General features: G+C 68.5%; 34 protein-coding genes and 1 pseudogene. 17 read left to right on the forward strand and 18 right to left on the reverse strand.

The features are described 5' to 3' along the window. The 6 genes from AB0M62_RS29875 to ctaD form a co-directional block, all read right to left on the reverse strand. Nucleotides 1–1,080, reverse strand: a 1,080-nt coding sequence (locus AB0M62_RS29875) for an IS4 family transposase (protein WP_366077442.1), incomplete at its 3' end; no start/stop codon positions are given. 642 nt (nucleotides 1,081–1,722) lie between these two features. Next, nucleotides 1,723–2,091 carry a hypothetical protein gene (locus AB0M62_RS29880; RefSeq protein ID WP_366077443.1) on the reverse strand — a complete coding sequence of 123 codons (369 nt, stop codon included), beginning with the start codon at nucleotides 2,089–2,091 and terminating at the stop codon, nucleotides 1,723–1,725. An 84-nt stretch (nucleotides 2,092–2,175) separates the two neighbouring features. Beyond that, a complete protein-coding gene (locus tag AB0M62_RS29885; RefSeq protein ID WP_366077444.1) occupies nucleotides 2,176–2,958 on the reverse strand; it encodes a methyltransferase in 783 nt (260 codons plus the stop codon). An 854-nt stretch (nucleotides 2,959–3,812) separates the two neighbouring features. Next, nucleotides 3,813–4,187 carry a DUF6479 family protein gene (locus AB0M62_RS29890; RefSeq protein ID WP_366077445.1) on the reverse strand — a complete coding sequence of 125 codons (375 nt, stop codon included), beginning with the start codon at nucleotides 4,185–4,187 and terminating at the stop codon, nucleotides 3,813–3,815. 293 nt (nucleotides 4,188–4,480) lie between these two features. Further along, nucleotides 4,481–4,864, reverse strand: coding sequence for a hypothetical protein (locus AB0M62_RS29895; protein WP_366077446.1), 384 nt, complete (start codon nucleotides 4,862–4,864; stop codon nucleotides 4,481–4,483). Next, nucleotides 4,861–6,591 (reverse strand): cytochrome c oxidase subunit I, encoded by a 1,731-nt coding sequence (ctaD, locus tag AB0M62_RS29900; protein ID WP_366077474.1) that lies wholly within the window; start codon nucleotides 6,589–6,591, stop codon nucleotides 4,861–4,863. Before ctaD ends, AB0M62_RS29895 begins: the two co-directional genes overlap by 4 nt. Before the next feature lie 1,087 nt (nucleotides 6,592–7,678). On the opposite strand from ctaD, the gene AB0M62_RS29905 reads away from it, so the two are divergent. The 5 genes from AB0M62_RS29905 to AB0M62_RS29925 all read left to right on the forward strand — a co-directional run bounded on the left by AB0M62_RS29905 (nucleotide 7,679) and on the right by AB0M62_RS29925 (nucleotide 11,905). Then, nucleotides 7,679–8,158 (forward strand): GntR family transcriptional regulator, encoded by a 480-nt coding sequence (locus tag AB0M62_RS29905; RefSeq protein WP_366077447.1) that lies wholly within the window; start codon nucleotides 7,679–7,681, stop codon nucleotides 8,156–8,158. 92 nt (nucleotides 8,159–8,250) lie between these two features. Further along, the gene (locus tag AB0M62_RS29910; RefSeq protein WP_366077475.1) at nucleotides 8,251–9,132 is read left to right on the forward strand and encodes an ABC transporter ATP-binding protein; all 882 of its coding nucleotides are present in this window, start codon (nucleotides 8,251–8,253) and stop codon (nucleotides 9,130–9,132) included. After that, on the forward strand, nucleotides 9,129–10,190 hold the full coding sequence (locus AB0M62_RS29915; protein ID WP_366077448.1) for a hypothetical protein: 1,062 nt from the start codon (nucleotides 9,129–9,131) through the stop codon (nucleotides 10,188–10,190). Before AB0M62_RS29910 ends, AB0M62_RS29915 begins: the two co-directional genes overlap by 4 nt. 303 nt (nucleotides 10,191–10,493) lie before the next feature. Further along, the gene (locus tag AB0M62_RS29920) at nucleotides 10,494–11,066 is read left to right on the forward strand and encodes a DUF2243 domain-containing protein (protein ID WP_366077449.1); all 573 of its coding nucleotides are present in this window, start codon (nucleotides 10,494–10,496) and stop codon (nucleotides 11,064–11,066) included. Then, a complete protein-coding gene (locus AB0M62_RS29925; RefSeq protein ID WP_366077450.1) occupies nucleotides 11,063–11,905 on the forward strand; it encodes a cytochrome c oxidase assembly protein in 843 nt (280 codons plus the stop codon). Before AB0M62_RS29920 ends, AB0M62_RS29925 begins: the two co-directional genes overlap by 4 nt. 109 nt (nucleotides 11,906–12,014) lie before the next feature. On the opposite strand, the gene AB0M62_RS29930 is transcribed toward AB0M62_RS29925, so the two are convergent. After that, on the reverse strand, nucleotides 12,015–13,241 hold the full coding sequence (locus tag AB0M62_RS29930; protein WP_366077451.1) for a cytochrome P450: 1,227 nt from the start codon (nucleotides 13,239–13,241) through the stop codon (nucleotides 12,015–12,017). 105 nt (nucleotides 13,242–13,346) lie between these two features. Between AB0M62_RS29930 and AB0M62_RS29935 the strand changes: the two genes are divergently transcribed. The 3 genes from AB0M62_RS29935 to AB0M62_RS29945 all read left to right on the forward strand — a co-directional run bounded on the left by AB0M62_RS29935 (nucleotide 13,347) and on the right by AB0M62_RS29945 (nucleotide 18,225). Further along, a complete protein-coding gene (locus tag AB0M62_RS29935; protein WP_366077452.1) occupies nucleotides 13,347–14,582 on the forward strand; it encodes an FAD-dependent oxidoreductase in 1,236 nt (411 codons plus the stop codon). Nucleotides 14,583–15,210: 628 nt separating this feature from the next. Beyond that, nucleotides 15,211–15,564, forward strand: coding sequence for a TraR/DksA C4-type zinc finger protein (locus tag AB0M62_RS29940; RefSeq protein ID WP_366077453.1), 354 nt, complete (start codon nucleotides 15,211–15,213; stop codon nucleotides 15,562–15,564). A gap of 354 nt (nucleotides 15,565–15,918) precedes the next feature. Then, nucleotides 15,919–18,225: a SpoIIE family protein phosphatase gene (locus AB0M62_RS29945; protein WP_366077454.1), complete on the forward strand. Its 2,307-nt coding sequence runs from the start codon at nucleotides 15,919–15,921 to the stop codon at nucleotides 18,223–18,225. A 275-nt stretch (nucleotides 18,226–18,500) separates the two neighbouring features. Here AB0M62_RS29945 and AB0M62_RS29950 read toward each other — a convergent pair whose 3' ends face one another. Both AB0M62_RS29950 and AB0M62_RS29955 read right to left on the reverse strand, forming a co-directional pair. After that, complete coding sequence (locus AB0M62_RS29950) at nucleotides 18,501–21,878, reverse strand: pyruvate carboxylase (RefSeq protein ID WP_366077456.1); 3,378 nt, start codon at nucleotides 21,876–21,878, stop codon at nucleotides 18,501–18,503. A gap of 580 nt (nucleotides 21,879–22,458) precedes the next feature. Beyond that, entirely contained in the window at nucleotides 22,459–22,869 is a 411-nt protein-coding gene (locus AB0M62_RS29955; RefSeq protein WP_366077457.1) for a Fur family transcriptional regulator, read from the reverse strand. 160 nt (nucleotides 22,870–23,029) lie between these two features. Here AB0M62_RS29955 and AB0M62_RS29960 point away from each other — a divergent pair, with 160 nt between their 5' ends. Together AB0M62_RS29960 and katG are read left to right on the forward strand one after the other, a co-directional pair. Then, complete coding sequence (locus AB0M62_RS29960) at nucleotides 23,030–23,368, forward strand: hypothetical protein (protein WP_366077458.1); 339 nt, start codon at nucleotides 23,030–23,032, stop codon at nucleotides 23,366–23,368. After that, entirely contained in the window at nucleotides 23,361–25,592 is a 2,232-nt protein-coding gene (katG, locus tag AB0M62_RS29965; RefSeq protein WP_366077459.1) for a catalase/peroxidase HPI, read from the forward strand. Before AB0M62_RS29960 ends, katG begins: the two co-directional genes overlap by 8 nt. Before the next feature lie 274 nt (nucleotides 25,593–25,866). On the opposite strand, the pseudogene AB0M62_RS29970 reads toward katG, so the two are convergent. Continuing rightward, a pseudogene (locus tag AB0M62_RS29970) lies at nucleotides 25,867–26,088 on the reverse strand (cupin); the annotation flags it as partial. Between the two features lie 33 nt (nucleotides 26,089–26,121). Between AB0M62_RS29970 and AB0M62_RS29975 the strand changes: the two are divergent. After that, complete coding sequence (locus tag AB0M62_RS29975; protein WP_366077460.1) at nucleotides 26,122–26,427, forward strand: hypothetical protein; 306 nt, start codon at nucleotides 26,122–26,124, stop codon at nucleotides 26,425–26,427. 169 nt (nucleotides 26,428–26,596) lie between these two features. Here the strand turns inward: AB0M62_RS29975 and AB0M62_RS29980 are convergent, their stop codons facing one another. Further along, nucleotides 26,597–30,322, reverse strand: coding sequence for a S8 family serine peptidase (locus AB0M62_RS29980; protein WP_366077461.1), 3,726 nt, complete (start codon nucleotides 30,320–30,322; stop codon nucleotides 26,597–26,599). Between the two features lie 615 nt (nucleotides 30,323–30,937). Here AB0M62_RS29980 and AB0M62_RS29985 point away from each other — a divergent pair. From AB0M62_RS29985 to AB0M62_RS29995, 3 genes are all read left to right on the forward strand, one after another. Next, complete coding sequence (locus AB0M62_RS29985; protein WP_366077462.1) at nucleotides 30,938–34,789, forward strand: S8 family serine peptidase; 3,852 nt, start codon at nucleotides 30,938–30,940, stop codon at nucleotides 34,787–34,789. Between the two features lie 167 nt (nucleotides 34,790–34,956). After that, entirely contained in the window at nucleotides 34,957–35,955 is a 999-nt protein-coding gene (locus AB0M62_RS29990; RefSeq protein WP_366077463.1) for a helix-turn-helix domain-containing protein, read from the forward strand. Between the two features lie 321 nt (nucleotides 35,956–36,276). After that, nucleotides 36,277–37,371, forward strand: coding sequence for a hypothetical protein (locus AB0M62_RS29995; protein WP_366077464.1), 1,095 nt, complete (start codon nucleotides 36,277–36,279; stop codon nucleotides 37,369–37,371). A 65-nt stretch (nucleotides 37,372–37,436) separates the two neighbouring features. On the opposite strand, the gene AB0M62_RS30000 is transcribed toward AB0M62_RS29995, so the two are convergent. From AB0M62_RS30000 to AB0M62_RS30010, 3 genes are all read right to left on the reverse strand, one after another. After that, nucleotides 37,437–37,613 (reverse strand): hypothetical protein, encoded by a 177-nt coding sequence (locus tag AB0M62_RS30000; RefSeq protein WP_366077465.1) that lies wholly within the window; start codon nucleotides 37,611–37,613, stop codon nucleotides 37,437–37,439. A 124-nt stretch (nucleotides 37,614–37,737) separates the two neighbouring features. Next, nucleotides 37,738–39,198: an NAD(P)/FAD-dependent oxidoreductase gene (locus AB0M62_RS30005; protein WP_366077466.1), complete on the reverse strand. Its 1,461-nt coding sequence runs from the start codon at nucleotides 39,196–39,198 to the stop codon at nucleotides 37,738–37,740. Between the two features lie 1,345 nt (nucleotides 39,199–40,543). Next, a complete protein-coding gene (locus AB0M62_RS30010) occupies nucleotides 40,544–41,425 on the reverse strand; it encodes a Bax inhibitor-1/YccA family protein (RefSeq protein WP_366077476.1) in 882 nt (293 codons plus the stop codon). 571 nt (nucleotides 41,426–41,996) lie between these two features. Between AB0M62_RS30010 and AB0M62_RS30015 the strand changes: the two genes are divergently transcribed. Next, nucleotides 41,997–42,776, forward strand: coding sequence for an SDR family oxidoreductase (locus AB0M62_RS30015; RefSeq protein ID WP_366077467.1), 780 nt, complete (start codon nucleotides 41,997–41,999; stop codon nucleotides 42,774–42,776). 196 nt (nucleotides 42,777–42,972) lie between these two features. Next, nucleotides 42,973–43,566, forward strand: a complete 594-nt coding sequence (locus AB0M62_RS30020; protein WP_366077468.1) for a DinB family protein — start codon at nucleotides 42,973–42,975, stop codon at nucleotides 43,564–43,566. Nucleotides 43,567–44,073: 507 nt separating this feature from the next. On the opposite strand, the gene AB0M62_RS30025 is transcribed toward AB0M62_RS30020, so the two are convergent. From AB0M62_RS30025 to mraY, 3 genes are all read right to left on the reverse strand, one after another. Continuing rightward, on the reverse strand, nucleotides 44,074–44,502 hold the full coding sequence (locus tag AB0M62_RS30025) for a pyridoxamine 5'-phosphate oxidase family protein (protein WP_366077469.1): 429 nt from the start codon (nucleotides 44,500–44,502) through the stop codon (nucleotides 44,074–44,076). Nucleotides 44,503–44,687: 185 nt separating this feature from the next. Further along, nucleotides 44,688–45,794 (reverse strand): PP2C family protein-serine/threonine phosphatase, encoded by a 1,107-nt coding sequence (locus AB0M62_RS30030; protein WP_366077470.1) that lies wholly within the window; start codon nucleotides 45,792–45,794, stop codon nucleotides 44,688–44,690. A 387-nt stretch (nucleotides 45,795–46,181) separates the two neighbouring features. Then, complete coding sequence (gene mraY, locus AB0M62_RS30035; protein WP_366077471.1) at nucleotides 46,182–47,249, reverse strand: phospho-N-acetylmuramoyl-pentapeptide-transferase; 1,068 nt, start codon at nucleotides 47,247–47,249, stop codon at nucleotides 46,182–46,184. A gap of 888 nt (nucleotides 47,250–48,137) precedes the next feature. Here mraY and AB0M62_RS30040 point away from each other — a divergent pair. Next, nucleotides 48,138–49,043, forward strand: a complete 906-nt coding sequence (locus tag AB0M62_RS30040) for an NAD(P)H-binding protein (RefSeq protein ID WP_366077472.1) — start codon at nucleotides 48,138–48,140, stop codon at nucleotides 49,041–49,043. A 279-nt stretch (nucleotides 49,044–49,322) separates the two neighbouring features. On the opposite strand, the gene AB0M62_RS30045 is transcribed toward AB0M62_RS30040, so the two are convergent. Next, a complete protein-coding gene (locus tag AB0M62_RS30045; RefSeq protein ID WP_366077473.1) occupies nucleotides 49,323–49,796 on the reverse strand; it encodes a carboxymuconolactone decarboxylase family protein in 474 nt (157 codons plus the stop codon). Between the last annotated feature and the right edge of the window lie 604 nt (nucleotides 49,797–50,400).

The following is a 50,400-nucleotide window of genomic DNA, read 5'->3' on the forward strand; positions in this document are numbered from 1 at the left end:
GGTCTGGAGGGCGATGCTGAAGCTGGCTCGGTCCGGGTCGGTGTTCGGGACGGACTCGGTGGCATCGGTGATCGCGATCCGCAGGGCCTGGTAGGTACTCAGCAGCGCGTAGACCTCCTGGGCGATCCCGGGCCAGGTCTTGGAGCGCAGGACTCGCCGGCCCAGCATCGACTTCTTGATCTCGAAGTAGGCGGACTCGACTTCCCATCGCTCGTGATACAGCCTGACCAGGTCGAACGCTGGGTAGCGGCGGGCATCCAGGAGGTTGGTCGCCATTCGGTACAGGCCGGTGTGCCGTCCGGTCGTGGTGGTGATGGTGATCTCGCATTCGATGATGCGGACCTCTGTCGCGCCGATTCGGGACAGGAAGGAGCCGTCGTCGTACCGGGCGAGCACGGGGGGCTTGCGGACGGCGGACAGGCGGGCCAGGAAGGCGGCGTCAGTGCTGGCGACGGCGGTGAGGAAGGTGTTGGTGGCAAAGCCGCGGTCCAGGAGCACGATCATGTCGGGGTGCACGGAGCGCATGAGGCGTTTGCCGTAGACGGTCTCACCGCTGGTGCGGGGGCCGAAGGCGGCGTCGATGACGGCTCGGGTGCCGCAGGCGACCAGGGTGGTCAGGCAGATCTGCGGGTATCCGGAGGTGGCGTACTGGTTGGATCCCTTGCCCAGGCGGGTTCGGTGCACCGGGCTGTCTGGGACATCGAGGTAGGTGCCGTCGATGGCGACCGTGAGCAGTCCCTTCCAGCGGGCGCCGCTTGTGCGGATTGCCGAGGCCGGTCCACGCAGCAGGTCGAACAGGGCCCGCATCGGGCGTACTCCGAGCCGGGTCCGCGCGTCCCATAACGCCGTCCCGGTGATCGTCGGTATCGGTATCGAGTCCAGCGCGGCGGTGAGCTTGCGCCAGACGGCGAGATAGCCGCACTCCTCGAACAAGGTGGCTGCCAGCAGTAGGTAGACCACCACGCGAGCAGGCAGTTTCCGTAGTCGTCGCTGCCTCGTGTTGGTCCCGGCGAGGACGGCATCGACCATCTCGAAGGGAACGATGCGGGTGAGTTCCCCCAGGTGTCCAGGTGCGAACAACCCCTTGGCTACCGTGATTTCACGCGTGATGACACACTGACCGGACAGCGGAGCTCCCGAGCTTGAACGACTCGTCTTGGCGGACAAGCCGTTCTACCGGGGCTCCGCTTCCTACGTCCGGCACTCAGCCAGATCGCCCCTTGCCACCAGCCCAGAAGCCTTAACTTCATGGCCTTGGCCTAAAGGCCGGGATTCCCTGCGAAGAACAAGGGATGGCAGGCGGTTTGATCCGTTGGCTGTGACCGAGGCAGGGCGGGTCGTTGCATGTCTCGTGAGCTCTCGGCGCCCGTACCGCGATGACGTGTCCGGCGCCCGTTGAGCATTGACCGAGCCGGTGCTCACGGCCTGTGCTCGGCAGCGGTCACGATCCGGCCGGTGAGTTGGGCGACGGTAGGGATGTCGTCGATGAGCCCTTGGCCATCCCCGCCGTCCAGATTCCGGCCCCGCAGATCTGTTCCCCTGGCACGTCCAATCCGGTGCGGACCTGCCGGACCTCGCCGCTTCGGTAGGGCGTGAAACCGGCGGACGGCGGCGCGATACGGCCGCGCCGTACCGACACCCCCCGCGACGGGAAACAGGCGATGTGACCGCCGGGGACGTTCTCGGCCCCGCAGCCGTCGCTCGGCTCGTCGGCCCTCATGCTCAGTCCAGACGACCCCGGGGAACCAGCGGCAGCAGGGCGCGCATCGCTTCTTGCGGATCGGGGACGGAGACGGCCAGGCGGCTGAACGGTGCCGAGCGGCGCAGGTCGACGCACAGCACCGGCCCGTCGGGCCGGACCGCAGCGAAGTCAATCCTGTCCCGGAGATGCCGGGTCCCCACGCAAAACCGCGCGGGGATCCAGGCGCCCTTGGCACACACCCCGCGAAGCGCCCGCCACCAGTCCGGCTCGACGTGCACCTCACGCAACGCGGAGACGGGCACCCGTACCTCACGGCGACGGGCTGCCACCATCTCCCACCAGGACAGGCGCACCACGATATCCGTACCCTGCACCGCTACCCGGGCCATGGCACCTCCTTCGGGGGAACACGCACACTGCACGGGCAGCATCGTGCAGGTGAGGGGGCAGGCAGTGGCGTCTCGTCCGTCATGTCAGCTGGTGACGCGGATCTTGGATTGCCTGTGCGGCAGCTGCTCCCAGTCCTCCATGAGGCGGGCCGTTAGTCCGTGGGTATTGGCGAGTTCGACCAGCGTCTCGGTGCGGTAGTAGAAATCCTCGCGCAGGACGTGGTGCTCCCGGCCTTCGGTGCGGTTGAACGTGAAGTCGAAGAAGCCCTTGGGGGCCATGACATGCGCGATGTGGGACAGACACTCGTCGATGACCTCGATCGGGGAGTGCGAGAACACGCTGTGCGCATGCACCACCGTGAAGTACCCGGCGGGCAGGGAGGCCAGGCGCAGGTCGCGGACAAGGCCGAGGCGGGGAAGTTTGTCCTGGAGCCCTCGCTCGGCAACGGTGTCGCCCGCCGCCAGGAGGATCTCGGGTGAGATGTCGATGCCGTGGTAATGGCCGGTATCGAGGTAGTCGATGAAGCGCCAGCCGGCCCTGAGGTTGCCGCAGCCGATTTCCAGCATCCGGTCTGCAGGGGCGAGTCCGTTCCGGAGCAGGTAGTCGAACTGCATCTGGCCAAGAGCGAGCCAGCGCTGCTGAGACGCGCTGCCCACAGCGGCGGCGGGACTCCTGCCCGCGTCTGCCTTCATCACGGCCCGGTAGTACGCCACGTGGTCGCGGAAGATCAGCCGTAGCTTCCAGTCACGGCCTAGCCTGCGCAGGTAGGGCACGACGCGGTCGGGGTGCCGCACGGTGTAGCGGATCTTGTGGCTGAGGCTCGCCCGGTCGGTCCTGGTGCGCACCGGGTCGATGAGCGGGGTCATCGTCGTACCTCCACGAGATGTGCGTGATCCGTCTCGCCGTGTGGGAACAGAGCGCAATCACTCCTGTAACACCACGGTGAGTCGTGCCAAGGGCGTACACGGCGGCCTTGCAAGCGGCGGCCAAGCGTCGGCGCCGGATCTGTCTCGTCGTCCTCCATGCTGGTCAGCCCCTCGGTGATGTCGTTGGGGCGCATCCGGATGAAGGCCGGGATGTCCAGGGGACGGGTGTCACTCACCTGCTCCTCCCGCCGTCCTGGCCGCGGCGGACGCCGCTGACGACGTCAGCTGGACCGCATCGGTGGACTTCACCGTCTGCCGAGCTCACCACACGCTGCCGGAGCACGCAAAAGGGGCACTCGACCGCGACGAGCCCGGCGACCCGGGCAGCCGGACCGGAGCCTGACCGTCGGCGGTGCCGGTAGTGCGGCATCCGAGACGCGAGCAAAGAGCCTCATGGGATGGATGGAGGTCTCCGGTGCGAAGGGCGGCTCAAACGGCCAAGGTGGCTATGGGCCGGGTGCGTGCTGGCGGAACACCGACGCGTACCACAACACCGGGTAGATGACGCTGCCGCCGAGCCGGTGCGGCCCTCGTGAACCCGGCGATGCTGAACGGAAGGTGGACGAGAGTAGCTTTCCCTTTGCCGCGCTTGCCCCATACGCCTCAAGCTCGCGCCGCGAAGCACAGGCGAGTGAGGCGCGAACACGCGACCGGACGCCCTATGCGCCCGGGGCCGGAGACCGGCCGGATGGCGTGTGCAGCGGCGACGGCAGAGGCGCTATCAAGAGCTGCGAGCCGCCCAGGGACGCCCGGTGCGGGCTCTTCGCCTGCGGTGAGCCCTCTGGAATGTTGCCTCAGCCGCCCGGGCCGCCGCTTCCAAAGGCGCCTCCGCTGTCGTCGTGCTTAGGTCTGTCCTCGCGCACCCGGTCGGCACCGTGCGTTCCGTAATTCTTCAGGTTGTACGGCAGCAGGCGCCCGCCGTCGTGCGGGAAGGGGTCCTCGTCCAACTCCCGGAACTCTTCGAGATGCGTCTGGTGGTCGGGCGGCTTCGGCTGCTCTTCGGGTTTCGGCGGGGGCGGCATCTCGTCCCGCCGCCTCCCGTCCAGCCACATAGCGCCCGTCAGAAGGGCGACGAGGGCAATTCCGACGGCGAAGAGAGCGGCTCCAGTGGAGAAGCCCGCCGCCAGGTGGGAGACCTGGATATCCGGAACATGCAGCAAGGCGTTCATGGCGTCTGTCTCCACACAGAGGGTGGCATTTCGCTATGCCCCTTACTACCCATTCTTTCACTTTTGACACGTTCACAGAAAAGCGTCCGTCGCTGTTACCGGGGGGCGACCGAGCTCCACCTGCAGGAACCGCCTGGGCGGCCCGTCAGCGCCCCGGAGTCAGAGAGCACACAGTCGTTCCGCGGAGAGTAACCGAAGGCGCCAGCGAGTAGCGGTTAGGCAACCTCTGTAGCGCTGTGCTGCTGGTTACGCCCCGTTCTCTGTGCTGCCCGTGCGTCCCATTCACTTTGTCTTCAGCGGTGAGCAGTCAGCAGGACGGACGTGACGAGGGCGGACATGACCAGGGCGACCGAGACGGCGAGGGATGCCACGGTGAGGCAGAGCAGCCGCTGCCTCACGGTCCGGTAGCGGGCCGCGTATTCCGCCCGTAGTTCGCCGGCGCGGGTGGCGGCGGCGCGCAAGATGTGCCGGGACAGGGCGATGCGCTCCTCGGTGTACAGGCGGACGACTTCCTCGTACTGGGCGGTGGTTAGCCAGGGCATGCGGGCCGCGAAGGCTTGCGCCTGGGCCCGGGCTCGGTCCCATTCGGCCTGAGCCATCAGAAAGCCCTCCACGCGAGCGATCCCGGCAGCGCGCTCCTCAGGGCTCATCCCGGAGCTGGAAGGAAAGGCGGTCATTTATCCGCCTCGCCCTCCGAACCGGGCGAGGCCACGCCTTTGCCCGGTTCGACGACATCCCGGCGACCGCCCTCGCTCTCCCGCTGGAGGGCGCTGATGTGTGGGTAGTGCAGATCGAAGGCCGGTGATTCGGAGCGGACCCTGGGCAGAGTGAGGAAATTATGCCGCGGAGGCGGGCATGAGGTCGCCCATTCGAGGGAGCGCCCGTAGCCCCATGGGTCGTCGACGTCGATCCGCTTTCCGAATTTGGCGGTCTTCCACACGTTGTAGAGGAACGGCAGGGTCGACAGACCCAGCAGGAACGAGCCAACGGACGACAGCGTGTTCAGGGCGGTGAAGCCGTCGGCGGCCAGGTAGTCGGCGTACCGGCGCGGCATGCCTTCCGCGCCGAGCCAGTGCTGGACGAGGAACGTCATGTGGAACCCGACGAACAGCGTCCAGAAATGAATCTTACCGAGGCGTTCGTCGAGCATGGTCCCGGTCATTTTGGGCCACCAGAAGTGGAAGCCGGCGAACATCGCGAAGACGATTGTGCCGAACAGCACGTAGTGGAAATGGGCGACGACGAAGTAGCTGTCGGTGACGTGCCAGTCCAAGGGCGGGGAGCCGAGGATGACGCCGGTGAGTCCACCGAACAGGAACGTGACGAGAAATCCCACCGCCCACAGCATCGGCGTCTCGAAGGTGATGGAGCCCTTCCACATGGTGCCGATCCAGTTGAAAAACTTCACCCCGGTCGGCACCGCGATGAGGAAGGTCATGAAGGAGAAGAAGGGCAGCAGAACTCCCCCCGTGGCGAACATGTGATGGGCCCACACCATCACGGACAGTCCGGTGATGGCGATGGTGGCGCCGATGAGACCGATGTAGCCGAAAATCGGCTTGCGGGAGAACACCGGAAGGATCTCGGTCACGACGCCGAAGAAGGGCAGAGCCAGAATGTAGACCTCGGGATGGCCGAAGAACCAGAACAAATGCTGCCACAGCAATGTGCCGCCGTTCTCCGGCGCGAAGACGTGGGAACCAAAACGCCGGTCCGACTCCAGCACCAACAGGGCCGCGGCGAGCACCGGGAAAGCCAGCAGTACCAGAACCGAGGTCAGCAGCACGTTCCAGGTGAAGATCGACATCCGGAACATGGTCATGCCGGGTGCACGCATGCAGATGATCGTGGTGATGAAGTTGACGGCTCCCAGGATGGTGCCGAAGCCCGACAGCGCCAACCCCATGATCCACATGTCGGCGCCGACCTGGGGTGTCCGCTCAACCCTGCTCAGCGGGGTGTACGCCGTCCAGCCAAAGTCCGCCGTTCCGTTGGGAGTTAACATGCTCCCGACAACGATCAGGCCGCCGAAGAGGAAGAGCCAGTACGAGAACATGTTCAGGCGAGGGAACGCCACGTCCGGAGATCCGATCTGCAGCGGCATGATCGCGTTGGCGAAGCCGGCGAAGGTCGGAGTGGCGAACAGCAGCAGCATCACCGTGCCATGCATCGTGAACGCCTGGTTGTACTGCTCATTGGACAGCAGCTGAATGCCGGGCCGGGCCAGCTCGGCCCGGAGTGCCAAAGCCAGAGCACCGGCGAAGAGGAAGAATGCGAACGACGTGATCAGGTAGAGGTGGCCGATCTTTTTGTGATCGGTTGTGGTCAGCCAGCTCACCACCACGCTGCCCCGGCCGCGGCCGCGCACCGGCACGGTGGTAACAGGCTCAGTCGACGTCGCCATACGCATCCTTCGAGAGCGCCGAGCACAAGCGGCAGGGGGCCCTGCGCCGCCGTTCCACGCTAAGGGCGAGGCACCCGGTGACACAGTCGCCGACAGGAGTGTCGCGAACAGACATCTCATATTCGTGTTTCTTGCTCTGCTCGGCGCTCAGCCGACGAACCTCCCCAGCGCAGCGCAGCGAAGCGAGCCGTCGGCCGATTTCCGCGGACACGTCGGTGCATGAAGCGCTGGAAGAACGTTCTCACCATCAGCTGACGTTCATCGGAGAAAATAAGCATGGCCTTGTCTGCACGATTACCTAGGGTTGTCGGCCAGGCATACGCCACCCTCCTCTATCTGCAGGAGACCCCACTCACCGCACACACCGTCAGCGAACCCGTCGTTCACCACTCCCCCGGCGTCGGGCCGGTACGACTCGGAGCGACACATCCCGCCCTGTTTCCCTGCGACTCTCCGTGGCCAGCTGCAACGGAGAGTCGCATCGTCAACGCCCCAAAACTGACGTTCACACAGAACTCGGCTTCACAGACGCTTCGGGAGACCAGGCGTCGCCGGCCATGGCGGTGACGGCCATGGCCGTGACAAGGCCGCCGTACCGTTGTCGGCTCCGCCCACGGGCATCCGTCCTCGCCATCAGGGCTTTGACCAGCAGGTTTATGGATTCGGCACGATGGCCTCGTCGTGTTCGCGCAGCATCCGCATGACGGTTGCGGGCGACGGGTGCTGTCCCTTCGCGGGCGCCGCCCGGCGGCCTCGGTCGAACGCCCCGTGTGAGCGGCTGAGTATCGCCGCCTACGCCCAGCCGGGGCTGTCCACCCGGACCGGATAGCCACGGCTGGCGTAGGGCGGAGGCGCGAGTAGTTCACTCACCAGCTTGTGGAGCCCGCACCTGGTCACTTTCCCGCGCCGGTGATCGCCGTGGGACCGCGGTGTTGCGCGCGTGAGTGCAGGGGCAGACAAGAGCCGGCTGCTACTGGTCATGCATGGCTGCCCATGGCAACCCCATGGCAACAGGGTGGTTTGACATCCATGCGGATCAGCCGCTCTACTGCTTCTACTGGTTCACTAGTAGAAGGTTTTTTTTGTGATGCGGTACCGCATCGACCGACGCAGCGGCGTGACCGCCTACATGCAGATCGTCCTGCAGACCAAGCAGGCGATGCGGCTGGGCGTGCTGGTCCCGGGGAGCCGGCTGCCTACGGCGCGGGAGGTGGTGGCCACCACCGCGATCAATCCCAACACCGTGCACAAGGCCTACCGGGAGCTGGAGCACGAAGGGCTCGTCGAGTCACGGCGGGGAGCGGGCACCTTCGTCGTCCGGTCGCTCTCACGGCCGGAGACGCTTTCCAGTTCCTCCCTGAGCGGGGGACTGCGTGAGTGGCTGCGGGAAGCTCACGCGGCCGGCCTCGACAGAGACGACGTGACAGCCCTGTTCACGGCCCTCATCGAGGAGTACGGCGCCTCTCCCCATGCGCCGGAAAAGGAGGCTTCTCCGTCGGCACGGGACGTCCCGACAACCGGGGAAACGAGCGACATGCAGCACACGAGTACGGAGGACGCAGAGTGAACAACCCCCTACACCAAGGCTCCCGCACAGATCCCGCACCGCACCGGACCGCCGCGGCGAACGAGGAGACGCCGGCGCTCGAAGCCCAGGGGCTGGGACGCCGGTTCCGCCGGAACTGGGCGCTGCACGACTGCGACTTCCGCCTGCCCGTCGGACGGATCTGCGCTCTGGTGGGCCCGAACGGCGCCGGCAAGACGACTCTGTTGTCCTTGGCCGCCGACCTGCTGGAACCCACCTGCGGACGGCTCCGCGTCTTCGGGGACTCCCCAAAGACGCCGGCCAGCCGCAGCCGTGTGGCATTCGTGGGACAGAGGAAGCCGCTCTACCCCGGTTTCACCGTGGAGGAGATGCTGAGGGCGGGCCGGGAACTGAATCCCGGGTGGAACCAGGCTAAAGCGGAGCGGCTGGTACGCCAGGGCGACATACCGCTCCACGCCAAGGTCGGCACCCTCTCCGGCGGACAGCGCACGCGCGTCGCACTGGCCCTCGCCTTCGGCAAGAGGCCCCGGCTCCTGCTGCTGGACGAACCGATGTCGGACCTGGATCCCCTGGTCCGCCACGAGATCACCGCCGCGCTGATGAGCGAGGTGGCCGAGCACGGCACCACGGTGCTGATGTCGACGCACATGGTCTCCGAGATGGAGCACGTGTGCGACTACCTCGTCACGGTCACCGGCGGCCGGGTGCGGCTCGCCGGTGAGGTCGACACCATCCTCGGCGCCCACACACTGCTCATGGGCCGTCACCAGGGCGAGGGCCTTCCCCCCGAACTCGCACCGCACACCGTCGTGTCGACGGACACGGCGGGAGACCAGCTCACCGCCCTGATCCGGCCACGAGGTCCTGTAGCGGGCCGGTGGGCCCACCACGAGCCGAGCCTGGAAGAGTTGCTGATCGCCTACCTGCGCGCCCCTGACATCGAACCCCTGCTCACCCCCAGCGCGCGCACCGGCGCGAGTGAGGAAGCCGCATGACCGCCACCCAGGCCCTTCCGGCAGCAGGCATACGCCGCCGTGGCCCGCACCTGTCCGGGCTCGCCTGGCTGACCTGGCGCCAGCACCGGTCTGCCTTCTGGACCGGCTTCCTCCTGCTCGCCGCGTTCGCCGTCTTCGTCATCACGCAACGGCTCGACATGGTCGCCTACATCGAAGCCCACCACCTGGCCGGCTGCGTCTACCAGTCCCCCGAGTCCCGGTGCGAGGGGGTGAACGCCTTCCGGGGCCACTTCTACAACCTGATGCACTACACCGGCCTGCTCGTCTCCTTCGTCCCCCTCGTCATCGGCGTCTTCCTCGGCGGCCCGCTGCTCTCCCGCGAACTGGAGAACGGCACGTACGCCCTGTCGTGCTCGCAGTCGGTCAGCCGCACCCGCTGGATCGCGTACAAGCTCGGCGTCCCCGCCCTGGTCACGCTCATCGGCACCGGTGCCCTATCCGCGCTCTACACGTGGTGGTGGCGGCCGGCGGACACCCTGCTGCGGGGGATGTACTGGTACCAGTCGCCGCCGTTCAACAACGTCGGCGTGGTTCCCGTCGCGTTTTCTCTGCTCGCCCTGGTCACCGGTGCGGCGATCGGGATGGTCCTGCGCCGCACTGTGGCGGCCATGGTCGTCACCTGCGCCGTCAGCGTCGTCGGCTGGGTCGCCCTCAACCTCCTGCGGCCTCATCTGTGGCCCGTCCGCGAGGTCACCGCCCACCAGATCACCGCCGACTTCTACGGCTCGCCCGCGCCGCTGGGCTTGTTCACCCCCACCGCATGGCCCCTGGACCTGCCCAATAAGTCCTACAGCTCCTGGAACGTCGACTACGGCTACCTCACCTCCTCGGGACACCACTTCACCTCCGGTGCCTGCGGCGACTTCACCGACGCCTCCGCCCACTGCCTCAAGGTCCACGACGTCGTGGGCGTGTGGGCCCAGTACCACCCCGCCTCCCATTTCTGGCCCTTGCAGTGGGCCACGACCGCAGTGCTCCTCGCCGCGACGGCGGCCGTGACCGCATTCAGCATCTGGTGGGCACGCCGCCGCGCGTGAACCGACGGGCTCCGCTGGGGCGACGTATCGAGACCCGCAGCCCGAGCGGGGGAAACCGTCCGGCCCTTCCGCACGCGTTTACCCGCCCGCATGGCTAAAGGCGTGCGGTGTTCAGCGGATCCGTGCAGGGCTGGTGACACAGATTCCCGCCCATGGGCGGGGAGCGGATCCCCGGCGTGCGGCGGCGTGGGCATACGGGGGGACTGAGGGCACCGCCTGCGGTAGTGGCCTGTCGTGCGGGAAGAGCTGAGTGCCCGGGTACCCGTCGCGGGTAGTTGAGCCGGACGACGTGGAGGTGTCGGGATGAGCAGCACTACGAGCGCGGCGCATGCGGACAGAGCGGCAGGCGCGGGACCCCGGAAGCTGCGGTTGCCGGGAATCGTGTTGGGGGTGGGTCTGGGCGGTTTCGTAGACGGCATTCTGCTGCACCAGCTGTTGCAGTGGCATCACATGTTGACCAGCACCAACGTCGACCGGATCGGGGTGAAGTACTACCCGGCGAACACGGTGACCGGCCTGGAGATGAACACGGTGTGGGACGGCATCTTCCACGCGGTGTGCTGGGTGGCGGTTCTGACCGGTCTAGCGATCTTGTACGCGCGGTTGACGCATCACCGCCGCCGGGTGTGGACGTCGGCGGCGCTGTGGGGCTGGATTCTGGTCGGCTGGGGCCTGTTCAACCTGGTGGAGGGCATCGTCGACCACCACATCCTGGGCATCCACCACGTCTACGCCGGCGATCAGCAGGTCTGGTGGGATCTGGGGTTCCTGCTGCTGGGTGCGGTGCTGGTCGCGGTGGGCTGGATGATCCAGCGTCGGGCCGTTCCGTACGACCGGGAAGGTGACGCGCCCGGGAGGGCGGCACAACAGGCATGATCGGTCACCCCGCACCCCACTACGACAGCGGCGGCCTGCCGCTCGAGGTGCTGGTGCCCGCTGCGCTCATCGTGCTGCCCGCCGTCGGCTATCTACTGCTGGCCGCCCGGGCGCGGCAGCGGAACCCGCAAGCCGGGTGGAGCCGGTGGCGCACGGGGTTCTTCCTGGCCGGGTGCGTGCTGCTGGCGGTCGGGCTGCTGCCGCCGTTGGCGTCGTGGGCACACGGCGACTTCCGAGGCCACATGCTCCAGCACCTGCTGATCGGCATGTACGCCCCCCTCGGCCTGGTGCTGGGGGCACCGGTCACCCTGCTGCTGCGGAACCTTCCCGCCGCTCATGGGCGGCGGCTGACCGCTCTGGTGCAGAGCCGGCCACTCCATGTGCCGGCGCATCCGGTTACCGCGCTGGTGCTCAGCGTGGGCACCCTCGCCCTGCTGTACTTCACCCCGCTGTACAACACGCTGTCCGCCCAGCCGGTGCTGCACTGGCTGCTCCATGTGCACTTCCTGCTGGCCGGCTGCCTGTTCGCCTGGGTGATCGCCGGCCCCGACCCCGCCCCCGCCCGGCCGGGAGTTCCGGCGCGGCTGGTGGTGCTGGGCGTGGCGATCGCAGCCCACGCGGTGATCTCGCAGGCGATGTACGGCGGGTTCGGGATCAACGTTCGCGCGCCCGTCGACAAGGTCCAGGGCGGCGCGGAGATCATGTACTACGGCGGCGACATCGCCGAACTCCTCCTGGCCGCCGCGCTGGTGGCGACCTGGCGCCCTCGGCGCCCCGGCCGGCACGCCGCGACGGCGGCCCGACCGGCCTCAGGGGCAGGACCTGCCCTTCACTCCTGACCGCCGTCGTCATCATCTGCCGTGGATCCGTCGGCCCGGCGCTTGGTGCCATGCGTACGGTGCACTGCGGCAAAGAGGGTGGCCGTGCCGGCGTAGCCGGCGTCGGCGGTCAGTACGGCCCGCTGGGGGTGAAGGTGACGGGCAGGTGCGCGGGGCCACGCAGCCCGCCGGGCCGCCACCGCAGCTCGCCCGGCGGCACGTCCAGGGCCAGGCCGGGAAGGCGTCGCAGGGCGGTCCCGATGGCGATCTTGCCCTCCAGTCGGGCCAGCGGCGCCCCCAGGCAGTAGTGGATGCCGTGTCCGAACGCGAGGTGTGCGTTGTCCTGCCGGGTGATGTCCAGGCGATCCGGGTCGGGGAACCGAGCCGGGTCACGGTCGGCGATGGCGGAGGCGACCAGCACGGTCGCGCCGCTCGGGACGGTCACGCCCGCGATCTTGACGTCCTCGCGCGCGAACCGGGCGATGCCGGGGCTGACCGGTCCGTCGTAGCGGAGGAACTCCTCGATCGCGCCCGGCAGCAGCGACGGATCGTCCCGCAGCAGCTTCAGCTGTTGGGGGTGGGCGAGCAGCGCGGCGATGCCTCCGCCGATCAGGTTGACCGTGGTGACGTATCCCGCAACCAGCAGGAGGAAGGCCATGGCGATCAGCTCGTCCTCGTTGAGCCGCTGCTCCTCGTCCCGGGCGGTGATCAGCGCGCTGAGCAGGTCGTCCGCGGGCCGGGCCCGTTTGGTTTCCAATAGCTTGGTCAGGTACGACCGCATCCGCTGCCATGCCTCGTCCACGACGGCCGGGTCCGGCAGTTTCGCCCCGCGCAGGAGCATGTCGTCGGTCCACCGCTGGAAGTCGTACCGGTCCTCCACGGGCACGCCGAGCAGTTCGCTGATCACGGTGACCGGGAGGGGCAGCGCGAAGTCCGTGACGAGTTCCGCCCGGCCGGCCGGCGCGACCGCGTCGAGCAGCTGGTCGGCGATCTCTTGGATGCGGGGCTGCAGATCGACCACGCGGCGGGCGGTGAACGCCTTCGAGACCAGGCGGCGCAGGCGGGTGTGGTCGGGCGGGTCGGAGCGGAGCATGTTGCTCAGCATGGACTCGCGCTCGGTCTGGGGCAGCTGCCGAATGAGCCGGGGATCGGATGCGTCGCGAATGTCGCTGCTCAGCCGTGGGTCGGACAGGGCCGCGAGGCCGTCCTCGTAACGCGTGACCAGCCAGGCTTCCAGGCCGCCGGCGATGACGGCGCGCCGCACCGGGCCGTCCTCGCGTAGCTGTCGGTAGAGCGGGAAGGGATCCGCCACGAAGGCCGGGTCGTCGTAGGGCAGTAGGACCGGCTGCTGGTTCATCGCGCCTCCTGGAGCATGTCGCGACCAGGTGGGTCGGACTCGTCACGTTTGAGGGTATATATCCCAGCACGGTAGATCCCGGGATTTCACCGAAGGGAGGGTGCGATGGAGCAGCGGACCACGTGCTGCGTGGTGGGCGGCGGACCTGCCGGAATGGTCCTCGGCCTGCTGCTCGCCCGCGCGGGTGTCGCGGTCACGGTCCTGGAGAAGCACGCCGACTTCCTGCGTGACTTCCGCGGCGACACCGTTCATCCGTCCACCCTCGCGCTGCTGGACGACCTCGGCCTGGCCGAGCGGTTCGCCAAGCTGCCGCAGCGGCGGGTGACGACGGTCCAGCTGCCGCTCGGCCCGGACCGTTCGCTGGTCACCGTCGGGAACATCGGCGCGCTGCCGGGCAAGTACAACTACATCGCCATGGTGCCGCAGTGGGACCTGCTCAACCTCCTTGTGGACGAGGCGGGGCGGGAGCCGTCCTTCGCCGTACGGATGAGCACCGAGGCAACCTCTTTCCTGATGGAGCGCGGCCGGGTCGCCGGGGTGCGGTACCGCACGTCCGACGGCCGTACCGGTGAGCTGCGGGCCACCCTCACAGTGGCCTGCGACGGCCGGGGCTCGCTGGCCCGGTCACTGCCCGAACTGGGACTGCGGCGGTTCGCCTGCCCGATGGACGCCTGGTGGTTCCGGCTGCCGCGCCGGGAGGGCGACCCGCACGGGCTCGTGGGAGGCGTCGGCGACCGGTTCTTCACCGCCATGATCGACCGTGGGGACTACTGGCAGTGCGCCGCGCTGATCCCCAAGGGAACCGACGCCGAGCGCCGCGCCGCCGGTCTCGACCGGTTCATGGCCGACTTCACTGCCGCGGTCCCGTGGCTCTCGGACCGTGCGCACGAGCTGCGGTCCTGGGACGAGGTGAAGCTCCTCGACGTCCGGCTCGACCGGCTCCGGCGCTGGCATCGCCCGGGGCTGCTGTGCATCGGCGATGCGGCGCACGCGATGTCTCCGGTCTTCGGTATCGGCATCAACCTCGCCGTCGAGGACGCCGTGGCCGCCGCCCGCCATCTCGTCGGGCCGCTGCGCGAGGACGCGGTCGGCCTGCGGCACGTACGCCGTGTCCAGCGCCGCCGGTGGCCCACAACGGCCGCGACGCAGGCGCTTCAGCGGTTCGCCCACTCCCGGGTCATCGAGCCGCTGCTGGCCGGAAGGCCGGCCTTCGGCAACCCTCGGCGTGCGAAGCGGCTGACCGAGCTGCTCACCACCTCGCGGTGGCTGAACCGTGTGCCGGCGTACTTCATCGCGTACGGCGCCCTGCGCGAGCGTCCGCCGGCCGCATCGGTGCGGTGAGCCGTAGCAGGGGCCCAGGCCCGGTCAGTCCCAGTAGTGCACCCTCCATGGCGGGCGACGGCGGCGAGCGCGGAGTAGTCGGCGACGCCGACGTCTGACCGGCGAAGACCTCGTCACGGCCGGAGAGCCGCAATACGGCGCGTCTGCGTTCCCGCTGATCGTTGATCCAGAGCACGCGTCCGGGCGGGCGCCGTCGCATCCCCGTCCGGCCCCGCCTACGGCTGCGCCGGTGTCCGGCCGCGGCGCTGCCGGGAGGGCGGGTGCTGGGAGGGAGGGTGCTGGGAGGGAGGGTGCTGGGAGGGAGGGGCGATACCAACTGGTGCCGCCCGCCGCGGTACCACCGCCCGGGATGAGGCGGTTTCAGCAGAGATACGGGGGGCACGTTTTCTCCGAAGAGGCGGGCAGATGTCGAATCCCCAGCAGCCCGCGTTGTGCCGCAGCGACAAGGGCGGCGCCACTCCGCAGGACGGCAGCCAGCCACGCAAGGCGGCCCATCGGGGCACGAAGGCGCCGAAGAAGGCCTCCCCGCACGGCACGGATCGCGGGAACAAAGGCGGAGGAGAAAGTGGTGGCACACCGGCGGAGCAGCAACCCGACCATCACTGAGCGTTCGGACGGAGACACGGCTGTGCCTGTGCGGACCGTCGACCTGCACGCAGTCAGGGCCATGCTGAACGCGCAGGCCGAGCGGCTGCGCAGGGAGCTGGCCGACAGTGAGACGGTCGCATCGGTTCTGTACGAGGACTGCGACCTGGACGCTGCTGACGCCGGTGCGACGACTACGTCGCTCGACCAGCTACGGAGTGGGCGGGACCGCGCCGGCTTCCTCCTCGCCCTGACGGTCGCCGCAGTGGGCCGGCTCGACGACGGCACGTACGGACTCTGCCTCACCTGCGGGCGGCCGATGGACCGGGAACGTATGCTCGCCGTGCCGCACTTGAAGCGGTGCGTCCGATGCCAGGACGATCGCTCCCGCCAGTGAAGACCACGGACGAGCCGCAGTGGAACGCGGGACGCCGTCAGCGACGGCGAGAAGGCAACGAGGCTGCCTGCCGGCATCCCCCATGCCGATGCTGCGAACCCTGCCTGACACCAGCCCGCCATGGCGAATCTGGCCGCCCCCAATCCGGCGGCCAGGGCGTGGCGACTGGGTTGCGAACGCCCACTGCCCGCCGTGCGCTCCCCGGCGGACGCAATCTCTTCGGGCGTCATGTCGTAGGCGGCGAACTCACGGTCGGAGGTGAACGCGGCGGCTTGCTGCCCCGCGTTTGATTCGTCGAGGTCGAACTCGTCGTCGTGCAGGGAGCCCAGGGGATGGATGCGGAGGTGCTTTCCGATGGCCAGCGGTGACGTGCTCGTACTCATCGATGAGGTTGGTCGGGTGGTCGAGTGGGGGCGGACGGCGGAGGAGCTGTTCGGGTGGTCCGCCGAGGAGGCCGTCGGCCAGTCCGTCACTGCGCTCATGCGCGAGGTCGCCGCTGACGGCGAATGGCGGGGGGAAAGACTCTCGAAGGGGCCCGCGGTGCTGGTCAAGCCGGTGTTGCGAGGTACCTCCGTGGTGTGGCAGGTGCTCGCAGCAGGGGACACGATGTCGGGGAGGGACGTGGCGATCTTGAAGGCCATGTTCACTCAGTCACCAGTGGGACTGCATGTCCTCGACGATCAGCTGCGCGTGGTCCGCATGAGCACCGCCACCCGTGGGCTGCGTGACACGCCGGTGGGACACCTGCTGGGCAAGCATTTCACCGAGGCGTGTGAACTCGAAGACCCCGGGGAAGAAGCCGCCGTGGCGCGCAGGGTCCTGGAAAGCGGAGAGCCGGTAGTGAACCGGCTCGTCCGGGGCCTCGAGGCACCAGACCAGCACAAGCGGCGACTCCACTCCATCTCCTACTTCCGCTTGGAGGGCTCCCACGGCCATGTGCTCGGACTGGTGGCATTCACGGTCGACGTCACGGAGCGAGAGTACGCACAGGACCGCTTGGCCCTCCTGGACATGGTCCGCACACGAGTGGGACACCGGCTGAACGTGATGGATGTCTGCTGGGAGCTGGTGGATGCGGTAGTGCCCGCCTTCGCGGGCATCGCCGATGTCGAGGTGGTGGAAGACGTCGTCCGCGGAGAGGACCCTCCCCTGGTCCCCGTCCACCGGGACGTTCCACTGCGCCGAGCAGCCTTCCAAGGCCGCGTCCCTGCCCACCCGGTCGGAGACGTGCGCCCCGTGCCGACCGGCACCCCCTTCTCGCGCGTCCTGTCCGACCTTCGGCCGCGCCTCGTCTCGATCGAGCAGGACAGCTCGTGGCTGGCCGCCGACCCAGCCCGAGCCGACGCCATCAGGCGATCCGGTGCCCACTCCCTGATCGTGGCACCGCTGGCGTTGCACGGTCAGGCCCTGGGCGTGGTCAGCTTCTACCGTCACCAGCAGGAGGACCCCTTCGAATGGGATGATGTCGCGGTGGCGTCCGCGGTGTGTGCGCACGCTGCGCTCTGCATCGACAACGCCCGTCAGTACATGCGCCAGTGGATTATCGCGTCGACCGTCCAGCGCAGGCTTCTCCCCCAGCAACCGGCCACACAGACCACCGTGGAGATCTCCCCACTGCACCTTCCCGGCCCGGAGGGCGGCGGGGCGTGGTTCGACGCGATCGCGCTGCCCGGCGCACGGACCGCGTTGATCGTCGGCGACGTGGCAGGGCGGGGCATTCCCGCAGCCATCATGATGGGACTCCTACGGACGGCCATCCATACACTCGCCGCCCTGGACCTGCAGCCCGACGAGCTGCTGGCCCGCTTGAGCGACACCACAGCCCGTTTCGCCGCCGCGCGCGCCGCACTGCCTCCCATGGATCCCCTCAACCGTGAGCCGCTCACCGCCGGCTGCGCCATCGCGATCTACGACCCGGTCGATCTCACCTGCACCATCGCCCGCGCCGGCCTCCCGGAGCCGGTCGCCGTCTTTCCCGACGGCACCTCGGCCGGCCTGCCCGTCCCTCCAGGTCCCCCACTCGCCGGAAGGGACACCGCCCCATTCCCCGCGACCACCGTCGACCTCCCCGAAGGAAGCATCCTCGCGATGGGCACGGCCGCGCTCGCCGACGAGCTCCTGGCGCCGTCCGGTCCAGTGCGTCCACTGCTGGACGGCGCCGGCACAGGGCCCCTGCCCAACCTGCGCGACGACATCGCGCGCACACTCACAAGCGGCCACCGGACCGGCGAGACGCTGATGCTGCTCGCCCGCACGAAGGCGCTCCCCACGGACCGGGTACTGACCCGCTCACTACCCGCGAACCCCGAGGCCGCACCGATCGCCCGCACAGCGGCCCGCCGCCAGCTTGAAGCTTGGGGCATGGACGAGGAAACGACGTTCACCACCGAGCTCATCGTCAGCGAGCTCGTCGGCAACGCGGTCCGCTACGGAGCTCCGCCTCTGCAACTACGCCTGATCTTAGAGCGGATGCTGACCTGCGAGGTAAGCGACACCGCTCCCAGCGCCCCGCACGTCAAACATGCCCGCACCATCGACGAGACAGGCCGAGGACTGTTCATCATCGCGAGCCTCGCGGACCAGTGGGGCACCCGCTACCAGACGCAAGGAAAAACCGTCTGGGCAGAACAACCAACAGAGGCGTCAACCCTCTCCACATGACCCCGATACGATCTCGTCGGGCCCGAGGCGCCGACTACGGCACCTCGCTCGCGCCGGTGGCAGTCAGCCGCGCCGATTCGGCTGCGGTCCTCCAGAACTGCCGCTGTCTGTCGCTTTCCGCATCGAAGCACTGGAGCGCCGGGCACTCCACGGGATACGGCAGTCGGGCTGCCGCCCGGCCGCGGGAAGCCTGACGGCCGACCGACTCCCGCACGCGGGCGGCCGGCCCAGGAACCTCTCCCGGGCCGGCCGCGTACGCACGCATGAAGCAGGCGTCAGCCGATCTCGATGAGCAGATCGCCCGCCTCGACCTGCTGGATCTTTCCGATCGCCAACCGCGCGACCGTGCCCGCGCACTGGGCGGTGATGGAGGCCTCCATCTTCATCGCCTCAATGGTGGCCACCGTCTGACCCGCCGACACCGAAGAGCCCTCCTCCACCTGGAGCGTCACGACGCCGGCGAACGGCGCGGGGACATGCCGGTCGTTGCCGCGCTCGGCCTTCTCCGCGGCCTTGACCTCAGTGGCGACGGACTTGTCCCGCACCGACACGGGGCGCAGCTGGCCGTTGAGCGTGGCCAGCACGGTACGGAAGCCCCGCTCGTCGGCCTCGGAGATGGCCTCCAGCTCGATCAGCAGCGTGACACCGGCCCCCAGGGTGACCGTGTGCTCCGTGTCCGGCTCCAAGCCGTAGAAGAAGTCCTGCGTGGGCAGTACGGACGTATCGCCGTACGCCTCGCGATGGGCGTCGAACTCCTTGGTCGGGCCGGGGAACAGCAACCGGTTCAGCGTCGCCCGCCGGTCCCGGCCCAGTCCCTGGCGGTCCTCGTCCGACAGGGTCGGGCTCTCGGCCTGCGCCGGGCGGCCCTGGAGTGCGCGCGTGCGGAACGGCTCGGGCCAGCCTCCGGGCGGGTCGCCCAGCTCGCCGCGCAGGAATCCGACCACGGAGTCCGGTACGTCGAACTTGCCGGGGTCGGACTCGAAGTCGGCCGCGTGGACCCCGGCTCCGACCAGGTGCAGGGCGAGGTCTCCCACCACCTTCGAAGAGGGGGTCACCTTGACCAGCCGGCCCAGCATCCGGTCGGCGGCCGCGTAGCAGTCCTCGATCAGCTCGAAGCGGTCGCCGAGGCCGAGCGCGATGGCCTGCTGACGCAGGTTCGAAAGCTGTCCGCCGGGGATCTCGTGGTGGTAGACGCGCCCCGTGGGCGAGGCGAGCCCCGACTCGAAGGGCGCGTAGACCTTGCGCATGGCTTCCCAGTACGGCTCGAGTCCCCCGACCGCGTCGAGCGAGAGCCCGGTCGCGCGCTCGGTGTGGTCGGTAGCCGCGACGAGCGCCGACAGGGACGGCTGGCTGGTGGTGCCCGCCATCGAGGCGACGGCGGCGTCGACGGCGTCGACGCCCGCGTCGATCGCGGCGATCAGCGTCGCGAGCTGACCGCCCGCCGTGTCGTGGGTGTGCAGATGCACCGGAAGGTCGAAGCGCTCGCGCAGTGCCGTCACCAGGGTGCGGGCGGCGGGCGGGCGCAGCAGACCGGCCATGTCCTTGATGGCAAGTACGTGCGCGCCGGCCTCGACGATCTGCTCCGCGAGGCGCAGGTAGTAGTCGAGCGTGTACAGCTGTTCGGCCGGGTCCGACAGGTCCGCGGTGTAGCACAGGGCGACCTCGGCCAGCGCGGTGCCGGTCGACCGAACGGCATCGATGGCGGGACGCATCTGCGAGACGTCGTTGAGCGCGTCGAAGATCCGGAAGATGTCCATGCCGGTCGCCGCTGCCTCGGCGACGAAGGCCTCGGTCACCTCGACGGGGTAGGGCGTATAACCGACGGTGTTGCGCCCACGCAGCAGCATCTGCGTACAGATGTTGGGCACCGCCTCCCGCAAGGCCGCGAGACGCTCCCAGGGATCCTCGGCGAGGAAGCGCAAGGCCACATCGTAGGTAGCGCCGCCCCAGCACTCCAGGCTCAGCAACTCCGGTGCCGTGCGGGCGACATACGGGGCGACGGCCAGCAGATCGCGCGTCCTCACCCGGGTGGCCAGCAGGGACTGGTGCGCGTCACGGAAGGTCGTGTCCGTCACCGCGACGGCCCGCTGCGCGCGCAGTTCCGCTGCGAACGCCTCCGGCCCGAGGGCCGCGAGGCGCTGCCGGGAGCCTTCGGCGGGCGGACTGCCCAGTGAGGCGGGAGGGAGCTTGGCGGCCGGGTCGATGACCTGGGGACGCGGGCCGTGGGGACGGTTGACGGTCGTCTCGGCGAGATAGGTGAGCATGCGGCTTCCGCGGTCGGCCGAGGGGCGCGCCCGGAGCAGCTCCGGATGCTCGGCGATGAAACTCGTCGTGACACGGCCCTCGCGGAAGCCGGGGTGCTCGAGCACGGCGCCGAGGAAGGGCAGGTTGGTGGCGACTCCGCGGATACGGAACTCTGCGATCGCACGCCGTGCGCGGCGGGCGGCGTTGGCGAAGTCGTGGCCGTGACAGGTCAGTTTGACCAGCATGGAGTCGAAGTGGGCAGATACTTCGGCGCCGGTGTGCACGGTGCCGCCGTCGAGCCGTACGCCGGGGCCGCCCGGGGAGCGGTACGCGGAGATGGTGCCGGTGTCGGGGCGGAAACCGTTGGCGGGATCCTCAGTGGTGATACGGCACTGCAGGGCCGTACCCGTGAGAACGATGTCGTCCTGCGTCAGGTTCAGTTCCGGAAGCGTCCTTCCCGCGGCAATCCGCAGCTGCCCGATCACCAGGTCCCGTCCGGTGACCTGCTCGGTGACCGTGTGCTCCACCTGGATACGGGGATTCATCTCGATGAAGACATGGTTGCCGCGCTCGTCGACCAGGAACTCCACGGTGCCCGCGTTGACGTACCCGATGTGCCTGGCGAACGCAACGGCGTCGGCGCAGATGCGCGCGCGCAGCTCCGGATCGAGATTCGGCGCGGGCGCGATCTCGATCACCTTCTGGTGGCGCCGCTGCACCGAACAGTCCCGCTCGTACAGGTGGACGACATTCCCGTGGGTGTCGGCGAGGATCTGCACTTCGATATGGCGAGGGTTGACGACGGCCTGTTCCAGGAAGACGGTGGCGTCTCCGAACGCCGACTCCGCCTCGCGCATCGCCGCGTCGATCGCCTCCCTCAACTCGGCGGGCTCGGCGACGCGTCGCATTCCCCGCCCGCCGCCGCCGGCGACGGCCTTGACGAACACCGGGAACCCGATGGAGTCGGCCGCGCCGACCAGCGTGTCCACGTCCGTGGACGGCTCGGACGACTTCAGTACGGGAACCCCGGCTTCGCGGGCGGCCGCCACCGCGCGGGACTTGTTGCCGGTGAGGTGCAGAACGGAAGCGGGTGGCCCGACAAAGGTGATCCCGGCCTCGGCGCACGCGGCGGCGAGGTCGGGGTTCTCCGACAGGAAGCCGTACCCGGGGTAGATGGCGTCGGCACCGGCCTTTCGCGCGGCCTTGATCACCTCGTCGACCGAGAGATAGGCCCGCACCGGGTGGCCCTTTTCGCCGATCTGGTAGGCCTCGTCGGCTTTGGCCCGGTGGAGCGAGTTGCGGTCCTCGTAGGGGAACACGGCCACGGTGGAGATGCCGAGCTCGAACGCCGCGCGGAAGGCGCGGATCGCGATCTCGCCCCGGTTGGCGACCAATACCTTGCGGAACATCAATGTCCCCTGTCGTGTTGCGGGCGCGCGGCCTCGAGGTGGCGTTGTCATTCCGGCTGCCGGGATCGGCATCCGCTGTTCCCGTGGACGGTACCGATCGGTAGCGGTGGAGTCGATCTCCGACCGGCGGGAGCTACGTCACGTCGGTCGGAGCGGGCCTCGGCACAGTCCAAGGCGGTGGCCCTGGGGCGGGAGCTTCACCGCCCTGGTCCTGCACTCCTCTACGGCCGACCGTTACTGCATGGCCCATGGCAAAGAACTCCGCGACGCCCAGGAGGCCGGCTCTCGGCCTTCACCCAGTGGAGCCGGTCACGCGTCGAGTCTGGCGAACTCGCCCCGCCCCGGCTGCCGTTGATCACCTCTCTGACCATCGGCCCGGCCGTCGGCGTCGCCGGCCGCCGCTCTCGGGCATCGGCGACGTCGACCCTGACGAGGCCGCCCGGATCCTGCCGGACCGGATCTGGCGGTCGCCGGCCCCGTGGCGCGCGGCCCCTCCCCCACCCAAAGGTTTACGAGGCATCTTGGCAACCGACGACGGCTCAAGCGTGTCACCCGGCACCAACGTCCCGGGACCGCAATCTTAGGCGCAGGATGGGCACAGCCCGCGGTAGGTGACCTCGACCTCGGACACCGTGAAGCCGAACCGTTCCTCGGCCGGGAGGTCGGCCAGCGGATTGCCGGTCGGGTGGACATCGCGGATGGTGCCGCAGTTGGAGCACACCAAATGCTGGTGCGGGTGGTGTGCGTTGGGGTCGTAGCGCTTGGCGCGGCCGTCGGTGGAGACCTCTATGACCTCACCGAGGGAGACCAGCTCGCCCAGGGCGTTGTAGACGGTCGCGCGGGAGATCTCGGGCAGCCGCTGAGCCGCGCGGGCGTGCACCTCGTCGGCCGTGAGATGCACGTGCTCGCCGTCGAGGACCTCCGCAACGACACGCCGCTGGGAGGTCATCCGCCAGCCACGCCCTCGCAGTCGCTCCAGCAGGTCACTCATATTGGTTTCACCTATTCAGGTTCGGTGGGATACCCGAAGTTTACCGGTGGACGTACGGGTTCCGATTGAATACGAGTTTGGCGTGCTTGTTGACCTGGACTCTGTCCATCGTAGGATCGGTTCCGGCGATAGCCAAGGGACAGGAAGACTCCAGTACGGCATGAGACAGAGACGTGATGGGACCACCACCGAGGAGCTGCGCGATGCCGGCCTGCGGGTGACCTCCCTTCAAGTCTTGGGTGAAACCCTCCATGCGCTCCCCGCGGCGGAACTCGTACGCCCGTCGAACCGGCCGGCAGCCAGACCCGGTTCGAGGACGCGCCGGGCCGTCGCCGGCGTCGACCGAGCGGTCGGCGAGGACCTCTGCCTGACCGCGTCCCACGACCACGGCTTCTCGATCCACGAGGCCGAGGTCACCAGTCCTGTGCCCCGACTGCTCCACCGCCCGCAGTTCCTGACCAACGTGATCCGCCCAGTCCGGAAGGATTCCCATGTCTGAGAACCATGATGCAATCGTCGTAGACGCGAAGGCGGAGGGCGGAGGTGGCTGCCCGGTCGCGCACGGGCGCGCCCCCCACCCGACTCAGGGCGGCGGAAACCGCCAGTGGTGGCCGGAGCGGCTCAATCTGAGGATCCTCGCCAAGAACCCCGCCGTGGCCAACCCCCTCGGCGAGGAGTTCGACTACGCGGAGGCGTTCAAGACCCTCGACCTCCCGGCCGTCAAGCAGGACATCGCGGAGGTGCTGACGACCTCGCAGGACTGGTGGCCGGCCGACTTCGGCCACTACGGCCCGTTCATGATCCGTATGGCGTGGCACAGCGCGGGCACCTACCGGATCAGCGACGGCCGCGGCGGGGCCGGGGCCGGCCAGCAGCGCTTCGCCCCCCTCAACAGCTGGCCGGACAACGGGAACCTCGACAAGGCCCGCCGCCTGCTGTGGCCGGTCAAGAAGAAGTACGGCCAGAGTCTCTCGTGGGCCGACCTCATGATCCTCGCCGGCAACGTCGCCCTGGAGTCGATGGGCTTCGAGACCTTCGGCTTCGGCGGCGGTCGTGCTGACGTCTGGGAGCCCGACGAGGACGTCTACTGGGGTCCCGAGACCACCTGGCTCGGCGACGAGCGCTACACCGGCGACCGCGACCTGGAGAACCCCCTCGGCGCGGTCCAGATGGGCCTCATCTACGTCAACCCTGAGGGCCCGAACGGCAATCCGGACCCGCTCGCCGCGGCCCGCGACATCCGTGAGACGTTCCGCCGGATGGCGATGAACGACGAGGAGACGGTCGCCCTGATCGCGGGCGGTCACACCTTCGGCAAGACCCACGGTGCGGGCCCTGCGGACAACGTGGGCGCCGACCCCGAGGCCGCCTCGATCGAGGAGCAGGGCCTCGGCTGGGCGAACGCCTACGGCACCGGCAAGGGTGGCGACACGATCACCAGCGGTCTCGAGGGTACCTGGACGCACACCCCGATCACTTGGGACAACAGCTTCTTCGAGATCCTGTTCGGCCACGAGTGGGAGCTGTTCAAGAGCCCCGCGGGCGCGCACCAGTGGAGGCCGAAGGACGGCGCCGGGGCGGACACCGTCCCCGACGCCCACGACGCGTCGAAGAGCCACGCCCCGACGATGCTGACGACCGACCTCTCGCTCCGGTTCGACCCGGCCTACGAGCAGATCTCGCGGCGCTTCCTCGAAGACCCCGACGAGTTCGCGGACGCTTTCGCCCGCGCGTGGTACAAGCTGACCCACCGTGACATGGGCCCGATCGTGCGCTACCTCGGCCCTGAGGTCCCGGCCGAGACGCTGCTGTGGCAGGACCCCCTCCCCGCTGTGACGCACGAGCTCGTCGGCGCCGAGGACATCGCCTCCCTCAAGAGCCAGATCCTCGCCTCGGACCTGACGGTGTCCCAGCTCGTGTCCACCGCGTGGGCGTCGGCCTCGTCCTTCCGCGGCAGCGACAAGCGCGGCGGCGCCAACGGTGCGCGCATCCGCCTCCAGCCGCAGAGCGGGTGGGAGGCCAACGACCCCGACCAGCTGGCGACGGTGCTGCGCACCCTGAAGGGGATCCAGCAGGCCTTCAACGCCGCCCAAGGCGGCGGCAAGCAGATCTCGCTCGCCGACCTGATCGTGCTCGCCGGCGGTGCGGGCGTCGAGCAGGCCGCCAAGGACGCCGGTTTCGACGTCGAGGTCCCCTTCACGCCGGGCCGCGTGGACGCGTCGCAGGAGCAGACCGACGTGGAATCTTTCGCCGCGCTCGAGCCGACCGCCGACGGGTTCCGCAACTACCTCGGGAAGGGCAACCGACTGCCGGCCGAGTACCTGCTGCTCGACCGGGCGAACCTGCTGACTCTGAGCGCCCCCGAGCTGACGGTCCTCGTCGGCGGGCTCCGCGTGCTGGGGGCGAACTACCAGCAGTCGCCGCTCGGCGCCTTCACCACGACCCCCGGGTCTTTGACCAACGACTTCTTCGTCAACCTCCTCGACCTGGGCACGACGTGGAAGGCGACGTCCGAGGACCAGAACACATTCGAGGGCCGCGACGCCGCCACGGGCGAGGTCAAGTGGACCGGCAGCCGTGCCGACCTCGTCTTCGGGTCGAACTCCGAGCTGCGCGCGCTCGCGGAGGTCTACGCGAGCGATGACGCGAAGGAGAAGTTCGTGAACGACTTCGTCGCGGCGTGGGACAAGGTGATGAACCTCGACCGGTTCGACCTCGTCTGATCATGACGTCCAGGTCGGCCCGCGCCGGCCGGCCTGGACGTCCTCAGCCCGAGAAATCTCGACACCGTCCGCCTCCGGCGCGACGTCGAGAGGGTCGCGGTCGGTGCAGGAGGCGAGCCGTGAGCGTGCCCGCGCGGTCAGCGCGACCCGCGGAGGCGGGCAGGGCCGCAACCTCGTGGTCGCGCTCCCGGCCACAACCTCGCTCTCGCCGCTTGAAAAGAACCGCCCCAGACGCGGCCCGGACCTGCCAGATCACAGCCTTGTGTCACATGCTTCAGTAGGGTCGCGGAGCTCGCCTGTCTTTGCGCTGTGCCAGTTCCTCCTCGTCGACGAGGACGAGCATGGGCTTGCCAGGCTCGCACATCATCGTGACGAGGAAGCGACTCCGGGCGTCGGCGCGATTGTTGCCGTCCTGGTAGTGGATCACATCGCCTCCTGGCTCCCAGAACGCCTCCCCGGCCCGGATCACCCGCTCGGGCTCTCCCTCCAGCTCGAACAGCTGCAACTCAATGACACCGAGCGTAACCATTTGTTCGCCCTGGCCATACCCACCCGGCAGCGGCCGCGCGCGACAGCGACGCAGCGTGCCCGCCCCGGACTGTTGCGATCCCTGGAGAATGTCGCCGACATCCCGGCACTGATCCTGGGACACCGCCCGGACGTCCTGGCCACCAAGCGCCTGGCCGGCGCCTTCTACCTCGATTTCGACGCCCTGCCGGCCGGCGAGCGGAACATGGCCCGCTACGTCTTCCTCAACGACGCGGCCCGCGATCTCTACGTCGACTGGCCCGGGACCGCCCGCGACATCGTGGGCATGCAACGGCGGTCGGACTGACCGGCGCGCACTGCATCAAAGGCCCGACGTGGGGGCGCTGAAGGCAGCCGAACGGCACGGGAGGTGCGGTGGGACCGGGTGCCGCGCACCCGGTCCCACCTCTCTGGCTGCAGCCGAGTGCCGGATCGACCGCGGTCGATCCCGCCCGACGGGCTGCTTTCAGGTGACGTCAGCGCAGGCCGAACGCCCGGGTGATCGTCTGCGAGACGCTGTTGTCGGCACTGTCCCGGGCGGTGACCCGCAGGCTGACGAAGCCGGCGGTCTTCGGGGCCTTGAGGCTCGTCCGCCATCCGTCACCGTGACGGTCCAGCTCGGACCGCTGCCAGGTCGCCCCGTCGTCGTACGAGATCTCGACGGAGACCTTCCCGATGGCGGCCTTCGTCCCGGGCAGATGCGATGCGGTCACCATCAGCTTGGCGCGCCGGTCTGCCCGGCCCGCCTTGTCGGTGTCCACACCGTAGTCGAGCTGGACCAGCGGCAGGGACTCGGCCGACTCGCTCCCGGTGGCCGCCGAGGTGAACTTCCACTCGGTCAGCGTATGCGTGGAGTACGGATGGGCCCAGGCACCCCGGTCGTTGTCGACCACCAGCCGGTAGGGCAGCCGCTCCGCGGCGAGCCCAGGTACCGGCAGGAACTCGGAGTTACCCCAGTTGAGTTGCCGGTCGCCCTGGTAGAGCGACATCCAGTTCTTCACGTCGTAGTTGCCACGGGCTTCTCCGACATGGCCGGCGCCGGAGTCACCCCAGCCGGGCGCGGGAATGTACACCGTGTCGAGGTAGCGCACCGGCTGATAGCCGATCGGACCCATCCGGGGCCGCTGGATCGGTCCGAACCAGTTGACCTTGCCGGTCTTCCCGGCCGGGTAGCGCAAGACACCGGCCGAGTGCTGCCCGGTCTCCGTGGGGATGAAGGCGTCTTCCAGCCATGCGGCGTCGGAGGTGACCCAGTCGGTCCGCTCTCCCTGTGCGGGAGCGGTGAGCTGGTTTCCGGCGGTCCAGCCTCGCCAGACGTCGTAACGGAACTCGTTCGACTTGCCGGGCCGGTGGTTGCGGAAGGCGACGTCCACCCGGCCCAGGTCGCTGGGCTCCACCCGCCAGGTCGGGTCCGCCGGGACGGCGCCGGACCAGTGGTGCACCACGTCGTAGAGGTAGTCGGTGGTGGGGTGCGAGGTGACCTTCAGTCCGACTCCGCCGCGCTGGAGCGCGTCGATCAGGTCACCGCCCTGGCCGGCGTTGAGCGTTGCCACCGTCAGCGGGGCCGGGCTCTCGGGGCTCCAGGGACTCTCGTCCCAGGGCTGCAGTCGGCCGATGCCGTCGTTGACGACGAGGAGCACGCGCGCGCCCGCCGCCGCGGCGGCCTTCGCCTGCTCCTGGATCGCGACGGTGTCGCTGCGCCGGACCACCACGGCCTTGCCGCGCACGTCGTGCCGCGCCAGCTCCTCGCCCGTACCCTCGGCGGCGAAGACCGCCGTCAGGGTCCGGGTGCCGGCCGGCAGCGGCTTGGCCGCACGCTTGACCAACGGGTCGTGGTAAGTCTCCGACTGCGTGCCCATGGTCAGCGCCGGCTGTTCGAGGCGGAAGCGGGCGCCGAACTCGAACTCTCCGTCGGTGACCTTCTTGCCGGTCGGCAGCGCCCAGATGCTGTCGTAGGACGCGTTGGGCATCATGGAGGACTCGACCAGGCTGTCGGTGAACGACCGGTGGATGTCCAGTCGCGGAGCGACCGCGGTGGTCTGCCTCGGCACGTGGGCGAGGATCTGACGGGCCTTCCGGCCGTCCAGGATAACGGTCCGGTCCTGGTCCAACTGGACGTCGTTGAAGGCGAGCATCGCCATGCCCAGCGAGTGCGGCCCGTTGGCCCCCTGCACGTCGGCGGTGAGCCATCCGCTGTAGTTGCCGACGGGCAGGCGCACGGTGCCGGTGCCGGATTCGTCGAGCTCGATCGCCGTGAAGAGACGGGCGGCGGTGAGGAGGACCTTGCCGGAGAGCGGCTTGCCCGACCGGTCCTTCGCGATGACGGTCAGGCTCTGCCGCCGTCCCTCCTTGGCGGCGCCGATCAGGGTCCGGGCCCGGACCTTTCCGGTGCCGTCCTTGCCGGTGATCATGCCGCTGATCTGCTGGTCGCCCAACAGCCGGTCCAGGTCCGCGGTCAGGAGGACCGAGGAGGTGCCACGCGCGGGGATGGTGACCCGGTCGTCGGAGAGGGTGAACAGCCCCGCGGGGGCGGCCGCGTCGATTGCCAGGTCCAGGCTGACCGGGGCGTCGCCGGTGTTGGTGTACGTCACCTTCTGGGCGTCGGTCTCTCCCGGCTTGTGGGGCCAGGGGTGGAAACCGGAGAACGCGCTGGCGGTCGCGAAGACCGAGGTGTTCACCGCCGCCAGGGCGTCGAGCCGCCCACTGCCCGCCTGGTAGGGGCTGTACGACGGAGTGGCCTTGGCACTGCTGACCAGTGCCTCCTTCAGCTGCGGGCCGGTCCAGTCGGGGTGCGTGGCGGCCAGCAGCGCGGCAGCGCCGGCGACGTGCGGTGTCGCCATCGACGTGCCGCTCATCGTGGTGTAGTGGCCCGAGCCGCCCCGCCGGTACTGGGAGCGTGCCGCGAGGATGTCGACGCCGGGCGCGGTGATTTCGGGCTTCAGCCCGAAGTCGCCGTCCCGCGGGCCCTGGCTGGAGAACTCGGCCAGCCGGTCCGCGGAATCGACGGCGCCGACGGTCAGCGCGGAGTCCGCGGCGCCGGGGCTGCTGATGGACTTCGGGCCGCCGTTGCCCGCCGCGATGACGAACAGCGCGCCGGTCTCGCGGCTGAGTTGGTCGACCGCCTGGCTCATCGGGTCGGTGGCGTCGCCGCCGCCGCCCAGGCTCATGCTGATGATCTTGGCCTTTTGATCCCGGGCCGCCCACTCCATGCCCGCGATGATCCAGGACGACTCGCCCCCACCATTGGCGTCGAGCACCTTGCCGATGGCCAGCCGAGCGCCGGAGGCGACGCCTCGCTCCTTCCCGTCGGAGGCGCTGCCAGTGCCGGCGACCGTCGAGGCGACGTGGGTGCCATGGCCGTGACGGTCGGTGATCTCCGGCTCGTACGGGATGAAGCTGGCGCTGTCGTCGACCTGCCCGGCGAGATCAGGGTGTTCGAGGTCCACACCGGTGTCGAGCACCGCGACCTTCACATCCTTGCCGGTGTTCCCCTGCGACCAGACCTGCTGCGCACCGATCTGGGCGGTCGAGTCGGCCAGGTTGGCCCTCACCTTGCCGTCCAGCCAGACCTTGGCAATGCCACCCGCGAAGGCCGGCTTCGCCGACCGGGCCGCCGCGCCGGAACCGCCCGTGAGCGCGGACCAGAACGCCGGAGCCTGCTTGCGGTTCTGCGCGAGGGCCGCGCCCTGAATGCTGTTCAGCCGGCGGACGACCTTCGAGCCGGCCACGTTCGGCTGGGTCCGGGACCTGGCGGCAGCGTCGGTGTAGCTCACGATGAGCGGCAACCGGTCGGCGTGAGCGTCGTCGTAACCGTCAGCGATCAGCCGGGTCACGTTGAACAGCTGCTTGTCCAGCTTCCCGGCGCTGACATACGGCAGGACGGCGTCCGGATAGACGTACGTCGAGCCGTCGATGACGGCGCGGTGGAAACCTGTGGCGGCTCCGTTCGCACCTTCGAATGACCGGACGGCCGTGCCGTCGGCGGCGGAACCGATCGTGACCTTGTCACCGGTGATCAGGGTGACGGTGTGTGTGCCGCCGGCTCCGAGTGACTGAAGTACGGCGCCGGCAGGCGGCACCGGCCCGGCCGGGTTCGCAGGGGAACTCGCAGGGGCAGCGGAGGCTGGCATGACGCCCATCGCCAGGGCGGCGACCGCGGCGAGCGCGATCTGCCCTGGTCTGGGTATGGGAACGACAGGCAAGGAGACCCCCAAAAGGGAAGCTGAGGACGGGAGATGATCTGGATGATCGGGGCGCCTTCTGCCTCGCACAATGGGGTTGGGCTGGCGCTACGGTGACATGACGCAGATGCGACACCGCCGGAACGGGCTCCGGGCACGGCAAGAACTCGGACGCACCACCAGCACCAGCACCAGCCCGTGCCGCGTACGGCCGCGGAGGTGGAGATCGACAGCACCGTCCTCCCGGTGGCTACCGCCGTTCCCCGGGCCGCGCGTGCATGTCGGAGTCGCGCCTCCGCCCGCCGCGCGCCTGCTCCGTCCTAAGCCCGGCCCGTGAGGCCACCGGCCCCCGCGCTTTCGCGGCGCCGGGGCGGCCGCATTCCCTTGCCAACTCCTGCTCTCTGGCGAGAACTTGGCCGGGCAGGCGACGCGCGGGACCAAGCGCCGAGAGGTCACCGTTCCAGCGCCCACGGGCGCCGACCGCCTGGATGTGTTCTGACGGCGCCACGCTGTGTCCGCGTCGCCGTTGCGACATGTCGCATCTGTGACACCTGATACCCAGTGACATGCCCTGTGACGTCAGCGGATTGTGTCGTACACCGCATGACCGCAAGCTGCATGAAAGGTGTTCAACAGATGGCATGGATCCGCCTATCGGCGGCTATATCGACCGTACTGGTGGTGACAGTCGGGGCCGTATCGCCCGTCTCCGCCGGGACGACATCGGATGGAACGGCGCAATTCGCCGACCGCGAGAAGGCGGTCTCCGCCACCGTGCGACTGCTGACCGGCGACCGGGTGACTGTGACAACGTTGCCCGGCGGGCGGCGCACCGCGTCGGTGCAGCCCGGACCCGGGCGCGAGCGCTTCTCCTTCCGGACGCTGGAGGGTGACGACAAGGCGCTGACCGTGCTGCCGTCGGACGCCGAGGCGCTGGTGACCGCCGGCACACTGGACCGCCGGCTCTTCAACGTGACGGCCCTGATCTCCCAGGGTTACGACGAGGCCCACACCTCCGTGCTTCCGCTGATAATCTCCTCCGAGTCGTCACCGGACGGGACCAGGGGTACCGCGCGGGCGGCGAAGGCCGCCGCGGCCGCTGCCGACCGGTTGATGACGTTCAACACGGCCGCGACGCCGGCCCGTAGCCTGACGAGCATCGACGCGCGGTCGCTGCGGATCGCGGGCGGCGATCTGGGCCGGTTCTGGAAGACGCTGAACCCCGGGGGAACGTCCGACGCCGCCCGTGCCGCGATCACTCCGCGCATCTCGCTGGACGGCAAGGTGAAGGCGGTGCTGGACCGCAGCACCGCGCAGATCAACACGCCCGCCGCCTGGAAGGCCGGTTACGAAGGCCAGGGCGTCAAGGTGGCGGTCCTCGACACCGGTGTCGACGCGAACCACCCCGACCTGGCCGGACGCATCGCGGAGGCCAAGGACTTCTCCGGCAGCGCGGGCACGAACGACGCCTTCGGCCACGGCACGCACGTCGCCTCGACCGTCAGCGGCACGGGCGCCGCGTCGGCCGGGACCCGGCGCGGTGTCGCGCCCCACGCCGACCTGCTGATCGGCAAGGTGCTGGGCGACGACGGCTTCGGGACCGAGTCGTCCGTCATCGACGGCATGGAGTGGGCGGCCTCCCAGGACGCCGAGGTCGTCAACATGAGCCTCGGCTCGGACGCCCCCACCGACGGCACCGACTCCATGAGCCAGGCCGTCAACACGCTGACCGCGTCCACCGACACGCTCTTCGTCGTCGCCGCGGGCAACGCGGGCCAGAACGGCCTGTCCACCATCGGCTCGCCGGGCGCGGCCGATGCCGCGCTGACCGTCGGGGCCGTCGACCGCGACGACTCCCTCGCCCCCTTCTCCAGCCGCGGCCCGCGCCTCGGCGACGCGGCGGCCAAGCCCGACGTGACCGCCCCCGGGGTCGGCATCGTCGCCGCCCGCGGGTCCGGCACCACCATGGGCAGCCCGGTCGACGCCAACTACACCGCCGCGTCCGGCACGTCGATGGCGACCCCGCATGTCGCCGGCGCCGCCGCGCTGCTAGCCCAGCAACACCCTGACTGGGGCGCCCAGCAGCTCAAGGACGCCCTGATCAGTACCTCGCACACGGTGCCCGGCACCAAGGTGACCGAGCAGGGCGGCGGCCGTATCGACCTGGCCACGGCCATGGGCCCGGTCACGGCCACCGGTTCCGTCGCCTTCACCCCGATCCAGGCCGGCGGTACGGACGGGCAGCAGCAGTCGGCCACCGTCCGCTACACCAACAGCGGTGACCACCCGCTCACGCTCGCCCTGGCCGTCAGCCTGGCCACAGACTCCGGGCGCGCGCTCGCAGACGGAGTGGTCCGCCTCGGCTCCAACACCGTGCAGCTGGCCCCCGGCGCCACGGCCGAGGTGCCGGTGCGCCTCGACGCTGCGAACGCCGCCCGCGGCAAGTACTACGGATACGTCACCGCAAAGTCCGCCGACGGGACCGTGCTCACCCACACCACCGTCTCCCTCGCGGTGAAAGGTAAGCAGCACCGGCTGACCGTCGTCTACCGCGACCGCGACGGCAAGGTCGTGCCCGGCGCGCTGCCGAACATCTGGGGCCCCGAAGGGTTCATGTCCTACACGGACCGCGACGCGGGCGTCGCCGTGCTGGAAGAGGGCACCTACTACCTCAACTCCGGTTTCTTCGACACGGTCGACGACGGCATCGAAGCGGGCGAAATCGTCCACCCCGAGGTGAAGGTCACCAAGGACACGACGGTGACGCTGAACGCCGCCGACGTCACGGAGGTGAAGATCCGCACACCGCGCCCGGCCGAGCAGCGCGGCATCCTCAGCACTCTTATTTACCGCCAGATCGACGGATACGGCCTGCTCCAGGGCCACATGATGTTCGACGAGGTCAAGCGGCTCTACGTCAGCCGCGTTGCTCCGGTCACCGATGGCACCTTCGAGTTCAACTCGCGCTGGCAGATGGCGGCCCCGGACCTGCAGGCGAAGGTATCCGGCAGCTCACTCGGACTCAACGCGTACTACGCGGCCACCTCCGCGGCCTTCGAGGACCGGGGCGCGCGGCTGACCGCCGTCGACGCCGGCACCTCGGAGGCGCCCGACTTCCGCGGCGCGCGCGGCAAGGCGGCCGTCGTACGAATGGCCGACTCCGGTACGGGCGACACCCGTGCGCTCGCGCAGGCGGCGAAGGCCGCGGGAGCCAAGGCACTGCTCATGGTGTGCCCGGAGTGGGATGTTGCCTGGACGCGGTGGCACCCGGACGGTGACCGGACGGCCCTGCCCACCGTCCGGATCTCCTCGAAGGAAGGCTCCGCCCTGCTGGAGCGCGTCAGGAAGGACACCACGACCCTGGAGTTCTCCGGCACGGTGCGCAGCCCCTACCACTACGACGTGATGCAGACCTCCAAGGGCTCCATCCCCAAGAACCTGGTCCACACGGTTTCCGAGAAGGACAGCGCCGTGGTCCGCAGCACGTACACCCGCACCGGTGCCTCGTCATGGACGAGCGAGCAGCGTTTCGGGTGGCGGCCGTACCAGGCCACCGCGTGGAACGACTACAGCCGCTACGTTCCGGTGGGCGGGGAACGCGTCGAGTACGTCACCGGCGGGGACACGCTGTGGAGCCACACCGTGCACCACAATGTCGTCGGCAACCCTGACAGGCCGCTGAACGTCGGTATGAGGGACGTGCCGCACACGTACGTGCCCGGTCAGCGTGCGACGGAGCGGTGGTACGGAGCTCCGGTCCGCCCGTCGATCCCGCGCGGTGCGCCCTGGCCGTCGGTGCGCAACGGCGACACCCTGTCGGTGTTCGTTCCGGAATTCAGCGACTCCGACACGGGCCACTGGGCGTTCGGCGAGATCCCCTTCAACCCGGGTGGCGGCGGCGTCCGCCTCGGCGCTCCGGCGGCCTCCGCGGCCGACACGCCCGACACGGCCTCGGCGGTGCTGTACCGGAACGGGCAGCGGATCGCCGAGTCCGACAACGGCGCGTGGGGCGACATCGAGGTGCCTTCGGGCAACGCCGAGTACCGGCTGGACCTGGCGACCGCCCGCGTGTCGGACGACTGGCGCTTCGGCACCGGCACACGTACGTCGTGGACGTTCCGCTCGGACACGGCCGCCGCATCGGCGCTGCTGCCCCTGCTTCAGGTCGACTACGGCGTGCCGGCCGACGCACTGAACGCGGTGAGCTCGGCACGGCGGTACGCCCTCGGCCTGAACGTCCGGATGCAGGACGGCATGGCGGCGCCGCGCGGCGTGTCGCTGAAGGTCGAGACGTCCTACGACGACGGGCGGACCTGGACCACTGCCACCACGGCCCGCAAGGGCAGCGGCTTCACCGCCGCCGTGGAGCGGCCGGCCCGGGTGCACGGCGACGCGTACGTGACGCTGCGCGTGACCGCGAAGGACGCGGCCGGCAACACCGTTCGGCAGACAGTGGACCGCGCCTACCTGCACCGCGGCGCACGGTGACGGTGACCGTGAGGGTGGGTTGTCCCTCTTGAAGTCGCGGCGGGTGCCGGGGGTGTAGGCCCCGGCACCCGCCGTGTCATGCGTAGGACACTCAGGTACAGTCCAACCTTCAACGATATGTTGTCCGTACGCCTGCGCGAACTCGGCCAGGCCAGGAGGGACGCGGCATGCTCGAGGCGGCTGGCCTCACGGCGGTCGAGGAGACCGTCTACCGGCTTCTGATCACGACCGCCTCGGCCACGGCCGACGAGATCGCCTCGCAGACCGGACTCGCAGCCGGGGAGGCCGAAGGCATCCTCGCGATGCTCGCCACCCAGGGACTCGCCAGTCCCACCGACCGGCAGCCCCGCCAGTTCACCGCGGCCTCCCCTGATGTAGCCCTGCTGCCGCGCCTGCAACGCAACGCCGACGCCCTCGACCAGGCCCGCGCCGCCGTCACCGACCTGCTGGAAAGCTACCGCAGCACCCGGCGCCGCCAGGACGCCGGCCAGCTCATCGAGGTAATCACCGGCGCCGGGGCGCTGCGCCAGCACCTGCGCCAACTGCAGGACAACGCCCGCCACGAGATGCTGTGGTTCTGCAAGGCCCAGTACGTCGCCATGCCCTCGGGAAGTAATCGCGCCGAGTACGAAGCCCTGGCGCGCGGTGTCCGCTACCGCGTCCTGTACGAGCGGGCCTTCTTCGACGACGACGGCGCCGTTGACAACGTTGTTAAAGGCGTCCGCGCCGGCGAGGTCGCCCGCTCCGTCCCCCACCTCCCCCTGCGGCTCGCCGTCGCCGACCGGGCCATGGCCATCTGCCCGCTCGTACCCGGCGGCCCGTACGGCAGCCCCAGCGAACCCACGGCGGCACTGCTGCGCGACAGCAGCCTCCTGGAGGCACTGACCGCCCTCTTCGAACGCTATTGGGAGGACGCCGTGCCGCTGCACGTCAGCGACTCCGGCACGGTCGAAGCCGGCGACGCCGACGACTCGGCCCCCCTTGGCGAGACCGACCGCAGGCTGCTCTCGCTCCTGGTCGCGGGCGTCGCCGACAAGGCCATCGCCAGTCAGATGGGGCTGAGCCGCCGCACCGTCCAGCGCCACATCCAGCACATGATGACCCTCGCCGGCGCCGCGACCCGTATGCAGCTCGCCTGGCAGGCGGCCCGCCGGGGCTGGCTGTAGCGAGAACGGAGCGCGTGAAGCGCCCGTGACGGCGGTCATGGGAGACATGGCGCGCTGCGTCATGGCCGGGGGCGTGTGACGCCCCGACGTCTCCAGCAGTGCCGAGGACCGGTTGAACACGCTCGGACAGCTCACTGGCCGGATACTCGAGCGAACGGCACCTCCTTACGTTGTTGATGGGTTGATCCCGGTCACTCGCAGGCTCGGGAGGCCCAGACATGTCGCGGGTGGCTGGGAACCACTGGTTCTTCTTGTTGGAACCGTGACGGACCACAGGTCGTGATAGCAGCGGAAGAGGCGCCGAGAAATGGGGAGGTCGCTGTGGTCACCAGTGGTGTACGGATCGAGGGCAACAGTCTGCTGCTCGGCGGCGGGGCGCAGATCCGTTTCATCCGTACGCTGCGCCTGCCGGAGTCAGGGACACATCCGCTCCCGCCGGGGCTCGGCGAGTTCCCGGTGCGACGCGTCGAAGACTTTCCCGGCACCGTGCCGCGACAGTGGCTGGCCCGGGGCGGAGTGATGCTGCCGGTGTACCTGCGGGAGGCCATATGGCTGAGCTTCGCGGGCAGCCGGGAACCCGCGGCGCTCCAGATCGGCGTCGGCAAAGTATGTGCAGTTTCCGGCACGCGGTGGACCGGCCGGCTGACGCGAGAGCCGCAGAACTATGTCGTACTGCCACGACAGCCGTGGCTGGACGGCATCAACTCCGGACAGGGGACGGTGCGTCAGTTCGTTGCCGTGCCACTCGGTCTGGGGGCCACAGTTGAAGGCCAGGTCACCGGCGAAGAGACCACGGGAGGGGTTCAGCTCCAGGCTTTCCCGCTGTCCCGGGCGGCGCTTGACGCCTGGCGCGAAGAGCAGCGCATACAGGCGGAGCGAGCAGCGGCACGGGCCCGCTCGGCTGCCGCACCGAGGTGGACCGGTGCACCGATGCCCGCACCGGCCGCACCGGGCGGCGGCTACGGTGCGGCGTTCCCCGTAGCCATGGCCGCACCGGCGCCTCCGGCCGGGCCGCCCCCGCCGGCGGCTGCCATGGGACTGGGAGTAGGTGGGTCCATGCGGCAGGAGGTCTATCAGGACGACCGGCCCATGTCCGATTGGGCCGAGGACCCCTCCGGCCGGGTGTTCGTCCACCTGGTGACCCCACCTGACTGGCGCCGCATCACTGGCGAGGAGGCCCCGCCGTCGCCCGTCGACCGCGCCGCCTACACCCGGGCCGGGCTCCCCTGGTTCGACTATTACGACGAGGACGGCACCGACCTGCCGCCGACGGACACCCTGAGCCAGGTCAAGCCGGTCGGCGACTGGCTCGGCGACGACCACACCCCGTGGGCCCCGCCCGGCGTACATCAGGTCCAGCCGCTCGGCGACGTTTTGAAGCCGCCCGGGACTCCGGTGACGGATGGGGATTGGTGACCATAAGGCCGCCCCACCGACGGCGGGGCCGCTGAGGCTCTGGCGCGAACCACCGGAGTAGCGGCTCAGACTGTTCCCGCGCCCTCGCCCAGGTGAGGGACGCGCTGTCCGGCGAGGATCCCGGTGCTTCCGAGAGCATGCCGCAGTACCGGGAGCAGGTCCGGCGCATCGGCCACACACTGTTCGACCTCGTCGCCGCCGAGCCGGCGCTGTGCCGCATCCTGCCGGATCTCCGCGGCCATGCGCCGCGCGCTCGCGAAGCTCGGCAGGGTAAGGAGCTGGACGTGCCATGGCGCGATCCTCTCAGGGAATCGAGCCTCCACCAGACCTGGAGCGGTTCAAGTCACGCGCAGTCCGACTGCGATGTCATTCCACCTGCCTGGCCCGGTCCCGGTATGTCTCAAGGATGCGGAGCCAGACTTCACTGATCGTCGGGAACGCGGGTACGGCGTGCCACAACCGCTCCACGGGTGCCTCGCTGGTGATCAAGACAGTCGCCGAGTACAACAGTTCTTGGACTCCAGGACCGACGAAGGTGACGCCGACGACAGTGCCGCGGTCAAGGTCGATCAGCACGCGTGCCTTGCCGCGGTAGCCGTCGGCATATTGGGCTGCTCCCGCGAGGCGACCTATGTCGTAGTCCACCACGTCGACTCGACGTCCGGTGCGCTCCGCTTCCTGGGTGGTCAGCCCCACACTCGCGACGTCCGGGTCAGTGAAGACCACCTGAGGTACAGCGTCGCTGTCGGCGGTCGCAGCGTGTGTGCCCCACCTGCTGTCATCCAACGGCTCGCCGTTGGCACGGGCCCCGATCACGGCGCCTGCAATCCGCGCTTGGTACTTTCCCTGATGCGTCATCAAAGCCCGATGGTTGACATCGCCGACAGCGTAGAGCCAGCCGTCAGCGACAGCTGTCACGCGGTACGTGTCGTCTGCAGTCAGCCAGTCTCCCGGGATGAGGCCGACGGTTTCCAGGCCGATGTCCGCGGTGTGCGGGGATCGACCAGTTGCGAACAAAATCTCATCCGCGACCATCGAATCACCATTCGCCATGGTGATATGTACCGGGCTGTCTGCGCCGTCCTCCCGCGCGACCTCGGTCACGGAAGTTGCGAAGCGCACGTCCACTCCGGCGTCGCGAAGGGCATCTGCCACCATTTCCCCGGCGAACGGCTCCATCCGACTGAGCAACCCCCTACTCCCCCGGACCAGCATGGTCACCTGGGAACCAAGTGCTTGCCATGCCGTAGCCATTTCGACGGCGACCACACCGCCTCCCACCACGGCGAGCCGACCTGGCACCCGCCGGGCGGCGGTCGCTTCGCGGTTTGTCCACGGACGGACTTTGTCGAGTCCTGGCAGATCCGGGAACGCAGTGACGGTTCCGGTACACACACCGACGGCGTGTCGAGCAGTCAGACGGGCGGTCTCACCGTCCTGAGTGTTAACCACTACCTGCCGCGGACCGTCCAAACGACCGTGGCCTCGGACCAGATCCACCGAAACAGAATTCAGCCAGTCGACTTGGTCCTCGTCTTGCCAGTTGGCGGACATTTTGTCACGGTAAGCAAAGACTGCAGGGACGTCCAGCGATCCCTCAACCGATCGCCGCAGACCTGGGACCCTACGTGCGTCAGCACGCGCCACCACCGGCCGCAGTAGCGCCTTGCTGGGTTCGCACGCCCAAAACGAACACTCTCCGCCGAGCAACTCGTTTTCCACGATCACTGAGGTGAGCCCGGCAGCGCTCGTTCTCTCAGCCAGGTTCTCTCCCGCAGGACCAGCACCGATGACTACGACGTCATAGACGCGAGAAGTGTCGCTCATGGCTGCTCCCGTCGTTCTTGTTGGTTCTCATCGGCTGCATGACGGAGACGATTGGAAGTGACTTCTCCCGCCGCTTCTGCGCACTATCCGTTAGCGGGTTTTGCGGCTATCCCCAACGAAACGGCTCATGAATTCTCAAGCTGGACGTTGCCGATACGTTGTCGATATCGATGGGACGAGTTTCGTGTCGCGCAGCACCACTCCATCTTCCCCCAGGGGTAGAGGCGTCGCCTGGTGGGGACCATGATCCCGGCGAAGTTCTTCTGGGCGGAGCAGTAGTGCGCGGCCGGCCCGGCGTTGATGACTTCGGTTGTGTAGTTGCGCCTCGCGAAGCAGCCTGCCCCGATCGAAGTAGAAGTCTGCTCCACGGGAGTGTGTGGCGACGTGGTGCGCCTGACCGAAGTCCGGGTACCCGCCCACGATCAGCATCGAAGTGCCGGCGGACTGCTGCGAAGTCGGCTCGCAATCCAGGTGCGCGGGCTGTGGCAACTGATCCAGAGGGTCGGCCGGTTCGTAGAAACAGTCCCAGGTGCGGCAGTGCGCAGTGGACGCAAGGCGGGACGGTAGGCACACACCGTGCGATGGGTAACACAAACCGGTACAGCTGGGTGCTTCAGGAGGTCAAGCAGCGGGTCCCCGGCCGTTGAACGAGCCACACGTCTTCGTTGAAAGCGTTCCTCACGGGGTCGACATGGCCGGGGATGTCGGCCCGGAAGTCCTTTGAGTGGAAACCCATTTGGTGGACACCTTGACCCACCTCCCTCGCCATCCGCCGGTCCACACCGCTGCTGCGCCTTCGGCCCTCGTCCGGCCCTCTCGCGCCCCTCCTCAGGCACAGTTAACAAGAACCCTGTAAGTCTTAGCCAAGATCGTGCCCTTCGCCGGGGGTGAACGACGCTTCAGAACGGGCACCGGTCAAACCGGTGACCCTGGTGATGTATTCCCTTGTGCCATGCCGGCCTTCCACTCCGCGTCAAACTCGAAGCAGCCCGGAACCCCCGGCCGCGCTTGGCCCACCGCGGGAACCGGGGCTTCACCAGAAGTCCCGGCAGGCTCTGTCAACTGTGGCCCAAGGCCCCGTCGGCCTCCGAGGGCCCAGAGGATCTACGCCGGGACGATCAAGGCTCAGCAGGCGAATAGGGACCACTCGCTGCGGCGAGATTTGACTGCTGCCCCGCGCTCAGGCGGCTGTCCGCAGAGGCGGGGTGAGTCGAGGCGTGTGGAGTGGGAACGGCTGCGGCCGTTCCCAACCGGCCATCACGCCCCTCCCCTGACAGCGGCTCCAAGCAGAGCAGCGCCGATACGGGCGCCCGCTGCTGTCCCGGCGGTGGCTCCGGATGGCAGGTCACCAGCTGTCGTCCTCTTGCAGAAGCGTCAGCAGACGGAGCGCTTCCACATAGATCCACACCAGAGTCAGCGTGAGACCGAAGGCGGCCAGCCAGGACTCCTCGCCGGGGGCGCCGTGCGTGATGCCGTCCTCCACCTGCTTGAAGTGCAGGGCGAGGAAGGAGGCACCGAGGATGACGCCGATGATGCCGAACAGGATTCCGAGGCCGCCGCTGCGGAAACCCAGGCCGTCACCTGCGCTGAAGGCGGAGAACAGCAGGTTGGCCATGGTGAGCAATAGGAAGCCCACTGCGGCCGCCATCACGAAGCCGTAGAAACGGCGGGTCACACGTATCCAGCGCAGTTTGTACGCGATCAGGACACCGGCGAAGACCGCCATCGTGCCCAGTACGGCCTGGACCACCACACCCGATGAGATGTGGGTCGAAACAGCATTGGAGATGACACCGAGGAAGACGCCTTCGAAGGCCGCGTACCCCAGAATCAGGGCCGGCGACGGCCTGCTCTTGAAGGACTGGATCAGCGAGAGAGCCACTGCGAGCAGAGCGGCGCCGATCGCGATGCCGTACGACATGAGGATGCTGCCCTCGTTGACGGGCAGCAGTACCCATGAAAGCACCGCAGCAAGCACCACCGTACCGAGCGCCAAGGTGGTACGCAGCACGACGTCATCCATGGTCATCACATCGCCGGACACCTGCGGCCGGACATCCTGCGCTGCTTCACCTTCCGGAATCACGGCACCCTTGCGCAGACTGGTCACACCCGCATACGGGTTGACTCTCGCCACCGGGCCCGAAGCGGCTGGCTCACCGTTCCCCCCAGCGCCAGCGCCACGGCTGAAGCCCCGCCGCGAGAACACCGGATTACTACTCTTCAGCGAACGCTTTTCCACGTATGACATTAGGTCGCCTCACTTGCTCGGTCATGCAGGGCTGCAGGCTCTGATCTACCGATCCGCCTCGGCCGGCCTGGGAGTGATCCGCCACCGGGTCCTACCGCGGGCGCACCGCTCGCGGTAGGACCTCGTGTTTCTGCGGACAGATCATCGACACCTCTGCTTGGATGAGGACTCAAAGGTGTGTGCCTTCACCAGTCGGTTGGATGAACTCACCCACCCGCGCATCACCCTCTTAACTAGTGACGACACTCGCATATTCCGTCGTCACCCTTCAAGAGACTGACCTCATAGACGTCATCCTCGATCGACATGGGGCTGCGCGAGGCCGGCGACGACAGCTACTTCGACGCGGCCGGCTTCAAGGCCCAGTCGCAGGACAAGCTCCCTGCGTCGGCAGCGTCCCCGGACGCCGACTACCCTCAACCTGCGCATGGGCCCGCCATGAGGCGATCGTTCTTGATCGGCTCGTGGGCGCCGGCCCATAGGAACCGAGCGAGATAAGACTCCGCCCCGTGCGTCATCACGATGGCGCTGTGTTTAGGGTGCGGGCATGACCTCACAGACGTACCTCTCCGAATTGTTCTCGCTGGACGGCCGGGTCGCTGTGGTGACGGGCGGCAGTTCCGGCATCGGCCGGGCTATCGCCGGGGCCCTCGCACGTGCGGGGGCGAGCGTCGTGGTCGTGGCACGCAGGGAAGCGGAGCTGGCCGCCACGGTCGGTGAGCTGGCAACCGGCGGCTGCCGGGCGGCCTGGGTGAGCGAAGACCTGGGTACCCGCGACGGTGTGCGCGCGGCGGCCGAGAAGGCGGCCGCGGCATTCGGGGAGCCCGACATCCTCGTCAACTGCGCCGGGGTCAACCTGCGGCCGTCCATGGACGAACTGGGCGAGGAGGTGTGGGACACCACGATGGCGGTGAACCTGGAGGCGCCCTACCTGCTGGGACAGCGGTTCGGCCCCGACATGGCCGAACGAGGCTTTGGACGGATCATCCATGTCACCTCCCAACAGGCGCATCGGGCGTTCGTCCAGAGCGGCGCCTACGGGGTGTCCAAGGGGGCGTTGGAGTCTCTGGCACGTTCACAAGCCGAGGCATGGTCGCCGTACGGCGTCACCTGCAACACGCTCGTCCCGGGTTTCGTGATGACGCCGCTCAACGCGCAGCTGTCGTCCGATCCCGAGAAGGTGGCTGCGCTGGCCGCGCGCACAATGGTAGGGCGCAACGGTCTGGCCGAGGACTTCGCGGGCGCAGCGGTGTTCCTGGCGAGCCGCGCCTCCGCCTATGTCACAGGGCAGGCCATCTTCGTCGACGGTGGGTTCTCCGTTCATTGAGTCGGCGGCAGCCTTGGCAAGACGTGTCCCTGGTCATTCGATCTTGCCACGGGCGGACGGCTGTCCCGTCTCTGTCGATCTGGCCCCTGTATCAGGTGATCTGGTCTGATTCGCTCGTCGCGTCAGATGATCTGGTTCGCCGCGAGCGGCGGACTAAGGCGGTGGACAAAGATCGCGTGAGCGGCAGACTGGCCCCATGAACGCATCGGACCCCAAGGCTGACCTTCACTTTTACCTGCAGTCCGCCCGCGATGCCCTGCTCTGGAAGCTCGAAGGGCTCTCGGAGTACGACACCCGCCGCCCGCTGACGCCGACCGGCACTAACCTCCTGGGCCTGGTTAAACACGTGGCCAGCGTGGAACTGGGCTACCTCGGCGACACCTTCGGACGGCCGTCCGGCGAGCCGCTGCCCTGGCTCGAAGACGGCGCTGAGCCCAACGCAGATATGTGGGCCACCGCCGACGAGTCACGCGAGCAGATTGTGGAGCTTTACCGCCGGGCGTGGGCGCACGCGGACGCGACGATCGACGCGTTGGCGCTGGACACGATCGGCAGGGTGCCGTGGTGGCCTAGCAAGGGAAACGAGGTGACGTTGCTTCATGCCGTAGTGCGCGTGATTGCTGATACACACCGGCACGCCGGGCACGCCGATATCATCCGGGAACTCATAGACGGTGCCGTTGGGATGAACAAGGGCAACGACAGCATGGCGCCGGGCGACTCGGCGTGGTGGGAGAGCCATCGAAGCCGGCTGGAGCGCGCGGCTCAGGAAGCCGACCGAGACGCGTAACTTCGGACCAGACGAGTCAGTCGACGACCGGCATCGACTTGCACAGGGATGTCGCTCGTTGGGGTGACGCGCGCGGCCCGCGACATGTTCCCCAACCCGGAGAACGGCATCGAGTGCATCCCGAAACCCCTCGGCGTCTCCGTCGGCACCCTCTACAACCACATATCGCCGACCTGCGCGAACTACGCGCCTCCCGCGTTCCGCGCCAGCTCGGAGGCGCCAAGTTGTTGGAGAACACCTCCGGCACGTGAACAGGCGTCCGCGGCGGTCGCAGCCCTGATGCCTGCCGACACTCGCCGCACGGTCCAAAAGCTGCGGTCGGCTGCACGACACCTGTGACTGCCTGCGCCATGCGCCATGACTCACCCGACGAGTGGCGGTAGCCGATGAGAGCGATGTCGATGCTTACGGAGCCGAGGAAGTGCTCGGCCGTGCGGACATAGCGACGATGCAGTCGTCGGCCAACAGCCAGCCACGACCCGGGTCCCTCGAAGCTGAGGGCCCGGATCAGGCCTCGCCGAGATCTGAGCTGATCCAGCGCTGCGGGCGCATGCGGATGACCACTTGCTCGCCGTGGTCCTTCCAGGCCATCTCGACGTAGGCGTCGACCTTTTCGGCCGGGAGATAGCGGGCCGAGATCTCCTCCAGCATTTCACGCGTGGCGGGAACAGTTTCGACGACGGGACCTTCGACGGACACGTACCGCACAGTGGGCTCCACCCGATCGGCCATCAGACAGAACCGGCCCTCGCGCGCGATAGCCCGACCCTTCCGGGAATCCCGCCCCGTCATGATCCAGATGTCACCGCCCGGCGCGTACTGGTACCAGATCGGCACGGTGAGCGGCGCCCGCCCCTCCTCGCCCGCGTCCACGGCCAGCGCCGCGATGTGGGGCTCGGCGAGGAACTGCTCACGCTCTTCACGGGTCAAGGCCACGGACGACTCCTTCTCTCGGCTTCGCTCGGCGTCTCCTCCTGGCTCAGCCTAGGACACCGGCCGCCGATGGGTCAGTCCTCGCCCGGGATGACGGGGGTGCGCGAGGGGCGTCCTACTTGGTCACTGAGCGCGCCAATCGGCCAGGCTGACGAGTTGGCAAGCCACCCGCGCACCGCGGGAGGTAGTCAATGCGGCCTGTCACGTGAGGGTGTGGCTGCTGCGCCGATCCGCTTGCCGAAATCTTCGTCGATCCGGTCAACGAGGATCATTGCCACATCGTCCGCCAAGTGACCCTCAGTGTGGCTGATCAACGCCTGGTGCAGTTCTTTCAGGAACTCCGACGGGGTGGTGCTTGCGCGTATCCCCTCCATGGTCTCGGGCAGGGCGAAGAAGTCGTTGTCGCGATTGCGGGCTTCGGTCACACCGTCGGTGTACAACAGCAGTCGGTCGCCGGGGACGAACGGATAGCTCTCGGGCTTGGCGGGCAGGCCGTTGAAAAGGTCTTCCAGACCGAGGGGCGGCAGTGGCAAGGAGGGCATCAGGGCCTGAGCCCTGCCCTGGTGCAGCAACAGCGGTGGAGGATGGCCACGGTTGACCAGTTGCGCCACCTGTTCGTCCGGCACCTGGGCCATGAGCGCGGTGGTGAATCCTTCCATCAAAACTTCCTGAGAGTACGCACCCGGGACGGCGACCTCCCGTCGCAGCGCGGCCGCACAGTGGTTCATGACCTCCACCAGGTCATCCTCGTAGTGCGCGGCCTCGCGAAACGCGCCCAGCGCCACCGCCACCGCGCGCATGGCAGACAGCCCCTTGCCCCGGACGTCCCCCACCATCATCCGGACGCCGTACTGCGTCTCCACGGCCTCGTACAGATCACCGCCGATTTGTGCCCCCGTCCCAGCTGCCAGGCACAGGGTGGCCGCCCGCACCGGGCCCAGCCGCGCGGGCACGGGCCGCAGTACGACCTCCTGTGCTGCCACGGCGATCCGGCGAACGTGGTCGAGCTCGCTCTGCCTGCGCGTCTGCACGGCCCTGCTCGTGATGAAGCCGGCCACGGACACCAGGGCCAGCGCGAGGAAGTTGGTATAGACCTGCAGGTTGCCCCAGGCCTGGTTGTAGGTCGCGGTGGCCACGCTGATCGCCAACGCGAGAGCCGCAGCCGAGGTGGTGCCCTTGGGCCCCATCGTCACCGCGGCCAGCGCAGGCACAGCGGTGAGAAAGGGGCCCGTATAGATGAAGTGTGCAGGCGAGAGCTCGATGACCAGCACGGCCAGCGCGATCGCGAACGGCACACACTTCGCCAGCGTGAAGAGGACTCGGCTATGACCGCCCGCGCCTGCTCGAGGAGACACTTCTGGCCGATGGGTCGAGCGATAGAGCGACCGCATGGGTACAGCCTGCCTCGCTGAGGTTGAGTACTCCACTCCACGCTCTTGTGGGTCTCTCAGGCCTCCTCACCAACGGCATCGGGCACGCTGGGCGGACTGGACACAGGCATGGTCGCGTGCTTCCCGATGAACCGCGGCTTCCTCACCGGCGCCGTCCGCAGCCTCGACGATCTTGCCCCCGTCGATGCCCCGCGCACCCTGCCCACGTCTCACGGGAGAGCATTGACGTCAGCTTGGATCTTGCGGGGGGACTGTGAGTTGCGCTTCTGCCGCGGGGCCCGCCCCGGGCTCTCAGCCTGCGGCCCAGCCTGCATAGAACAGGCCGAGACCTACGATGACGCACATGCCCTGAATGGTCCAAAAACGGACCACGACCAGGACTTCGGACCAGCCCTTGAGCTCGAAATGGTGCTGCAGCGGAGCCATCTTGAAGACCCGCTTGCCGGTCATCTTGAACGAGCCGACCTGGATGACCACGGACAGGGTGATCAGGACGAAGAGCCCGCCCAGGAGGGCCAGCAGCAGTTGGGTGCGAGAGCAGATGGCCAGGCCCGCCAGAGCGCCGCCGAGGGCGAGCGAGCCGGTGTCGCCCATGAAGATCTTGGCGGGTGAGGTGTTCCACCAGAGGAACCCGAAGCAGGCACCCATCAGCGCGGAGGCGACGACGGCGAGGTCGAGCGGATCACGTACCTCCATGCAGGAGGCGGGGTCGGTGAGGTTTATCGCGTTGGCACACGAGTTCTGGAACTGCCACAGGCCGATGAAGGTGTAGCCGCCGAAGACCATGACCGACGCACCGGTCGCCAGCCCGTCCAGACCGTCGGTCAGGTTCACCCCGTTCGACATGGCCAGGATCATGAACAGTGCCCATACGACGAACAGGACCGGCCCGATGCTCCAGCCGAAGTCGGTGACGAATGACAGCCTCAGAGAAGCCGGCGTCTGGCCGCGGTCGTCCGCGAACCGTATGGCCAGAACGGCGAACATGATGCCGACGATCAGCTGGCCGGACATCTTCGCCCCGGCCCTTAGCCCCAGCGAACGCCGCTTGACGATCTTGATGTAGTCGTCGAGGAACCCGACGACGCCCATGCCCGCCATCAAGAACAGCACCAGAACACCGGGGTACGTCGGGCCCTCCCCGGTGATGACCTTGGTCAGGGCGTACGCGACGAGGGTGGCCAGGATGAAAGCGATGCCGCCCATGGTGGGTGTGCCGCGCTTGCCGTGGTGGCCGCGGGGGCCATCGTCACGGATGAACTGCCCGTAGCCCTTGCGGGCCAGTAGCTTGATCAGCAGCGGTGTGCCGATGAGGGTCAGGAACAGGCCAATGGCCCCGGCAAACAGAATCTGGTTCATCGGACGGCGGTCTTCCCCCTGGCTACGTTCCGGTACGGGACTGCCTCACCGGTATCGCTGGCTGTCACGGGCACACCCTATGCAGACGCCGACCTTCGTAAGTCGGTGGGTAGTTGGCACAAGAACGGCAGCGAATTGAGGTCCAACGCAAAGCGCTTAACGATCACGCTCACGGCTCCGGTGCATAAACGGCAGTCACCGCTGTCAGCGCGACCTCCGACGATGAGCGAGGTCCGGCTGAGGCGGCTGGAGACCTACCTGGACCGAAAGCAGGGACGAAGCCGTTCTGACGTTGCTCCGATCTGTTACTTGCCGGCCTGCAAGCAGTCGCCCCCCGTCGCCTATGACCGCCATAACCAGGACCTGGGCCTTGAGCTCGCCCCCTTACGAAGCCCAGCACCTCGCCACGATGGCTCGCCAGCACCGAGAGGTCGTTGCGACCGCATCGCCCGCCACCCCCTCACCGGGCGCCAGTCATGACCACCGAGGAGCTCATCGCCCCACGCAAGGACCTCCACCTGCGCGAAAGGCCTTCGGCTGCGGGCCACAGCCCTCCCGCAAGCGGGGCCCCGCCAGCCTATTTAGGCTAGAAGGGGCCTTACAAGCGCTCGGCACCTGCCCGAAGGCCTCGGCCCGCGACTGGGAGGATCCCGAGCCGGAACCGCGGTCCCAGGAACGCGGCGGTACGGCGCGGCCATCGGTACGTCTCCGACGCGAGGGACCGCCGCACACCGCAGCACGGGCCTATTGGTCGCGGTTTACGCATCCGGCCCCGCCACAAGGTGTCCAACGAAGCCGGCCCCACCACTCGGCCGCGCGTCCCGGAAACCTTTCACACCACACCCACGTGTCACACCCCCGATCAGCTCGTCACAAGGAGATCAGCCGATGGTTGCCAGCAACCTAGTTCTCATCGCCAACGCCGGTGGCGTGGGCCGCACGGCCCTCGACCAACTGCGCGCGCAGGACGTACCAGTGCGCGCGATGGTCCGCCGTGACGATGATCGTGCGGCCGAGCTGCGTGCGCTCGGCGCGGAGGTGGTCATCGGCGACCTGACGCGACCCGAGAGCGTCGCGGCCGCGCTGGAGGGTGTGCGGCGCATGTACTTCGCGATGCCCGTGTCGCCGGACCATCTTCTGGCAACAGCCGTGGTGGCCAGCGTGGCGCGCGAGCACGGGGAGCTGGACGGTCTGGTGGGCATGTCCCAGATGACGGTGTCCCAGATGACCGCCACCAGCACCGGCGAGTCGCACCAGCAGCGACTGCACTGGCTGGCCGAGCAGGTACTCAACTGGTCGGGCCTGCCAGTGGTACACATCCGGCCGACGTCTTTCCTGGACAATCCGCTCTTCACCGCGCTGCCTGCGCAGTCGATTCGGAAGAACGGCACGATCGCGCTGCCTTTCGGCACCGGGCGCACCTCGCCGGTCGCCGTGGACGACGTCGCCCGAGTGGTCGCCACCGTCCTCCGCGACCCCGGTCCGCACGTCGGGAACGTCTACGAATTGACCGGGCCGCGCACGGTCGACATGACCGAGATGGCCGAGGAGTTCTCACGGGCGTTGGGGCGTCCAGTGTCCTACGTGGACATGCCGCTCGACCAGTGGCGGGCCGAGGTGCTCGCCAAGGTAGGCCTGCCGCCCCACACCGAACAGCACATCGTCACCATGGCCCGACTCCACCGCGAGAACCGCTACGACCGCGCGTCCGACGACGTCGAACGCGTGACGGGCGTACCTGCCCAATCGGTCGAGGCATTCGTGGCCGCTCGCAGGGACTTCTACCTGGGCTGAAGCCGCTCCGGCCCACCCAGACGCACACCACTGACGTCGTCGGCCTGCGCCCCCGTCGGGGAAGGCTACCGAGACCATCTACCTCGCCGGACTCCACATCGCGGGCATCCTCCGGTGATCAAGCCGCTGACCCGAACGAGGCCCCCAGGCCGACTCGTTTGGATCAGTCGGACCCGGGCGTACCAGAAGGACGCCCCGGGCCCGGCGAGAGGTGCCCGGGGCATGTGCTGCTGCTGCTGGTGCGAGACGGCACCGGCGGTCCCGGCCAGGTACTCCTCGTTAGTCGAACTGGCCGGGCCGGTAGTCGCCGGCGGGCTGCTGGACGATGACGTTCACGCGGTTGTAGGCGTTGATGAGGGCGATGAGGGACACCAGGACGACGAGCTGGTCCTCGTCGTAGTGCTTGGCGGCGTTCGCCCAAGCCTCATCCGTGACACCACCGGCCGCGTCGGCGATGCGGGTGCCCTGCTCCGTCAGCTCAAGAGCAGCGCGCTCGGCATCGGTGAAGACCTTGGCCTCTCGCCAGGTCGCGATCAGGTTGAGGCGCACCGAGGTCTCCCCGGCGTGGGCGGCGTCTTTGGTGTGCATGTCGGTGCAGAAGCCGCAGCCGTTGATCTGACTGGCGCGAATCTTCACCAGTTCCTGCGTCGCGGCGGGGAGCGTCGAGTCCGAGAGCACCTTGCCGGCTGAGGTGAGGTACCTCAGGATCTTGGCTGCGTCCGGGTTGCCGAAGAGGTTCAAGCGAGCATCCATGGTGACTCCTCTGCCGTTGCTGGTGGTTGCACACCTCTGACGGAATCGCTCGGCGAGATGTGACAGGAACGAATGTGACGTGCGTCTCCCTGTCGGACCACGGCAGGGACCACCACCGGCCGACGAAGTTCGGGACCGCTTCCGAGACGTCGCCCCGCTCATCACGGTCGCCGGCGCCCCTTCTGGCCCGGCCCCCACGCGCAGGATCTTTCTCTGGTCCGCCCGGTGATCCAAACGAAACTGCCCAGGTCCGCGCTGGCACCACGACCCCGTTCGCGCCTGAAGGTCGCCACCGCCAAGGCCACATAAACTGCCAGGCCGGGGAGTCGCTGCACCGGGCCTCCAGCGGCGCGCCTCGGCGGCCATCGACTGCGCTTGTTCCTGTCCGGAAGCTGGGATCTCGCTTCACAGAAGGCCGATCCGGCCAAGACAGCCCCCGCCGCGCGAGGTGCGGCATCCCCGCGGAGCTCGGCCATGTCGAGAATGGGCCGCTGGCCCTCGCCCTACTAGGTAGTCATCCCGGGCCCTGTCGGTCCCGCCCCGTGGCCGGGAAAATCGGGGCTGGTGCCCGTCCGGAGGACGTCGATAGAGCTTGGTGCCGAAC

The organism is Streptomyces sp. NPDC051219 (assembly GCF_040682335.1).
GTDB lineage: Bacteria > Actinomycetota > Actinomycetes > Streptomycetales > Streptomycetaceae > Streptomyces.

What these genes read in the sequence shown, in the direction of transcription:
- AB0M62_RS29880 (WP_366077443.1), bottom strand. Translation starts at nt 2,091, where the DNA reads ATGGCCCGGGTAGCGGTGCAGGGTACGGATATCGTGGTGCGCCTGTCC.
- AB0M62_RS29885 (WP_366077444.1), bottom strand. Translation starts at nt 2,958, where the DNA reads ATGACCCCGCTCATCGACCCGGTGCGCACCAGGACCGACCGGGCGAGC.
- AB0M62_RS29890 (WP_366077445.1), bottom strand. Translation starts at nt 4,187, where the DNA reads ATGAACGCCTTGCTGCATGTTCCGGATATCCAGGTCTCCCACCTGGCG.
- AB0M62_RS29895 (WP_366077446.1), bottom strand. Translation starts at nt 4,864, where the DNA reads ATGACCGCCTTTCCTTCCAGCTCCGGGATGAGCCCTGAGGAGCGCGCT.
- ctaD (WP_366077474.1), bottom strand. Translation starts at nt 6,591, where the DNA reads ATGGCGACGTCGACTGAGCCTGTTACCACCGTGCCGGTGCGCGGCCGC.
- AB0M62_RS29905 (WP_366077447.1), top strand. Translation starts at nt 7,679, where the DNA reads ATGCGGTACCGCATCGACCGACGCAGCGGCGTGACCGCCTACATGCAG.
- AB0M62_RS29915 (WP_366077448.1), top strand. Translation starts at nt 9,129, where the DNA reads ATGACCGCCACCCAGGCCCTTCCGGCAGCAGGCATACGCCGCCGTGGC.
- AB0M62_RS29920 (WP_366077449.1), top strand. Translation starts at nt 10,494, where the DNA reads ATGAGCAGCACTACGAGCGCGGCGCATGCGGACAGAGCGGCAGGCGCG.
- AB0M62_RS29925 (WP_366077450.1), top strand. Translation starts at nt 11,063, where the DNA reads ATGATCGGTCACCCCGCACCCCACTACGACAGCGGCGGCCTGCCGCTC.
- AB0M62_RS29930 (WP_366077451.1), bottom strand. Translation starts at nt 13,241, where the DNA reads ATGAACCAGCAGCCGGTCCTACTGCCCTACGACGACCCGGCCTTCGTG.
- AB0M62_RS29935 (WP_366077452.1), top strand. Translation starts at nt 13,347, where the DNA reads ATGGAGCAGCGGACCACGTGCTGCGTGGTGGGCGGCGGACCTGCCGGA.
- AB0M62_RS29945 (WP_366077454.1), top strand. Translation starts at nt 15,919, where the DNA reads ATGGCCAGCGGTGACGTGCTCGTACTCATCGATGAGGTTGGTCGGGTG.
- AB0M62_RS29950 (WP_366077456.1), bottom strand. Translation starts at nt 21,878, where the DNA reads ATGTTCCGCAAGGTATTGGTCGCCAACCGGGGCGAGATCGCGATCCGC.
- AB0M62_RS29955 (WP_366077457.1), bottom strand. Translation starts at nt 22,869, where the DNA reads ATGAGTGACCTGCTGGAGCGACTGCGAGGGCGTGGCTGGCGGATGACC.
- AB0M62_RS29960 (WP_366077458.1), top strand. Translation starts at nt 23,030, where the DNA reads ATGAGACAGAGACGTGATGGGACCACCACCGAGGAGCTGCGCGATGCC.
- katG (WP_366077459.1), top strand. Translation starts at nt 23,361, where the DNA reads ATGTCTGAGAACCATGATGCAATCGTCGTAGACGCGAAGGCGGAGGGC.
- AB0M62_RS29985 (WP_366077462.1), top strand. Translation starts at nt 30,938, where the DNA reads ATGGCATGGATCCGCCTATCGGCGGCTATATCGACCGTACTGGTGGTG.
- AB0M62_RS29990 (WP_366077463.1), top strand. Translation starts at nt 34,957, where the DNA reads ATGCTCGAGGCGGCTGGCCTCACGGCGGTCGAGGAGACCGTCTACCGG.
- AB0M62_RS30000 (WP_366077465.1), bottom strand. Translation starts at nt 37,613, where the DNA reads ATGGCCGCGGAGATCCGGCAGGATGCGGCACAGCGCCGGCTCGGCGGC.
- AB0M62_RS30005 (WP_366077466.1), bottom strand. Translation starts at nt 39,198, where the DNA reads ATGAGCGACACTTCTCGCGTCTATGACGTCGTAGTCATCGGTGCTGGT.
- AB0M62_RS30015 (WP_366077467.1), top strand. Translation starts at nt 41,997, where the DNA reads ATGACCTCACAGACGTACCTCTCCGAATTGTTCTCGCTGGACGGCCGG.
- AB0M62_RS30020 (WP_366077468.1), top strand. Translation starts at nt 42,973, where the DNA reads ATGAACGCATCGGACCCCAAGGCTGACCTTCACTTTTACCTGCAGTCC.
- mraY (WP_366077471.1), bottom strand. Translation starts at nt 47,249, where the DNA reads ATGAACCAGATTCTGTTTGCCGGGGCCATTGGCCTGTTCCTGACCCTC.
- AB0M62_RS30040 (WP_366077472.1), top strand. Translation starts at nt 48,138, where the DNA reads ATGGTTGCCAGCAACCTAGTTCTCATCGCCAACGCCGGTGGCGTGGGC.
- AB0M62_RS30045 (WP_366077473.1), bottom strand. Translation starts at nt 49,796, where the DNA reads ATGGATGCTCGCTTGAACCTCTTCGGCAACCCGGACGCAGCCAAGATC.